Source organism: Streptomyces sp. NPDC088747, from assembly GCF_044751025.1.
GTDB lineage: Bacteria > Actinomycetota > Actinomycetes > Streptomycetales > Streptomycetaceae > Streptomyces.
Genome location: NZ_JBIVKZ010000014.1, coordinates 82132 through 138942 on the forward strand (window position 1 = coordinate 82132; position 56811 = coordinate 138942).

A 56811-nucleotide genomic window follows, 5' to 3' on the forward strand; every position below is an offset into this window, starting at 1 on the left:
GATGCACAGGGCCAGCCGCAGGCCGTAGCGCCAGGAGGCCTCGGACAGCAGGACCGCGCCCCCCCCCGGGCCCGCGCCCCCCCCCCCCCCCCGCTCCCGTTGTTTGCCGGGGCCAGACGCCATACACGACAGCAACGCGGTCGGCCCCGTGGCGGGCACCGTTTCACCGAAATGCGGGGCGCCACCCCGCCTGAAAGGATCGCCGCATGATCATTCGGTTCCGGTCACTCGTGACGCGATGGACGTCCCTCGTGCCCGTGATCGCACTGATCCTGTTGGCCCTCACCTGGGGGCGTGATCTGCCAGGGGTGGTCGTCGCGCTGGTGACGGCGGTTCTCGCCGGGGCGGTGCTGGCCGCCGTGCACCACGCCGAAGTGATCGCGCACCGGGTCGGGGAACCCTTCGGTTCACTCGTCCTCGCCGTCGCCGTCACGATCATCGAGGTCGCCCTGATCGTCACCTTGATGGCGGACGGCGGTGATAAGAGCTCGACGCTGGCCCGCGACACGGTGTTCGCGGCCGTGATGATCACCTGCAACGGCATCGTCGGCGTGTGCCTGCTCGTCGCGTCCCTGCGCCACGGACTGGCGGTCTTCAACGCCGAGGGCACCGGCGCCGCGCTGGCCACCGTCGCGACGCTGGCCACGCTCAGCCTGGTGCTCCCGACCTTCACCACCAGCAAGCCGGGCCCGGAGTTCTCCTCGGCCCAGCTCACCTTCGCCGCACTGGCCTCGCTGGTCCTGTACGGCCTGTTCGTGACGACCCAGACCGTGCGTCACCGGGACTACTTCCTGCCGGTCACCCGGCAGGGCAAGGTCATCGACGCGGACGACCACGCCGACGCCCCGTCCGCCCGTACGGCCGGAATCAGCCTGGCCCTGCTCGGCGTGGCCCTCGTCGGCGTGGTCGGCCTCGCCAAGGGCGTGTCGCCCACCATCGAGTCCGGCGTCGAGGCGGCAGGGATGCCGGCCGCGGTGGTCGGTGTGATCATCGCGCTGCTCGTGCTGCTCCCCGAGACGATCGCCGCACTGCGCTCGGCCCGCCGCGACCGGGTGCAGACCAGCCTGAACCTGGCCCTCGGTTCGGCGATGGCCAGCATCGGTCTCACGATCCCCGCCGTCGCGCTCGCCTCCGTCTGGCTCTCCGGGCCGCTCGTGCTCGGCCTCGGTTCCACCCACATGGTGCTGCTCGCGCTGACGGTGGTGGTCAGCTCCCTGACGGTGATCCCCGGACGCGCCACACCGCTCCAGGGCGGCGTCCACCTGGTCCTGTTCGCCGCGTACCTGGAACTGGCCGTCAATCCATAGCCCGGCGTCAATCCCCAGCCCGGCCGTCAGTCCGTGGCCTGTGCGACGGCCAGCCGGGGCACCGGTCGGGTCTCCGGCAGCAGCGCGAAGCAGCCCAGGCTGAGCAGCGCGATCGCCGTCAGATAGGCGGCCACGCCCCAGGGGGTCCCCTCGCCCTGGGACATCGCCGTCGCCACGATCGGGGTGAGCGCGCCGCCGAGGACCCCGCCCAGGTTGTAGCCCACCGCCGCGCCGGTGCAGCGCACCCTGGGTTCGTACAGCTCCGGCAGGTACGCGGCGATCACGGCGAACATCGTGATGAACGCGGTCAGCGCCACCAGGAAGCCGAGGAACATCAGCAGGGGTTCGCCGGTCGAGAGCAGCGCGATCATCGGGAACATCCACAGCGCGGCGCTCGCGCAGCCCACCAGACACAGGGGCCGTCTTCCGTACCGGTCGCCGAGCAGAGCCATCAGAGGCGTCAGCGAACCCTTGACCACCACGGCCGCCATGATGCAGGCCAGCATGACGGTCCGGCTCACCCCGAGCCGTTCGACGCCGTACGCGAGCGCCCAGGTCGTCACCGCGTAGAACACCGCGTACCCGACCGCGAGTCCGCCGGCCGTCAGCAGCACCAGCCGCCAGTGGTCGCGCACCACTTCGGCGAGCGGCACGCGCGCGTAGTCGTCCCCCATTTCCAGGAACTGCGGGCTCTCCACGAGCGAACGGCGCAGCCACAGCCCGGCCGCCGCGAGTACCCCCGCCGCCCAGAACGGCACCCGCCAGCCCCAGGCCGCGAACTGGGCGTCGGAGAGCGTCGCCGACAGCACCAGCATCACGCCGTTGGCCAGCACGAATCCGAGCGAGGGGCCGATCTGCGGGAAGCTCGACCACAGCCCGCGCCGCTCGGCCGGCGCGTGCTCGGCGGTCAGCAGCACCGCCCCGCCCCACTCCCCGCCCAGGCCGAGCCCCTGGAGGAAACGCAGCACCAGGAGGAGCACGGGGGCGGCCACCCCGATCGTGCCGTACGTCGGTACGCAGCCGACGGCGACGGTCGCCGCCCCGGTCAGCAGCAGTGAGGCGATGAGGACGGGCCGCCTCCCGCGCCGGTCGCCGAGGTGCCCGAAGAGCACCGAGCCCAGCGGCCGGGCGACGAAGCCGACACCGAACGTGGCGAAGGCCGCCAGCGTCCCCGCCAGCGGTGAGAACGTCGGGAAGAACAGCGGTCCGAGGACCAGTGCGGCGGCCGTCCCGTAGACGAAGAAGTCGTAGAACTCGATGGCCGTCCCCGCCAGCGAGGCGGTCGCGAGCCGGAGCATGGAGGGTTTCTTGACTGTGTGTACGTCGTGCATGCCGCGTCAACTACCCAGAGTGACCGGCGGTTACGGGGGCGTGCGGTGGCTCGTGCCGTGTCAGTAGGTGACCTTGATGCGCCGGGCGGGGCCGTCCACGCTGATGGTGCCCCCGTAGGGAACGACCACCTGGGGGTCGGTGTGTCCGAGGTCCACGTCGAAGACGGTGAGCAGGCCGGGGGCGTACGCCTTCAGCGCGCGCAGCACGCTCTCGCGCTGCTCGGACGCGTAACGCGCGCTCTCCTCGGGGCTGTTGGGGTGTTCGAACGACCAGGTCTTGGGGCGGCCCATGAGCAGGGCGGAGAAGCGCTGGAGGAGCCCGCGCTCGCCCATGTTCCGCAGGACGCGGAAGACCTCCTCGCCGCTCGGCATCTCCTCGGACGTCTCAAGGAAGAGCACTCCGCCGTCGTACACCGTGAGGTCGTGCGAGATCTCGCGGTCCGCCATGAGCAGTCCGGCGACGATCTCGACACACCCGCCCCAACTGCGGCCCCTGACCACCTGGTCGGCGTTCACCCAGGACCAGCCGGAGCCGGGCCGGGTCTTCGGCTCCGACGCGAACGTCACCGGGTCCGCCCAGTCGCGGTCGACGTCACGCCAACGGCCGGCCGGCCTCAGTTCGTACTCGCCGGAGGTGAACAGCGCGGCCCGCAGCGACTCGGCGGTCAGCGGGTCCATGGCGCCGGGGCGGCCGAGTTCACACATCACCGATCCGCCGTGGTAGCCGACGATCCCGGTGTTCCACAGGTACGCGAGGAGGTTCGTGTTGTCGCTGTACCCGAAGAACGGCTTCGGGTTGGCGCGGATCAACTCCCGGTCCAGCAGCGGCAGGACGGTGATCTGGTCGTCGCCGCCGATGGAGGCGATGACCACCCTGACCGTCGGATCGGCGAACGCGGCGTGGAGGTCGTCGGCGCGTTCCCGCGGTGTCGAGCCCATCTTGCGGGTCGCCGGATACTCGACCGGTTCGAGGCCGTACTCCTCGCGCAGCCTCCGCAGGCCCAGTTCGTACGGCAGCGGGAGGAGCCCGGGGAGTCCGGAGGAGGGCGAGATCACCGCCGCCCGGTCGCCCGGCGCGGGTTTGAGAGGGTAGGAGGGCGTCGTCATGGCGGGAGCCTAAGGGTTGTCGGGGGCGGTGCCGTCCGAGCGCACCGTGATAGACCGGGTCCGAGCAGCGGTCCTCGACGGGCCGGCATACCTGGAAGGACCGGAGGAACTGTGCCCCGCACACTCGCCAACGCCCCGATCATGATCCTCAACGGGCCCAACCTGAACCTCCTCGGACAGCGTCAGCCGGAGATCTACGGTTCGGACACGCTCGCCGACGTCGAGGCCCTGTGTGCCAAGGCGGCGGCCGGGCACGGCGGCACGGTCGACTTCCGCCAGTCCAACCACGAGGGTGAGTTGGTGGACTGGATCCACGAAGCGCGCCTCGGCCACGCCGGGATCGTGATCAACCCGGCCGCCTACTCGCACACCTCGGTCGCGATCCTGGACGCGCTCAACACCTGCGACGGCCTCCCCGTGGTGGAGGTCCACATCTCCAACATCCACCAGCGCGAGGAGTTCCGGCACCACTCCTACGTCTCGCTCCGCGCCGACGGAGTGATCGCCGGGTGCGGTGTGCAGGGGTACGCCTTCGCGGTGGTGCGGGTCGCAACCCTCGCGGGGACGGGGCACGCGGAGGCCTGACGGTGCGGGGCACGCGGAGGCCGGAGGGTGCGGGGCCGTGCGGCCAGGTCAGAGCCGGCCCGCCTCCACGACGCGGCGCAGGAAGCGCTGGGTCCGTTCCTGCCGGGGGTTCCCGAAGACCTCCTCGGCCGTGCCGTGTTCGAGGACCACGCCACCGTCCAGAAAGCAGACCTGGTCCGCGACCTCGCGCGCGAAGCCCATCTCGTGGGTGGCGAGGACCATGGTCATGCCGTCGCCCTTCAGGTCCCGCACGACGGAGAGGACCTCGCCGACGAGTTCCGGGTCGAGGGCGGCGGTGATCTCGTCCAGGAGCAGCAGCCGGGGACGTACGGCCAACGCGCGGACGATCGCGGCCCGTTGCTGCTGGCCGCCGCTCAACCGGTCCGGATACTCGCCCGCCTTGGCGCCGAGTCCGAGCCGGTCGAGCAGCTCACGTGCGTGCGCCTCCGCTTCCGCGCGGCTCGCGCCGTGTACCCGGCGCGGAGCGAGGGTGATGTTCTCCAGGACGGTCATGTGCGGAAAGAGGTTGTACGACTGGAAGACCACGCCGATCCGGCGGCGTACCGCGTCCTGGTCGGCCCGTGGGTCGGTGATCTCCTCCTCGTCCAGCCAGATCGCGCCGTCGTCGATCTCCTCCAGGAGGTTCGCGCAGCGGAGCAGGGTGGACTTGCCGGAACCGGAGGCGCCGATCAGCGCGGTCACCGTGTGCGGGGCCACTTCGAGGTCCACGTCCCGCAGCACGACCGACTCGCCGAAGGTCTTGCGGACGGCTTCCATACGCAGTACGGGAGCGGCGTTCATATGGTTCCTCCCTGTGCCCGCCTGCGGTCCATCCGGGCCGTGACCCAGTCGGTGAGGCGGGTCATCGGGATGGTCAGCGCCACGAAGACCAGTCCCGCGACGATGTAGGGCGTGTAGTTGAGGCTGCGGCCCACGATGATGTCCGCCGCGCGCACCGCGTCGACCGCGCCGCCGATCGAGACGAGCCCGGTGTCCTTCTGGAGGGACACCAGGTCGTTGAGGAGGGGCGGCACCTGGCGGCGTACGGCCTGGGGGAGGACGACGAACCGCAGGGCCTGCCGGTTGGTGAGGCCGAGCGAGCGGGCGGCGGCGCGTTGCGAGGGGTGCACGGACTCGATGCCGGCGCGGAACACCTCGGCGACGTAGGCCGAGTACGTGAGCGTCAGCGCCGTGCCTCCGAGGAGGATCGGGTCCACCGTGACGCCCTGGAGCCGCAGCGCGGGGACACCCAGAACCACGATCATCAGGTTGATGATCAGCGGGAGCCCGCGGAAGAAGTCGGTGTACGCGGCGGCCAGTGCCCGGACGGGGAAGAAGACCGGACCGCGCAGGGTGCGGGCGATCGCGATCAGCGGACCGAGGACGAGCACCGCGACACCGCAGACCAGCAGCAGCCGGACGTTGAGCCACAGCCCTTCGAGGACCTTGGGGAACGCCTCTCGCGCGTACTCGGCGCTGAAGAACGTCTCCTTGGTGCGCGGCCAGCCGGGCGCGTTGACGACGACGAGGTACAGCACGACGCCGGTGACCAGGGTGGAGAGCGCGGCGATCGCCGTCGCGCGGCGGGAGCGGGAGCGCTTGTGACGCTCCCGCTCGATCCGCCGCGGCGAGGGAACGTACGCCTCGCGCGTGTTCCCCTCACCGGAGCCGGAGCCGGAGCCGGAGCCGGAGCCGGAGCCCGAGCCCGAGCCGTCGCTGGAGCCGTCGCCGGACTCGTCCTTCACGACCGTCACTTGAGGACCGGGGCGTCGACCGCGTCGGACAGCCACTGCTTCTCGATCGCGGCCAGCGTGCCGTCCTCGCGCAGGGCATCCACCGCGCCGGTCACGCACGAGGTCAGCGCGCTGCCCTTGTCGAGGACGAGCCCGAACTGCTCGGGCGTTCCGGTGCCGTTCTCGAACTGCCCGACGATTTTCGCGTCCGTCACCTCGGCCGCGGTGATGTAGAAGGCGGTCGGCAGGTCGACCACGATGGCGTCGACCTGGCCGTTCTTCAGCGCCGACTTGGCCTGGTCGTTCTTCGCGTACGCGGCCGGCGCCTCGGCGGGCTTCACCACGTCGTTGATGTAGTCGAGGCTGGTGGTGCCGACCTGGGCGCCCAGCTTCACGTCCTTGAGGTCCGCGACGCTCGTCGCCTTCGCGGCCTCGGAGTCCTTCAGCGCGATGACGGCCTGGCGTACGTCGTAGTAGCCGGACGAGAAGTCCACGGCCTTCTTGCGCTCGTCGCTGATCGACACCTGGTTGATGTCGAAGTCGAAGGTCTTCTCGCCGGGCGCGAAGGCCTTGTTGAAGGGCACGCTCTGCCAGAGCACGTCACCCTCGGCGTACCCGAGCCGCTTCGCCACGGCGTACGCGACCGCCGACTCGAAGCCCTCGCCGTTCGCGGGCTTGTCGTCCTTGAACCAGGGTTCGTACGCGGGCTCGTCGGTCGCGATCGTCAGCTTGCCGGACGTCTTGGTGGCCAACTCGCCCTGCTCGCAGGCGTTCGCGGAGGGGGAGGCGGCCGCGTCGTCCTCGGGCTGCGGGGCGCAGCCCACGGCGACAACGGCGAACAGGGCGACGGTGGCGGCGGACGCGGCGCGGCGCGGGGCGCGTTGGGCGAGAGGCATGGCGGGAGAGTGGCAGTGCGGCGTCCCGTTTGTCGAGGTCACGAGGACAACTGTCCGCATACTGGGAACGGGTGTTGCATTCCCGTGAACACGCGCCCGAAGCCCTCGCGGAACGTGTCTCCGGGACACTTGCCGGGCCGTCGACGGAGGGCGGGAATCGACAGGCCGGCGGCCCGTCCTCCGAGCACGAGCCGTCATCCCGCGCGGGCTGCTCCCAGCGGGGGGTGTGTCTCAACGCTTCGAGCCCTCAGAAACTCAACGCTTCGCCCCCCCGGAAAGGGGGTTCACCACCCCCGGGCACGCCACTCCGGCAGATGCGGTCGCTCCGCGCCCAGCGTCGTGTCGTTGCCGTGGCCCGGGTACACCCACGTCTCGTCAGGCAGTGTCGCGAAGATCTTCGTCTCGACGTCGTGGATGAGGCTGGCGAACGCCGCCGGGTCCTTGCGCGTGTTGCCCACGCCGCCGGGGAAGAGGCAGTCCCCGGTGAACACGTGAGGGTGCCCGTGCGGATCGTCGTAGACGAGCGCGATCGAGCCCGGCGTGTGGCCCACGAGGTGGCGTGCGGTGAGTTCCACGCGCCCCACCCGGATCGTGTCGCCGTCCTGGACCGCGACGTCGGTCGGTACGGGGATGCCGTCGGCGTCGTCCCGGCCCGCGTAGGTGCGGGCGCTGGTCGCCGCCACGACCTCGGCGAGCGCCTGCCAGTGGTCGCCGTGCTGGTGGGTGGTGACCACGGACGCGATGCCGTCGTCACCGATCAGCGTGAGCAGGGTCGCGGCGTCGTTGGCCGCGTCGATCAGGAGCTGCTCGTCGGTGGCCCGGCAGCGCAGCAGATAGGCGTTGTTGTGCATCGGGCCCACCGCGACCTTGGAGATCATCAGGTCCCGCAACTCGTGCACGTCGGCAGGGCCGCCGACCTTCACCGCTCCGCTGTACGTCATGGCGGCAGCCTATAGCGGGGGGAGCGCGGGCAGCGGGCCGCCGTCGGTGGTCAGCGCCGTACCGTCGCGGCGCCCGGCGAGCCAGCCGAGCAGGTCGGCCCGGCGGCCGGCGACGGCGATGGGCGCACCCTCCGTCCGGCCGGAGGCGGTCACGCGGCCGTCTTCCTCCTTGAGCAGGATCGCGGGCACGGCGGAGTGCCCCCGGAAACGCTCCGCGAGGAAGTCGATCTCGCGCCGGGTGAACTCCTCGGGGAGGTCCTCCAGCTCGTACCCGATCCCCAGGTCCACGTGGTGCAGCTCGACCTCGGCCCATCGCCGGAAGGGCACCCGGGACGCGGCGTCGGTGACCCCGTTGCGCAGCTCCACCGTGCGGGACCAGTCCGCGGGCACGGCACCGGCCTCCTGGAAGCGGGCCGAGCTCTCGCGCACGTCGGTGACCTGCGTGTCCAGAGGACGGGCGGCGTCCCGCTCGATGTCGGCGTCGCGGCTCTCCGCGGAGGCGTACATCGGACGTCCGTCGAGGACGTTCGCGAGAGCGTCCGCGTTGCGGGCGATGTGGGCGAGCAGATGACCGCGGCTCCAGCCCGGAAGCCGTGTCGGCTCGGCCACAGAAGCGTTGTCCAGTCGGGCCGCTGCGGTGAGCAGCCGTTCGGTCGCTTCCCGTACAGACGCCAGGTCACGCACGTGATCATCCATGCGCACGACGATAGCTCCGCCACACGTTCGGGTGAAGACGGTCGACCACACCCGTTAATCGAATGCACGTGCTATAGGCTCGGGCGCGGCGTCGGGCATGCTGGATGGCCCGGGATTGTTGTGAACCAGGGAAACCGACCCGGCGTTGTCAGTGGCTCCCCCTAGTCTGAAAAAGACGGGGCCCTGCCCCTGTCACTTCTCTCAAGAAAGGTGCGGACCGGCGTGGCCGACCGTCTCATCGTCCGTGGAGCGCGCGAGCACAATCTGAAGAATGTCTCGCTCGACCTCCCGCGCGACTCGCTCATCGTCTTCACGGGCCTGTCGGGGTCGGGCAAGTCCTCCCTCGCCTTCGACACGATCTTCGCCGAGGGGCAGCGCCGGTACGTGGAGTCGCTGTCCTCGTACGCCCGGCAGTTCCTCGGGCAGATGGACAAGCCCGATGTGGACTTCATCGAGGGCCTCTCCCCGGCGGTATCCATCGACCAGAAGTCGACCTCGCGCAACCCGCGCTCGACGGTCGGCACCATCACCGAGGTCTACGACTACCTGCGCCTGCTCTTCGCGCGCATCGGCAAGCCGCACTGTCCCGAGTGCGGCCGGCCCATCACGCGCCAGTCGCCGCAGGCCATCGTCGACAAGGTCCTGGAGCTGCCGGAAGGCAGCCGTTTCCAGGTCCTGTCCCCGCTGGTGCGTGAGCGCAAGGGCGAGTTCGTCGACCTCTTCGCCGACCTCCAGACCAAGGGATACAGCAGGGCCCGGGTCGACGGCGAGACGATCCAGCTCACCGAGCCGCCCACGCTGAAGAAGCAGGAGAAGCACACCATCGAGGTGGTCATCGACCGCCTCACGGTGAAGGACGGTGCCAAGCGCCGCCTGACCGACTCCGTGGAGACCGCCCTCGGCCTGGCCGGCGGCATGGTCGTGCTCGACTTCGTCGACCTCCCGGCCGACGACCCCGAGCGCGAGCGCATGTACTCGGAGCACCTCTACTGCCCGTACGACGACCTGTCCTTCGAGGAGCTGGAGCCGCGCTCCTTCTCCTTCAACTCGCCGTTCGGCGCCTGCCCCGAGTGCACCGGTATCGGTACGCGCATGGAGGTCGACCCCGAGCTGATCGTCCCGGACGAGGACAAGTCCCTCGACGAGGGCGCCATCCACCCGTGGTCGCACGGCCACACCAAGGACTACTTCGGCCGTCTCGTCGGCGCCCTCGCCGACGCGCTGGGGTTCCGGACCGACATCCCCTTCGCCGGTCTGCCGCAGCGCGCCAGGAAGGCCCTGCTCTACGGCCACAAGACCCAGATCGAGGTCCGCTACCGCAACCGGTACGGCCGCGAGCGGGTCTACACGACGGCGTTCGAGGGCGCCGTCCCCTTCGTGAAGCGGCGGCACAGCGAGGCGGAGAGCGACGCGAGCCGTGAGCGCTTCGAGGGCTATATGCGCGAGGTGCCCTGTCCCACCTGTGAGGGCACGCGTCTCAAGCCGCTCGTGCTCGCGGTCACGGTCATGGAGAGGTCCATCGCCGAGGTCTCCGCGATGTCCATCAGCGACTGCGCGGACTTCCTGGGCAAGCTGAAGCTCAACGCGCGCGACAAGAAGATCGCCGAGCGCGTCCTGAAGGAGGTCAACGAACGGCTGCGCTTCCTGGTCGACGTCGGCCTCGACTACCTCTCGCTGAACCGCGCGGCAGGCACGCTCTCCGGCGGCGAGGCCCAGCGCATCCGGCTGGCCACCCAGATCGGCTCCGGACTCGTCGGTGTCCTGTACGTCCTCGACGAGCCCTCCATCGGCCTGCACCAGCGCGACAACCACCGGCTGATCGAGACCCTGGTCCGGCTGCGCGACATGGGCAACACGCTCATCGTCGTCGAGCACGACGAGGACACCATCAAGGTCGCCGACTGGGTCGTCGACATCGGCCCCGGCGCGGGAGAGCACGGCGGCAAGGTCGTGCACAGCGGTTCCCTGAAGGAGCTGCTGAGCAACACCGAGTCGATCACCGGGCAGTACCTGTCGGGCAAGAGGCAGATCCCCCTCCCGGACGTACGCCGTCCCGTCGACCCCGGCCGCAGGCTCACCGTGCACGGCGCCAGGGAGAACAACCTCCAGGACATCGACGTCTCCTTCCCGCTCGGTGTCCTGACGGCCGTCACCGGCGTGTCGGGCTCGGGCAAGTCGACTCTCGTCAACGACATCCTGTACACGCACCTGGCCCGCGAGCTCAACGGTGCGCGGAGCGTCCCCGGGCGGCACACGCGCGTGGACGGCGACGACCTCGTCGACAAGGTCGTCCACGTCGACCAGTCGCCCATCGGCCGTACGCCCCGGTCCAACCCGGCGACGTACACCGGAGTCTTCGACCACGTCCGCAGGCTGTTCGCCGAGACCACCGAGGCGAAGGTGCGGGGCTATCTGCCCGGCCGCTTCTCCTTCAACGTCAAGGGCGGCCGCTGCGAGAACTGCTCGGGCGACGGCACCATCAAGATCGAGATGAACTTCCTGCCGGACGTGTACGTCCCCTGCGAGGTCTGCCACGGGGCGCGCTACAACCGGGAGACCCTGGAGGTCCACTACAAGGGCAAGTCCATCTCCGAGGTCCTCGACATGCCCATCGAGGAGGCGCTCGGCTTCTTCGAGGCCGTCCCCGCGATCGCCCGCCACCTCAGGACGCTCAACGACGTCGGCCTCGGCTACGTCCGGCTCGGCCAGTCGGCGCCGACCCTTTCCGGCGGTGAGGCACAGCGCGTGAAGCTGGCCTCCGAACTCCAGAAGCGGTCGACGGGACGCACGGTGTACGTCCTCGACGAGCCGACCACCGGTCTGCACTTCGAGGACATCAGCAAACTCATCACGGTGCTGTCCGGCCTGGTCGACAAGGGCAACACGGTCATCGTCATCGAGCACAACCTCGACGTCGTCAAGACCGCGGACTGGGTCGTCGACATGGGCCCCGAGGGCGGCAACGGCGGCGGTCTCGTGATCGCCGAGGGCACACCGGAGGAGGTCGCCGGGGTTCCCGCCAGCCACACCGGCAAGTTCCTGCGCGAGATCCTCGGCGCCGACCGGATCAGCGACGGGACGTCGGTCAAGGCTCCGCGCAAGGCGGCGGCCAAGAAGACGGTGGCGGCCAAGTCCACCCCGAAGAAGACGGCCACCAGGGCGGTCAACGGCGCGGCGGTCAAGAAGGCGGCCCCGACCGCGAAGACGACGACCGCGAAGACGACAGCCACGAAGAAGGCAGCCCCCGCGAAGAAGACCACGCGGGCCCGCAAGGCCTGACCAGCAGGCGGAAGACGGCGCCCCACGGGAACTACCCGTGGGGCGCCGTCCGTTCGCGCGGCCGGCCGGACCGCGCCTTTCCAGGTCTCAGGGCGCGTCGAGTTCGGAGGCGTACGGCGGTTCCGCCCCCGCTCGTGAGCAGGTGATCGCCGCCGCGCGGGCCGCGAAACGCAGCAGCTCGGTCCAGCCCTCGGGGCCCAGGTCCGCCACGGCCGACGCGGACAGGGCGTCGCGGGCGGCCAGGCCGTGCAGCAGGGCCGCGTTCACCGTGTCGCCGGCGCCGATGGTGTCCACGACCTCGACCTTCTCGCCGGGTACGGAGTGCACCGCGCCGTCGCGGGTGAACGCCGTCAGACCGTCGCCGCCCCGCGTGATCACCACGGCCGCGGGACCGGACGCCAGCCACTCACGCGGGGTGCCCCCGAGCCACAGGGCGTCCTCCTCGGAGAGCTTGAGCAGCGACACCGACGGCAGCCAGCTCTTGAACCGGGCCCGGTAGGCGTCCGCGTCCGGAATCAGCCCGGCCCGGATGTTCGGGTCCAGGGCGGTGAACACACCCCGCGCGGCCACGGTCCGCATCAGCTCCTCGTACGCGCTCGCGCCCGGCTCCAGGACGAGCGAACAGGTGCCGAAGGACACCGCCCTGGTCGCGTCCGGGAGCTGGGCCGGTGCCGTGAAGAGGCGGTCCGCCGTGCCCTCGACGTAGAAGGAGTACGAGGCCGAGCCGCCCGCGCCGATCGAGGCGACGGCGAGGGTCGTCGGCTCCGCTCCACGCTGGACCGAGGACACGTCGACACCGGCCCCGCGAAGCCCGTCGAGGAGCGCCTCACCGAAGGCGTCGGCCGACACCCGGGAGCAGAAGGCCGTCGGAGAGCCGAGGCGGCCCAGCGCGACCGCGGTGTTGTAGGGCCCGCCGCCGAGCGCCGGTTGCAGCCCGATGAGCGCGCCCACGCCCTGCGGCACCAGATCGATCAGGGCCTCACCTGCGACGACGATCACGACACGGGTCCTCTCTGGTGACTGTGGGGGCCCATGGGGCCGTTGGCGTCGGCAGGCGGGCCGGGAGCCGTGGAACCCTCGGGCCTCCCGTCTCTCCCGGGCATCCCGGCTCTCCCGTCACTCCCGGGGCTTCCGGGTCTCCCGGACTTCTCGGGGTCCTCGGGCTCCTCCCTCTTCTCCGGGCAGCCGCACGAGCTGCGGTGGACGAGGGTGCAGGGCAACCGGACGGTACGGCCCGGAAGGCCGGGCGACGCCAGCCGTTCCAGGAGCAGTCCGAGGGCCCGGGCGCCGATCTCCTTGCTGGGCTGGGAGATCGCGGTCAGCCGGGGGGTGAACAGGTCCGCCCAGGAGAAGTCGTCGAAGCAGCACAGGGCCATGTCGTCCGGCACGGACAGGCCCCGTTCGCGCAGCGCCCGCAGCGCGCCGATCGTCATGGCGTTGTTGCCGGTGACCAGCGCGGTGGGCGGCGCCGCGAGGGACAGCAGCGCGCCGGTCGCGTGCTCGGCGGCACCGGACCGGGAGTCGCCCTGCGCCACGAGCCGCTCGTCGTAGGGGAGCCCGGCGTGCGCCAGGCCGTGGCGGTAGCCGGTGATCCGCTCGGTCGTGGTGCTGAGACCGGGCAGGCCGGCGACCAGCCCGACGCGTCTGTGGCCCAGCTCGGCAAGGTGCGTGACCAGCCGCGCCATGGGCTCGGCGTTCTCGGCGCAGACCTGGTCGTAGCTGAAGGAGGATCGGGGAGTGGCGCCGGGGGAGTTGCCGAAGGGAGAGCTGTCCAACGGGGAGCTGTCCAAGCGGGCGGGAGCCGCGGCCCCTGAGGGAGCCCTGGTGGGCACGTCGATCAGCCGGTCCAGGAACACGGTCGGCACGTCGTGCCTCCCGAGGTAGTCCAGCAGCGCGCCCGGGTCCGCGGAGGGCGCGATGATCATGCCGTCGACGCGGCGCTCATGCAGCAGCTGGGCGACTTTCCGCTCGTGCACGGGATCGTCGTGCGGATCGGCGAGGAGCAGTCCGTAGCCGTGCTCCAGGGCTCCGGCCTCGACGCCCTGGAGGATCTCCGTGAAGTACGGGTTGCTGATCGCCGACACGGCGAGGCCGATGGAGTGCGTGCGGGAGGTGACCAGTGAACGGGCGAGGGTGTTGGTGGTGTAACCGAGCGCGTTCATCGCGTCGAGCACCGCCTGACGGGTGACCGGCCGCACGGGGCGCGTGTCGTTGAGTACGTGCGAGACGGTCGCGATGGACACGCCCGCCCGCCGGGCCACGTCGGTCATCGTCGCCATGGCGCTCCCGTCCCCGGAACCTGTGAACCGGTGAACCTGTGAATCCGTGCCTCAGCCGCTCGGCCGAGCCGTTCTTCGCACGGGACCGTATCCCATCGGGTTCCCGGCGTAAACGCTTGCGTAAGCGTTTACGCCTCCGGGTTCCCCGAGGTGAGCGGCTGTCCCCAGTCCCACTCGATCCCCAGGATCCCCGACCGAACCCGCGGCTCGACCAGGTGTACCGAGCGGTGGTGAGGGCTCAGCGCCAGTTCCTGGCGGCCGGCGCGCGGGGCCGCCGTCGACTGCTGGGTGAACCGGTGGCAGCGCACGGGCAGCGTCTTCCCGGTGAACCGCACCTGGAGGGCGTACTGTCCGCCGGCGAAGCTGAATCCGCGCGCGTACTCGCCGGACGCCCCGGCGGTGCCGTCGTCGAAGGCGTAGCGAAAGAGGTGGGTGTCGCCCGCGCGCAGCCTGGTGTCGAAGAGCAGCTCGGCGACGAGGACTCCGGTCTCCTGGTGCCAACGCACCCGTCCCGTGCGGCAGTTCTCCAGAGCGCGCACCGCCATCCGTTCCGGAGCGCATCCCGGGTCGCCGTGGTGGACGGCCATGTAGCGGTCCACGCCCTCCTGGTGTGCGCGCACTATGTGGTGCGACTCGCGGCCCACCAGTTCGCGCTGTGCGCCGATGCGCACGCACTCGTGATGACCGAGGGTGTGCAGGCCGCTGTCGAGGGGTGACTCCAGCTCGCCCAGGAGCCGCTCCAGGACGCCGGAGGCCTCCACGAGGGAGCGGTACGAACGGCCCGCTGTCCGATCCGCGGGGGAGGGCTCGTCGGCCTTGACGAGCAGCCGGATCAGCGACTCGTCCGGGAGCTGCAGGATCTCCTCCAGGGCCCGGACGGCACGCAGGGACTCGGGGCGCTGCGGGCGCCGGGCGCCCTGCTGCCAGTAACTCAGGCTGGTCACCCCGACCTTGACCCCGTACCGCGACAGGTGGTGCTGTACGCGCTGGAGGGGCAGCCCGCGGGCGGCGATCGCGGCGCGCAGCGCGATGTGGAAGGGCCCGCCCCGCAGGGCCGTCTCCAGTTCCGCCGTGGCGAGGTCCGCGTGCTGTGTGCCGTGCCGCATACAGGGGCCTTTCTGTGAATGCTCACAACGGCTGGTCAGGCCGCTCGTGCGGTAAGGCCGCCGGCTCGGCGCGCGGGGTCCGCCCACCCGCGCGTGCGGCCGTTCGCGGCCTCAAGTTCCACCGCATTGAAGCGTGTTGACCAAGCCGCGACAACACTTGACGCGCAACTCAAACCTCGGCGGCCCATGAAATCTCGCTGACTTTCCCGCCCCGCCAGTCGCATGAACCTCGCACGCCCCTTACGTCTCGCCGCCCTCGCTCGCTCGGCCGGATCGGCCGGGGACGGCTCCGAGGCCGACGTCACGGGGCGCGAGGCCATCGAGAGGCCCGATCGCGCAAGCGTGGACAGAACGCGCTTTTCGTGGATCGCCGACGATCACCGGGCCCTCGGCTCGATCCGTCCACAGGCGGGGCCGGGACGCCGCCGCGCTGTCAGCCCTCGCCAGTAGGGTGTGAGACATGGCCGACCCCTCCAGCTACCGCCCCAAGCCGGGACAGATCCCGGACTCTCCCGGGGTGTACAAATTCCGCGACGAGCACCGCCGGGTGATCTACGTCGGGAAGGCGAAAAGCCTGCGTCAGCGCCTGGCCAACTACTTCCAGGACCTGGCGAGCCTCCACCCGCGCACCCGCACCATGGTCACCACCGCCGCGTCGGTGGAGTGGACGGTGGTGTCCACGGAGGTCGAGGCACTTCAGCTGGAGTACTCCTGGATCAAGGAGTTCGACCCCAGGTTCAACGTCAAGTACCGCGACGACAAGAGCTATCCCTACCTCGCGGTGACCATGAACGAGGAGTTCCCGCGCGTCCAGGTGATGCGCGGCCACAAACGCAAGGGCGTTCGCTACTTCGGCCCCTACGGACACGCCTGGGCGATCCGCGACACCGTGGACCTGCTGCTGCGCGTCTTCCCCGTGCGCACCTGCTCCGCCGGCGTCTTCAAGAACGCCGTCCGCACCGGCCGCCCCTGCCTCCTCGGCTACATCGGCAAGTGCTCCGCCCCCTGCGTCGGGCGGGTCTCCGAGGACGAGCACCGGGACCTGGCCGAGGAGTTCTGCGACTTCATGGCAGGACGTACGGGGACGTACATCCGCCGTCTCGAAACGCAGATGGCGGAAGCCTCCGAAGCGATGGAGTACGAGCGGGCGGGCCGCCTGCGCGACGACATCGGGGCGCTGAGAAAGGCCATGGAGAAGAGCGCGGTCGTGCTCGCCGACGCGACCGACGCCGACCTGATCGCCGTCGCCGAGGACGAGCTGGAGGCGGCCGTCCAGATCTTCCACGTACGCGGCGGACGCGTGCGCGGCCAGCGTGGCTGGGTCACGGACAAGGTGGAGGCCGTCACCACCGGTGACCTCGTCGAACACGCGATCCAGCAGCTCTACGGCGAGGAGACGGGCGACTCCGTCCCCAAGGAGGTGCTCGTCCCGGCCCTCCCGGAGCCGACGGAGCCCGTCCAGGAATGGCTCACCGAGCGCCGCGGAGCCAACGTCTCGCTGCGCATCCCGCAGCGCGGCGACAAGAAGGCGCTCATGGAGACGGTGCGGCGCAACGCCCAGCAGTCCCTCGTCCTGCACAAGACCAAGCGCGCCTCCGACCTGACCACCCGCTCGCGCGCCCTGGAGGAGATCGCCGAGGCCCTCGACCTGGACAGCGCGCCCCTGCGCATCGAGTGCTACGACATCTCGCACCTCCAGGGCGACGACGTGGTGGCCTCGATGGTCGTCTTCGAGGACGGGCTCGCGCGCAAGAGCGAGTACCGGCGCTTCCAGATCAAGGGCTTCGAGGGCCAGGACGACGTCCGGTCCATGCACGAGGTGATCACCCGCCGCTTCAGGCGCTACATCGCCGAGAAGGAGAAGACGGGGGAGTGGGCGGACGGCGAGACCGCGCTCACCGAGGACGACGGGCGCCCCAAGCGCTTCGCCTACCCCCCGCAGCTCGTCGTCGTCGACGGCGGCCAGCCGCAGGTCGCGGCGGCCAAGAAGGCGCTCGACGAGCTCGGCATCGACGACATCGCGGTGTGCGGCCTCGCCAAGCGGCTGGAGGAGGTGTGGCTGCCGGACGACGACAACCCGGTGGTCCTGCCCCGCACCAGCGAGGGGCTGTACCTGCTCCAGCGGGTGCGCGACGAGGCGCACCGCTTCGCGATCACCTACCAGCGCGCCAAGCGGGCCAAGCGCTTCCGGGCGGGCCCGCTGGACGACGTGCCGGGGCTGGGCGAGTCACGCAAACAGGCGCTGATCAAGCACTTCGGTTCGGTGAAGAGGCTGCGATCCGCGACAATCGAGCAGATCTGCGAGGTTCCCGGCATAGGCCGTAAAACGGCCGAGACGATCGCCGTGGCCCTCGCCCAGGCGGCCCCGGCCGCTCCCGCCGTGAACACGGCGACTGGAGAGATCATGGAAGACGAGGAAGACGGGGTGCCCGAAACGACGGCGGACTCCCCGGAGGAGCCCGTGACCGCGGGCGCCTCGGACAAGCGACGGGGGCAGGAGACATGACCGAGAACGAAAGCCAGGAACACGAACCGCGGACCGGCGACGGTCAGGAGAACGAACCGCAGACCGGCGACGGTCAGGAGAACGGGCCGCGGCCCGACGGCGGGGCGGACACCGCCGACAGCGCACAGGAGAGCACGACGATGGACACGGCCGCGGTGCCCGAGACCGCCATCCCCGAGCTGGTGATCATCTCGGGGATGTCCGGCGCCGGACGGTCGACGGCCGCCAAGTGTCTGGAGGACCTCGGCTGGTTCGTCGTCGACAACCTGCCGCCCGCGCTGATCCCCACCATGGTGGAGCTCGGCGCCCGCTCCCAGGGCAACGTGGCCAGGATCGCGGTCGTCGTCGACGTACGGGGCCGCCGCTTCTTCGACAACCTCCGCGAGTCGCTCGCCGACCTGGCGTCCAAGCACGTCACCCGGCGGATCGTCTTCCTGGAGTCCTCCGACGAGGCCCTGGTGCGCCGCTTCGAGTCGGTCCGCCGCCCGCACCCCCTCCAGGGCGACGGCCGCATCGTCGACGGCATCGACGCCGAGCGCGAACTGCTGCGCGAGCTGCGCGGCGACGCCGACCTGGTGATCGACACCTCCAGCCTGAACGTGCACGAGCTGCGCGCCAAGATGGACGCCCAGTTCGCCGGCGAGGAGGAGCCCGAGCTGCGGGCCACCGTGATGTCCTTCGGCTTCAAGTACGGCCTCCCGGTCGACGCCGACCTGGTGGTGGACATGCGCTTCCTGCCCAACCCGCACTGGGTTCCGGAGCTGCGGCCCTTCACCGGCCTCAACGAGGAGGTGTCGGCGTACGTCTTCAACCAGCCGGGTGCCAAGGAGTTCCTCGACCGCTACGCCGAGCTGCTCCAGCTCATCGCGGCCGGCTACCGCCGCGAGGGCAAGCGGTACGTGACCATCGCCGTCGGCTGCACCGGCGGCAAGCACCGCTCGGTCGCCACCTCCGAGAAGCTCGCCGCCCGCCTCGTCTCCCAGGGCGTGGAGACGGTGGTCGTGCACAGGGACATGGGCCGCGAGTGACCGGACGTGCCGCTCTGCGGCTGAGCAGGCTGCGCCGCGTGCCGCCCGAGGGCCAAAGCGGCAAGCCCGTCGTGGCGCGTGGTGCCAAGCCACGCCGTCGCGGCACCCAGCCCAAGGTCGTCGCCCTCGGCGGCGGCATGGGCCTGTCCGCCTCGCTCACCGCGCTGCGCCGGATCACCGGCGACCTCACCGCCGTGGTCACGGTGGCCGACGACGGCGGCTCCAGCGGGCGCCTCCGCGACGAGCTGGGTGTACTCCCACCGGGTGACCTGCGCAAGGCCCTGGCCGCGCTCTGCGGCGACGACGACTGGGGCCAGACCTGGGCCCGGGTCATCCAGCACCGCTTCCAGTCCAAGGGCGATCTGCACGAGCACGCGGTGGGCAATCTGCTGATCGTCGCGCTGTGGGAGCAGCTCGGGGACCATGTCCAGGCCCTGGACCTGGTCGGCAGGCTGCTGGGCGCGCACGGCCGCGTGCTGCCCATGTCCGCCGTGCCCCTGGAGCTCCAGGCCCTGGTCAAGGGGCACGACCCGGACCGGCCCGAGGACGTGGACACCGTCCGGGGGCAGGCCACCGTGGCGCTCACGCCCGGCGAGGTGCAGTCCGTGCACGTCGTGCCGCACGACCCGCCCGCCGTCCCCGAGGCCGTCGCCGCGGTCCTCGACGCGGACTGGGTGGTGCTCGGCCCCGGCTCCTGGTTCTCCTCGGTGATCCCGCACCTGCTCGTGCCCGAACTGCTCGACGCGCTCATCCAGACCAAGGCCCGCCGGGTACTCTCCCTGAACCTCGTGCCGCAGCCCGGAGAAACCGATGGCTTCTCCCCGCAGCGTCATTTGGAGGTTTTGGGACGACACGCCCCTAAACTCGCCCTGGACGTGGTGCTTGCCGACGAGGCCGCCGTGCCCGACCGTGACTTGCTCACCGATGCCGCCAAGCGGCTCGGCGCCGCGGTCGAGCTGGCGCCGGTGGCCCGGACCGACGGTAGCCCGAGGCACGACCCGGAGCTGTTGGCCGCCGCGTACGACCGTATTTTTCGGATGCATGGAAGGATCGGCCCATGGCGATGACGGCAGCGGTGAAGGACGAGATTTCCCGGCTTCCCGTCACCCGGACCTGCTGCAGAAAGGCGGAGGTCTCCGCCATTCTGCGGTTCGCCGGCGGCCTCCACCTGGTGAGCGGCCGGATTGTGATCGAGGCGGAGCTGGACACCGCGATGGCGGCGCGCCGGCTCAAGCGCGACATTCTGGAGATCTTCGGCCACAGTTCCGAACTGATCGTGATGGCACCCGGCGGTCTGCGCCGCGGCTCCCGCTACGTGGTGCGGGTCGTCGCGGGCGGCGACCAGCTGGCCCGTCAGACGGGGCTCGTCGACGGGCGAGGCCGGCCCATCCGCGGGCTGCCCCCGCAGGTGGTCTCGGGGGCCACCTGCGACGCCGAGGCGGCCTGGCGCGGCGCCTTCCTGGCGCACGGCTCGCTCACCGAGCCGGGCCGCTCCTCCTCCCTGGAGGTGACCTGCCCCGGCCCCGAGGCGGCGCTCGCCCTGGTCGGCGCGGCGCGCCGGCTCCAGATCGCGAGCAAGGCCCGCGAGGTCCGCGGCGTGGACCGCGTGGTCGTACGGGACGGCGACGCGATCGGCGCGCTGCTCACCCGGCTCGGCGCCCATGAGTCGGTGCTGGCCTGGGAGGAGCGGCGGATGCGTCGCGAGGTCCGTGCCACGGCCAACCGGCTCGCCAACTTCGACGACGCCAACCTGCGGCGCTCGGCACGCGCGGCGGTCGCCGCGGGGGCCCGGGTGCAGCGGGCCCTGGAGATCCTCGCCGACGAGGTGCCGGAGCATCTCGCGGCGGCCGGCCGGCTGCGGATGGACCACAAGCAGGCCTCCCTGGAGGAGCTGGGCGCGCTCGCCGACCCGCCGCTGACCAAGGACGCCGTGGCGGGCCGTATCCGCCGGCTGCTGGCGATGGCCGACAAGCGGGCCCAGGACCTCGGCATCCCCGGCACGGAGTCGAACCTCACCGAGGAGATGGCGGACAACATGGCCGTCTGACCCGCACGGGCGGGGTGATGGTCGGACCTGGGCTGCCAACTACGTGGTACAGGACGGTAGTTCATGCGGAGAGCCGTCGGCGCCGAGTTCGGCGCCGGCGGCTTTTTGCCCGCACTTGATGCCGTCTTGACATGATCATGGAGCGTGACCAGCCTGGCGTCTGCGCACAGATGTGCCGGACAAACGCAAGGGGGGCTCATGAGACGAAGAGCGAGATCGATCCTCGCTGTAGCTGCACTCATGCTGGGCGGGGCGAGCCTGGCGCCCATCGCTCAGGCGGAGGGCGGCCGTTCGGCCGACCCGGGTGCGGACGCCGTCAAGGTGTTCCACGCCGATGTCACCCAGCAGCAGGTACCCCTGCTGCTGGCGGCCGGCCAGGACGCCCACGAACTGAGCGAGCAGGTTCCGCGTAAGGGCACCGCCGAGGTCGAGGTCTACCTCACCGACAAGCAGGCGGGGCAGCTGGAGGACAAGGGCGTCGACCTCACCGAGTACAAGACCTCGGCGAAGGCGCAGGCCCGGGTGGCCGCCGCGGGGGACGGTGTGTACCGCCCGTACAGCGGAGCGGGCAATCTCCAGGAGGAGATCGTCCGGACCGGCCAGGCCCACCCCGGCCTCACCAAGGTCGTCTCCATCGGAAAGACCCTCAAGGGGCAGGACATCCTGGCGCTCAAGCTCACCAAGGGCGCCAAGAAGACCAAGGACGGCGCCAAGCCCTCCGTGCTGTACATGTCCAACCAGCACGCCCGCGAGTGGATCACGCCCGAGATGACGCGGCGTCTGATGCACTACTACCTGGACAACTACTCCACGGACAAGCGCGTCAAGAAGATCGTCGACTCCACCGAGCTGTGGTTCGTCATCTCGGCGAACCCCGACGGCTACGACTGGACGTTCGACCCCGCCGGTGAGCGCCAGTGGCGCAAGAACATGCGTGACGTGAACGGCGACGGCGCCATCACCACCGGCGACGGCGTCGACCTCAACCGCAACTTCGCCTACAAGTGGGGTTACGACAACGAGGGTTCGTCCCCCAACCCCACCAGTGAGACCTACCGCGGCGCGAGCCCCGGCTCCGAGCCCGAGACCAAGGCGATCGACGCCTTCGAGAAGCGCATCGGCTTCACGTACGGCATCAACTACCACTCCGCGGCCGAGCTGATCCTCTACGGAGTCGGCTGGCAGGTGGCGACCCCGAGCCCCGACGACGTGCTCTACGAGGCCCTCGCCGGTACGCCCGAGAACCCCGCCATCCCCGGCTACCGCCCGCAGGTCTCCTCCGAGCTCTACACGACGAACGGTGAGGCCGACGGTCACGCCTCCAACGTCAACGGCCTGGCGATGTACACCCCCGAGATGTCGACCTGCCAGACCGCGTCGAACCTCGACCCGAACGACGCCTGGAACGCGGCGGACTGCGCCTCGGTCTTCACCTTCCCGGACGACGAGAAGCTGATCCAGCAGGAGTTCGCGAAGAACGTCCCGTTCGCGCTCTCCGTCGCCGAGACCGCCGTACACCCCGACAAGCCGTCGTCCTCGCTCGGCCTCGAAGCGGCCGACTTCACGCCCGCCGCCTTCCCGACCTCGTACTCGCGCGGAGCCGACCAGGAGATCTCGGTCGTCGTACGGAAGTCCGTGCGCGACAAGGAGCTCAAGTACCGCGTCAACGGCGGCCGTACGTGGGACCAGGCGCTCAAGCCGTGGAAGGGCGGCGAGACCTTCGGAGGCGAGGACAACCTCTACTTCGACGAGTACCGCGCACCCGTCCAGGACGGCGTCCCGGGCGACGAGGTGGAGGTCTGGTTCACCGGAGAGACGAAGAGCGGAAAGCCCACCTCCAGCGAGCACTTCACGTACACCATCGCCGAACGGCCCCGCGCCGACACCCTCGTGGTCGCCGAGGAGACCACCGCGGCCGCCCAGACGCAGACGTACGTCGACGCGCTCAAGGCCAACGGGCGCAAGCCCCTGGTCTGGGACGTCGCCACGCAGGGAGCGCCCGACGCGCTCGGTGTGCTCAGCCACTTCGGGACGGTCGTCCACTACACCGGCGCCGACCGCCCCGGCTACACCACCCAGCTCGAACTGCGCGCCTACCTCAACGAGGGCGGCAAGCTGATCGAGGCGGGCGAGCAGGCGGGCGGCAGCGTCGCCCTGCCCGGCGCCCTGACGAACGACTTCAGCCAGTACTACCTGGGCGCCTACTCCCGTACGACCACGCCCGGCGCCACCGCCTTCACCGGATCGGGCGAGCTCGCCGGCGCCGGCGGAGCGCTCAGCGGCGCGCCCGGCAACCCGCTCAACGCGGCGGGGGCGTACAGCGTCACCTCGGACAACCTGCCCGTCGCCACGTTCCCGCAGTTCGCGAGCGCGGGCGCGGGCCAGTACCCGGGGACCGTCAATCCGTACGGCCCCTACGAGGGCACCTCCATGGCGGCCGTCACCCACTCCGACTACGCCTGGAACCGGCTCACCCGCACCATCGACCTCACCGGGGTGAGCGCGGCCGACGCGCCCACGCTGCGCACGCAACTGCTGTGGGACACCGAGGAGGCCTACGACCACGCCGTGCTGGAGGCTCACACGGCCGGGGCCGACGACTGGACGACACTGCCCGACAAGGGCGGCGCCACCAGCACCGCCGTCCCCGTCGAGTGCGAGGCCGGGTACTTCATCAAGGCCCACCCCGCTCTCACCCGGTACCTCACCCGCGGCGACACGGCCTGCACGCCCACCGGTACCACCGGCTCCTGGAACAGCTTCACCGGAGCCTCCGACGGATGGCAGGAGGTCAGCTTCGACCTCTCCGCCTACGCCGGAAAGACGGTGGAGGTGTCGCTGAGCTACATCACCGACCCGGGCTCGGGCGGCCACGGCGTCCTCGCCGACAACGCCACCGTCGTCATCGGCGGCACGGCGGGCGCGGTGGAGGGCTTCGAGACCTCGCTCGGTGCCTGGAGCGTCGCCGGACCGCCCGCGGGCAGCCCCGCGGTCATCAAGGACTGGGCGCTCTCCGGTGAGCTCTTCAAGACGTACGGAGCGGTCACCACGGACGACACCGTGCTGCTGGGCTTCGGCCTGGAGCACGTCACCGCGGCGGCCGACCGGACGGCCCTCGTCGGAAAGGCGCTGGCCGCACTGCGCGGCTGAATCGGTCTGACGATCAGGTGAACACGGCGGGCGGTCCGTACCCCTACTGGCGGGTACGGACCGCCCTGCCGTGTATGGGGCATCTCGATGTCACCCCGGGAGCCTCAGGGAGGTAGGGTCGTAACCGGTCGGGGACATCCCATACAACTCGCCGGCATCTGAGCCGGCGTACCAACGAGGAGATCGGTTCGTGACGATCCGCGTAGGCATCAACGGCTTTGGCCGCATCGGTCGTAACTACTTCCGCGCGCTGCTGGAGCAGGGTGCTGACATCGAGATCGTGGCTGTCAACGACCTGGGTGACACCGCGACCACAGCTCATCTTCTGAAGTACGACACCATCCTGGGCCGGCTCAAGGCCGAGGTGTCGCACACCGCCGACACGATCACCGTGGACGGCCACACCATCAAGGTGCTCTCCGAGCGCAACCCCGCCGACATCCCGTGGGGCGACCTCGGCGTCGACATCGTCATCGAGTCGACCGGCATCTTCACCAAGAAGGCCGACGCCGAGAAGCACATCGCGGGCGGCGCCAAGAAGGTCCTCATCTCGGCTCCGGCCAAGGACGAGGACATCACGATCGTGATGGGCGTCAACCAGGACAAGTACGAGGCGGCCAACCACCACGTCATCTCCAACGCCTCCTGCACCACCAACTGTGTGGCGCCGATGGCGAAGGTCCTCGACGAGAACTTCGGCATCGTCAAGGGCCTGATGACGACGGTCCACGCGTACACGAACGACCAGCGCATCCTGGACTTCCCGCACTCGGACCTGCGCCGCGCCCGCGCCGCCGCCGAGAACATCATCCCGACCACGACGGGTGCCGCCAAGGCCACCGCCCTGGTCCTCCCGCAGCTCAAGGGCAAGCTCGACGGCATCGCGATGCGCGTCCCGGTCCCGACCGGTTCCGCCACCGACCTCGTCGTGACCCTCCAGCGCGAGGTCACCAAGGACGAGGTCAACGCCGCGTTCAAGAAGGCCTCCGACGACGGCGACCTCAAGGGCTACCTGACGTACACCGAGGACCCGATCGTCTCCTCGGACATCGTCGGCGACCCGTCGTCCTGCACCTTCGACTCCTCCCTGACCATGGTCCAGGAGGGCAACACGGTGAAGATCCTCGGCTGGTACGACAACGAGTGGGGCTACTCCAACCGCCTCGTCGACCTCACGGTCTTCGTCGGCGGCCAGCTCTGAGTCCCAGAGCAGGCACCTCGATGTGAGGACAGGGCCCGGGCAGCGCACAGCAACGCTGCCCGGGCCCTGTCCCACGTCGTGATCGATCAGCCCTCTCCGGATTGCAAGAGCCCCCAAGGAGTCCATCTATGAAGACGATCGACGAACTTCTCGCCGAAGGCGTGGACGGCAAGCGGGTCTTCGTCCGCGCCGACCTGAACGTGCCGCTGGCCGACGGCCTCATCACCGACGACGGCCGCATCCGCGCCGTCCTGCCGACCGTCAAGGCGCTGGCCGAGGCGGGCGCCAAGGTGATCGTCGCCTCGCACCTGGGCCGCCCCAAGGGCGCCCCGGACCCGGCGTTCTCCCTCCTCCAGCCCGCCGAGCGGCTCGCCGAACTCCTGGGTGCCCCGGTCGCGTTCGCCCAGGACACGGTCGGCCCCGCCGCCCACGACGCGGTGAACGGCCTCCAGCCCGGCCAGGTCGCGGTCATCGAGAACCTGCGCTTCAACGCCGGCGAGACGTCCAAGGACGACACCGAGCGCGGCGAGTTCGCCGACCGGCTCGCGGCCATGGCCGACATCTACGTGGGCGACGGTTTCGGCGCGGTGCACCGCAAGCACGCCTCCGTGTACGACCTTCCGGCGCGCCTCCCGCACTACGCGGGCTACCTCATCGCCACCGAGGTCGGCGTCCTGAAGAAGCTCACCGAGGACGTCAAGCGCCCCTACGTGGTCGCGCTCGGCGGCTCCAAGGTCTCCGACAAGCTGGCCGTCATCGACCAGCTCCTCGGCAAGGCCGACAAGCTGCTCGTCGGCGGCGGCATGGTCTTCACCTTCCTCAAGGCCAAGGGGTACGAGGTCGGCACCTCCCTCCTTCAGGAGGACCAGATCCCGGTCGTCAAGGAGTACATCGAGCGCGCCGAGAAGAACGGCGTCGAGCTGATCCTCCCGGTCGACGTGGTCGTGGCCCCGCAGTTCCCGGACCTGAAGACGAAGGCCCCCTCCAACCCCACCACCGTCGCCGCGGACGCCATCCCGGCCGACCAGCTCGGTCTCGACATCGGTCCCGAGTCCCGCAAGCTCTACGCCTCGAAGCTCGCCGACGCGGCCACCGTCTTCTGGAACGGTCCGATGGGCGTCTTCGAGCACCCCGACTACGCCGAGGGCACCAAGGCGGTCGCCCAGGCCCTTCTCGACTCCCCGGCCTTCACGGTCGTCGGCGGTGGCGACTCCGCCGCGGCCGTCCGCATCCTGGGCTTCGACGAGACGGCATTCGGCCACATTTCGACCGGTGGCGGCGCCTCCCTCGAATACCTCGAGGGCAAGACGCTCCCCGGCCTCGCCGCACTGGAGGACTGACCTACATGAGCACGCGCACGCCGCTGATGGCGGGCAACTGGAAGATGAACCTCAACCACCTCGAGGCCATCGCGCACGTCCAGAAGCTCGCTTTCGCCCTGGCCGACAAGGACTACGAGGCCTGTGAGGTCGCCGTCCTGCCGCCCTTCACCGACCTGCGCTCCGTACAGACCCTGGTCGACGGCGACAAACTCAAGATCAAGTACGGCGCCCAGGACGTCTCGGCGCAGGACTCCGGTGCCTACACCGGCGAGATCTCCGGCCCGATGCTGGCCAAGCTCAAGTGCACGTACGTGGCGGTCGGCCACTCCGAGCGCCGCCAGTACCACCACGAGACCGACGAGCTCGTCAACGCCAAGGTGAAGGCCGCGTACAAGCACGGTCTGACCCCGATCCTGTGTGTCGGCGAGGAGCTCGACGTCCGTGAGGCGGGCAACCACGTCACGCACACGCTGACCCAGGTCGAGGGCGGTCTCAAGGACGTCCCCGCCGAGCAGGCCGGGTCGATCGTGATCGCGTACGAGCCCGTCTGGGCCATCGGCACCGGCAAGGTCTGCGGCGCCGACGACGCGCAGGAGGTCTGCGCGGCGATCCGCGGCAAGCTCGCCGAGCTGTACTCGCAGGAAGTGGCCGACGCCGTGCGCATCCAGTACGGCGGCTCGGTGAAGTCCGGGAACGTCGCGGAGATCATGGCGAAGCCCGACATCGACGGCGCTCTGGTCGGCGGTGCCTCCCTGGACGCCGAGGAGTTCGTCAAGATCGTCCGGTTCCGCGACCAGTGATCCGAAGGCTCGCGGCCGCGAGTATGCGGTAGCGGCGATCCGTCGTACCCTAGCGGGGGCCAGGTGGGCAGCCACCCGGCCCCCGTCGTCCGTCCAGTTCCGAGGAAGTTGGTCCAGCCGTGGTTATGGGGTTCTCGATCGCCCTGATCGTCTTCAGCGGCCTGTTGATGCTGCTGGTGCTGATGCACAAGGGCAAGGGCGGCGGCCTCTCCGACATGTTCGGTGGCGGCATGCAGTCGTCCGTCGGTGGCTCCTCGGTCGCCGAGCGCAACCTCGACCGCATCACCGTGGTCGTCGGTCTGCTCTGGTTCGCGTGCATCGTCACGCTCGGCATCCTGATGAAGGTCAACAACTGACCATCGGCCCACATCGGCCGGTACACATCGGTACAACTGCACATTACGCACGCGCTTTGCGCACGTAAGGCCCCATGTTCGGTACGCGACGGAAACCGCGGCCTATCATGGGGCTTGCGTCTAGGGGCGGGGGTGTAACTCCAATCACTGGACGCGCGTTGGGCCTTACGTAGACTGAGGCGCTCGCGGCGAAGCGTCACGCCGACTCGCTTCGCGGCACCATTACGCAGGGAGTTACGACCGTGGCAAGTGGCAACGCGATCCGAGGAAGCCGGGTCGGGGCGGGGCCGATGGGCGAGGCCGAGCGTGGCGAGTCCGCGCCGCGGCTGCGCATCTCCTTCTGGTGCTCCAACGGGCACGAGACGGTGCCCAGCTTCGCCAGCGACGCGCAGGTTCCCGACACCTGGGACTGCCCGCGCTGCGGCTTTCCCGCCGGACAGGACCAGGAGAACCCGCCGGACCCGCCGCGCACCGAGCCGTACAAGACGCACCTCGCGTACGTACGGGAGCGGCGCAGCGACGCGGACGGGGAGGCGATCCTCGCCGAGGCGCTCGCCAAACTGCGGGGCGAGATCTAGGGGTTGTAACCGGCCGGGTGCCTTCGGGTGTCCGGCCGGAGCTGTATCGCGGGCCCGACGTGTGCCACGTGCGGCCCGCTTCCTCCCTGTGCCGGGAACGATCGTGAGGTGCCGGGGCCGTCCTGCGGTTCGTGGCCGGGCGCCGTTCACGGCCGTGTCGTCCGTGCCCACCGTCATCCCGGTGATACCTGTGTGCCTGCCGGACGTATCTGTTGTTGAGCCGGACGACGGTGCCACGGCAGCTCACGTCGAGCCCTGATCAATTAGGTTGGGACCGGCAGCGGGGCAAGGTACGCAGCAGCACAGGCAGGAAGAAGGCGGAAGTCCGAGATGAACGCAGAAAGCCGTACCAGGCTCAATGAGACGCCTGAGTGGACCGCACTGGCAGGGCACCGCGACGAGCTCGCGGGGACCCACCTGCGGGACCTGTTCGCGGCCGACCCCGGGCGCGGCGGCGGATACACCCTGGAGGTCGGCGATCTGCACGTCGACTACTCCAAGCACCTGGTGAACGACGAGACGCTGAGGCTGCTGCGCCAACTGGCCGCGGCGACCGACGTGTTCGGGCTGCGGGACGCCATGTTCCGGGGCGAGAAGATCAACGTCACCGAGGACCGCGCGGTACTGCACACCGCGCTGCGCGCCCCGCGGGACGCGGTCGTCGAGGTCGACGGGGAGAACGTCGTCCCCGCCGTGCACGAGGTCCTCGACAAGATGGCCGGCTTCGCCGAGCGCATCCGCTCCGGCAAGTGGACCGGGCACACCGGCGAGCGCATCAGGAACGTCGTCAACATCGGCATCGGCGGTTCCGACCTCGGTCCGGCGATGGCGTACGAGGCGCTGCGCTCCTTCACCGATCGCGGCCTCACCGTCCGCTTCGTGTCGAACGTGGACGGCGCCGACCTGCACGAGGCCGTGCGGGACCTGGACGCCGCCGAGACGCTGTTCATCATCGCCTCGAAGACGTTCACCACGATCGAGACGATCACCAACGCGACCTCCGCCAGGAACTGGCTGCTGACCGAGCTGAAGGCCGATCAGGAGGCCGTCGCCAAGCACTTCGTGGCGCTGTCGACCAACTCCGAGAAGGTCGCGGACTTCGGTATCGACACCGCGAACATGTTCGGGTTCTGGGACTGGGTCGGCGGGCGGTACTCGTTCGACTCCGCGATCGGCCTGTCCCTGATGATCGCGATCGGCCCGGACCGGTTCCGTGAACTGCTCGACGGGTTCCACCTGGTCGACGAGCACTTCCGCACCGCGCCCGCCGAGTCCAACGTGCCTTTGCTGCTGGGCCTGTTGGGCATCTGGTACGGCAACTTCCACGATGCCCAGTCGCACGCGGTGCTGCCGTACTCGCACTACCTGTCCAGGTTCACCGCCTACTTGCAGCAGCTCGACATGGAGTCCAACGGCAAGTCCGTGGACCGCGACGGACATCCGGTGGAGTGGCAGACCGGTCCGGTGGTGTGGGGCACGCCCGGCACCAACGGGCAGCACGCCTACTACCAGCTCATCCACCAGGGCACCAAGCTGATCCCGGCGGACTTCATCGGCTTCGCCGAGCCGGTCGCCGAGCTGAGTGACGAACTCAAGGCCCAGCACGACCTGTTGATGGCGAACTTCTTCGCGCAGACGCAGGCGCTGGCCTTCGGCAAGACGCCGGACGAGGTGCGGGCGGAGGGGGTGCCCGAGGAGTTGGTGGCGCACAAGACGTTCAAGGGTGACCATCCCACGACGACGATCCTCGCGCGTGAGCTGACGCCGTCGGTTCTGGGGCAGTTGATCGCCCTCTACGAGCACAGGGTGTTCGTCCAGGGCGCGGTCTGGAACATCGACTCGTTCGACCAGTGGGGGGTCGAGCTCGGGAAGGTGCTGGCCAAGCGGGTCGAGCCGGCGTTGACGGAGGGGGCGGATGTGCCGGGGCTGGATGCGTCCACGATCGCGCTCGTGGCCAAGTACCGGGAGCTGCGTGGGCGTTAGGGGTGGGGTTTCTCGCCCCCTCCGCTCCTTCCCGTCCCGTTCCTGGGGGCTCTGCCCCCAGACCCCCGTATCGCGCTGAACGCGCTTGTCCTCAAACGCCGGACGGGCTGGCATGCCCGTCCGGCGTTTGAGGACTCTGTTTCTTATGCCGAGGCCGCCGGGTACAGCTCCCGCGGCAGTTGTGATGCCGCTGCCGCGTCCAGGAGCCACAGGGTGCGGGAGCGGCCCTGGGCGCCGGCGGCCGGGGCCTGTACCTCGCCCGCGCCGGAGAGGGCGATCGCCGCGGCCTCCGCCTTGTCCTCGCCCGCCGCGAGCAGCCACACCTCGCGGGCGGAGCGGATCGCGGGGAGGGTGAGGGAGATCCGGGTGGGCGGCGGCTTGGGGGCGCCGTGGACGCCGACCACCGTGCGTTCGGTCTCCCGTACCGCGGGCAGCTCGGGGAAGAGCGAGGCCACGTGGGTATCGGGGCCGACGCCCAGCATCAGGACGTCGAAGGCGGGAACGGCGGCGTGGTTCTCGGGGGCCGACGCCTTCGCGAGCTCCACCGCGTACGCCTCCGCGGCGGCATCCACGTCGGAGCCGTAGGGGCCGTCCGAGGCGGGCATCGGGTGCACACGGGCCGGATCGAGGGGCACGGAGTCCAGGAGTGCCGCGCGGGCCTGTGTGTCGTTGCGGTCCGGGTCGCCCTCGGGCAGGAACCGCTCGTCGCCCCACCACAGGTCGAGACGCGCCCAGTCGACGGCGTCCCGGGCGGGGGCCGAACTCAGCGCCGCCAGAAGGCCGTTGCCGTTGCGGCCGCCCGTGAGCACGATGGAGGCGTTGCCGCGCGAGGCCTGCGCGTCCACGATCTTCGTGATCAGCCGGGCCGCGGCGGCCTGGGCCATCAGTTCCTTGTCGCGGTGGACGACCAGTTGCGGAGTGCTCACTTGGCGGCCGTCCCCTTCGCCGGGGGCATCTGCGCCGGGGTCGGCCGGTTGCGGGCCGCCGCGGACGGCGTCCTCGAAGCCGAGTCGGCCACGGCGGAGGCCGGAGTCCGGGTGGGCAGCGGATCCCTGTCCGCCGTCGAGTGGGCGCCGCCCAGCCGGTCCACCCCGAACCGCAGCGCGGACGCGTACGTGTCGTCCGGGTCGAGGCGTCGCAGTTCCTCGGCCATCAGCTCGGACGTCTCGCGGCGCTTGAGCGCCACCGCGCGGTCCGGCTGGCCGTCCAGCGTCAGGGTGGCCATCGTGCCGTCCGGCCGCTGGAGCGCGACGGGACCGCCGGTGGTCTCCATGCGGACCTGGGTCAGGCCGGGGCCGGCGGAGACCCCGCGCCGGACGTGCACGTGCAGCCGGTCGGCGAGCCACATGGCCAGCAGTTCGACGCTCGGGTTGAACTCCTCGCCGGTCACCTCCGCGGAGATGACCTCGCAGTCCACCTGGTCGAGGGCGGCGGCCAGCATGGAACGCCAGGGGGTGATCCGGGCCCACGCCAGGTCGGTGTCGCCCGGCTCGTAGTTCTCGGCACGGGCGCGCAGTTCCTCGACGGGCTTGACCGCCGAGTAGCTGTCGGTGACCCGGCGCTGGCCGAGCGCACCCAGCGGGTCCTTGGCCGGGTCGCGCGGGGAGGCCACCGGCCACCAGACCACGACCGGGGCGTCCGGCAGCAGCAGGGGGAGCGCGACGGACTGGGCGTGGTCCGCGACCTCGCCGTAGAGCCGCAGGACCACCGTCTCGCCGGTACCCGCGTCCGCGCCGACGCGTACCTCGGCGTCGAGGCGGGACTTCGTGCGGTCGCGGGGTGAGCGGGAGACGCGCCTGACGACCACGAGGGTCCGTGAGGGGTGCTCGCGGGAGGCGTCGTTGGCGGCGCGCAGGGCGTCGTACGCGTTCTCCTCGTCGGTGACGATGACGAGGGTGAGCACCATGCCGACGGCGGGGGTGCCGATGGCCCGGCGGGCCTGCACGAGCGACTTGTTGATCTTGCTGGCCGTGGTGTCCGTGAGGTCTATTTTCATGGGCGCCGCCAGCTCCGTCCGTCTCGCTCGAGCATTTCGTCCGCCTCGACGGGGCCCCAGGTGCCCGAGGGGTACTGGGCGGGCTTGCCGTGCTTGTCCCAGTACTGCTCGATCGGGTCGAGGATCTTCCAGGACAGCTCGACCTCCTCCGTGCGCGGGAAGAGGTTGGAGTCGCCCAGGAGGACGTCCAGGATCAGCCGCTCGTACGCCTCGGGGCTCGACTCCGTGAAGGACTCGCCGTACGCGAAGTCCATCGAGACGTCCCGGATCTCCATGGAGGTGCCGGGGACCTTGGAGCCGAAGCGGACCGTGATGCCCTCGTCGGGCTGGACGCGGATGACGATCGCGTTCTGGCCCAGTTCCTCCGTCGCCGTGTGGTCGAAGGGGGAGTGCGGGGCGCGCTGGAAGACGACGGCGATCTCGGTGACGCGGCGGCCCAGACGCTTGCCGGTGCGGAGGTAGAAGGGGACCCCGGCCCAGCGGCGGTTGTCCACCTCGACCTTCACGGCGGCGTAGGTGTCGGTCTTCGACTTGGGGTCGATGCCGTCTTCCTGGAGGTAGCCGACGGCCTTCTCGCCGCCCTGCCAGCCTTCCGCGTACTGGCCGCGGACCGTGTTCCTGCCCAGGTCCTTCGGCAGTTTCACGGCGCCGAGCACCTTGGTCTTCTCGGCGGCGAGCGCGTCCGCGTCGAAGGCGGCGGGCTCCTCCATGGCGGTCAGCGCCAGCAGCTGGAGGAGGTGGTTCTGGATGACGTCACGGGCGGCGCCGATGCCGTCGTAGTAGCCGGCGCGGCCACCGATGCCGATGTCCTCGGCCATCGTGATCTGCACGTGGTCGACGTACGACCGGTTCCAGATCGGCTCGAACATCTGGTTGGCGAAGCGGAGCGCCAGGATGTTCTGGACGGTCTCCTTGCCGAGGTAGTGGTCGATCCGGAAGACCTGGTCCGGGGCGAAGACATCCTCGACGGTCGAGTTGAGCTCCTCGGCCGACTTGAGGTCGTGCCCGAAGGGCTTCTCGATCACCGCGCGGCGCCAGGAGCCCTTGGGCTGGTCGGCGAGGCGGTGCTTCTTCAGCTGCTTGATGACCACCGGGAAGGCGCCAGGCGGCACGGACAGGTAGAAGGCGAAGTTGCCGCCCGTGCCCTGTGCCTTGTCCAGCTCCTCGATGGTGGTGCGCAGCCGCTCGAAGGAGTCGTCGTCGTCGAAGGTGCCCTGGACGAAGCGCATGCCCTGGACGAGCTGCTGCCAGACCTCCTCGCGGAAGGGCGTACGGGCGTGCTCCTTGACCGCGTCGTGGACCTCCTGCGCGAAGTCCTCGTCGGCCCATTCGCGCCGGGCGAAGCCGACGAGCGAGAAGCCCGGCGGCAGCAGGCCCCGGTTGGCGAGATCGTATACGGCGGGCATCAGCTTTTTACGTGACAAATCGCCCGTGACACCGAAGATGACCAGGCCCGACGGCCCCGCGATACGCGGGAGCCGTCGGTCTGCGGGGTCACGCAGCGGGTTGCTGCTTGACAAGGTTTCAGCCCTCCGAGGGGGCGAGGCGCTGGAGCTCTGCCTCTGTCGACTTGAGCAGGTCGTTCCAGGACGTCGCGAACTTCTCGACGCCCTCGTCCTCCAGGAGCTGGACCACGTCGTCGTAGGCGATTCCGAGCTTCTCGACGGCTTCGAGTTCGGCGCGGGACTGCTCGTACGTGCCGGCGACGGTGTTGCCGGTGATCTGTCCGTGGTCCTCGGTGGCCTCGAGAGTGGCTTCCGGCATGGTGTTCACCGTGTTCGGCGCGACCAGGTCGTCGACGTACAGGGTGTCCTTGTAGGCCTTGTCCTTGACGCCGGTCGAGGCCCACAGCGGACGCTGCTTGTTGGCCTGCGCCTTGTCGAGGGCGGCCCAGCGGTCGGAGGAGAAGACCTCCTCGTACGCCTCGTAGGCGAGCCGCGCGTTGGCCAGCCCCGCCTTGCCGCGGGCGGCCTTGGCGGCGTCGGTGCCCAGGGCGTCGAGCCGCTTGTCGATCTCGGTGTCCACGCGGGACACGAAGAAGGAGGCGACCGAGTGGATCTTGGAGAGGTCGAGGCCGGCGGCCTTGGCCTTCTCCAGGCCCGCGAGGTAGGCGTCCATGACCTCGCGGTAGCGCTGCAGCGAGAAGATCAGCGTGACGTTGACGCTGATGCCCTTGCCGATGACCTCGGTGATCGCGGGCAGGCCCGCGGGGGTCGCCGGGATCTTGATGAGGGTGTTGGGGCGGTCCACCAGCCAGGCCAGCTGCTTGGCCTCGGCGACGGTCGCCAGCGTGTTGTTGGCCAGCCGCGGGTCGACCTCGATCGAGACCCGGCCGTCCTGGCCCTCCGTCGCGTCGAAGACCGGGCGCAGGATGTCGGCGGCGTCACGGACGTCCGCCGTCGTGATCATGCGGACGGCCTCTTCGACGGTGACCCTGCGGGCGGCGAGCTCGGTGAGCTGCTGGTCGTAACCGTCGCCCTGTGAGATGGCCTTCTGGAAGATCGACGGGTTGGTGGTGACGCCCACGACGTGCTGCTGGTCGATCAGTTCGGCGAGGTTGCCGGACGTGATCCGCTTGCGCGACAGGTCGTCCAGCCAGATCGCGACGCCTTCTTCGGAGAGGCGCTTGAGTGCGTCTGTCATGGAAATTGCATCTCCTACGTGTCGTGTACCAGCGTCAGCGCTGGGCTGCGGCGATCGATTCCCGGGCGGCGGAGGCGACGTTCTCGGCAGTGAAACCGAATTCGCGGAAGAGGACCTTGCCATCGGCCGAAGCACCGAAGTGCTCCAGCGAAACAATGCGTCCGGCATCCCCGACGAACCGGTGCCAGGTGAGCCCGATGCCGGCCTCCACCGAGACCCGCGCCTTCACGGAAGGCGGCAGGACGCTGTCCCGGTACCCCTGGTCCTGCTCGTCGAACCACTCGACGGACGGCATCGACACGACCCGCGTCGGAATCCCGTCGGCCTGGAGCCGCTCGCGCGCCTCGACGGCGACGTGCACCTCGGAGCCGGTGCCGATGAGGATGACCTCGGGCGAGCCGCCCTCGGCCTCGAACAGTACGTAACCGCCCTTGGCGGCGTCCTCGTTGGCCTCGTACGTCGGTACGCCCTGACGGGTCAGCGCGAGGCCGTGCGGGGCGCCCTTGCCGAACACCTTGGTGTAGCGCTTGAGGATCTCGCGCCAGGCGATCACGGTCTCGTTGGCGTCCGCGGGACGGACGACGTTCAGACCGGGGATCGCGCGCAGCGAGGCCAGGTGCTCCACCGGCTGGTGGGTCGGGCCGTCCTCGCCGAGGCCGATGGAGTCGTGCGTCCAGACGTACGTCACCGGCGCGTGCATGAGAGCGGACAGCCGGACGGCGTTGCGCATGTAGTCGGAGAACACCAGGAAGGTGCCGCCGTAGATGCGGGTGTTGCCGTGCAGCGCGATGCCGTTCATCTCGGCGGCCATCGAGTGCTCGCGGATGCCGAAGTGGACCGTTCGGCCGTACGGGTCCGCCTCCGGCAGCGGGTTGTCCGCAGGCAGGAAGGAACTCGTCTTGTCGATGGTCGTGTTGTTCGAGCCCGCGAGGTCGGCGGAGCCGCCCCACAGCTCGGGGATGACGGGGCCGAGGGCCTGGAGGACCTTGCCGGACGCGGCGCGGGTGGCGACGGCTTTGCCCGTCTCGAACGCTGGGAGCTTCGACTCCCAGTCCGTGGGCAGTTCGCCCGCGGCGATGCGGTCGAACTCGGCGGCGCGCTCGGGGTTGGAGGTGCGCCAGGCGGCGAAGCCCTTCTCCCACTCGGCCCTGGCCTCGCGGCCGCGGTCCTGGGCCTGCCGGGTGCGCGCGAGGACCTCGTCGGCGACCTCGAAGGTCTTCTCCGGGTCGAAGCCCAGCACGCGCTTGGTGGCCGCGACCTCGTCGTCGCCGAGCGCCGAGCCGTGCGCGGCCTCGGTGTTCTGGGCGTTCGGGGCGGGCCAGGCGATGATCGAGCGCATCGCGATGAACGACGGCTTGTCGGTGACCGCCTTGGCGGCCTCGATCGCGTCGTAGATGGCGTGCACGTCGAGGTCGCCGTCCGGCTTCGGGGCGACCCGCTGCACGTGCCAGCCGTACGCCTCGTACCTCTTGACGGTGTCCTCGGAGACCGCGGTCTCCGTGTCGCCCTCGATCGAGATGTGGTTGTCGTCCCACAGCAGGACCAGGTTGCCGAGTCGCTGGTGGCCCGCCATCGACGACGCCTCGGCGGAGATGCCCTCCTGGAGGCAGCCGTCACCGGCGATCGCGAAGATGAAGTGGTCGAACGGGGACTCGCCCGGCGCGGCGTCCGGGTCGAACAGGCCGCGCTCGTAGCGGGTGGCCATCGCCATGCCCACCGCGTTGGCGACACCCTGGCCCAGCGGTCCCGTCGTCGTCTCGACGCCGGGGGTGTGCCCGTACTCGGGGTGTCCGGGCGTCCTGCTGCCCCACGTCCTGAAGGCCTTCAGATCGTCCAGCTCCAGGCCGAAACCGGCCAGGTACAGCTGGGTGTAGAGGGTCAGGGACGAGTGGCCCGCGGACAGCACGAAGCGGTCGCGTCCGGTCCAGTCGGGGTCCGACGGGTCGTGCCGCATCACCTTCTGGAAGAGGGTGTACGCGGCGGGCGCCAGGCTCATCGCCGTACCGGGATGGCCGTTACCGACCTTCTGTACGGCATCGGCGGCCAGGACGCGGGCGGTGTCCACGGCCCGCTGGTCCAACTCGGTCCACTCGAGGTCTGTGGTGGTCGGCTTGGTGCTCACCCTGAGTCAGGGCTCCTCTCCACATGGTCCACATGTCGAATTGCCGGCGCGCGTGCGCCCGCCGGCCGTTGTCGAGCCTACCCCCGTGAGTACGTGCGTTTTTTCGAGTCATTCCAGACTGCCGGGAGTCTCCGCGATCCGCCTCCCGACCGGTCCTTTCCGTATTCGGCAAGTGAATACGGAGCCGCTCGTCCGAGTGCTCAATCGAGCTTTGTCACTCCCGTCACGAGCGCGTCACCACGCCCCCGGGGCGACGTCCCCCAACACGACCCACCCCCGCGAATGTCGGGGTATGGGCAACGTCTACAGTGGCGTGGTACGCGCGAGCCTTTACGGGGAGTTCACACCCGGAGGCTTGCTGGGATGTCTCTGTCAGGGGTGTGCGTGACGGCCGTCGAATCCCGTCCATCGGGTGGGGGCACCGCCCATGCCCTCAAGACAATGGGGGAACTCGGGACCAGCAGCGGACCGAGTCACCGGCCGTTCGGGGCCCGTGTCATGGCGTTCGTGGCGCTGACCAAGCCACGAATCATCGAGCTGCTCCTCATCACCACCGTGCCGGTGATGTTCCTGGCCCAGCAGGGGGTGCCCGACCTCGGGCTGGTGCTGCTCACCTGCCTCGGGGGTTACCTCTCGGCGGGCGGCGCGAACGCGCTGAACATGTACATCGACCGGGACATCGACGCGCTGATGGACCGGACCTCGCAGCGGCCCCTGGTCACCGGGATGGTCAGCCCCCGCGAGTGCCTGGCCTTCGGCCTCTCCCTCGCCGCGGTCTCCACGCTGCTGTTCGGCCTGACGGTCAACTGGCTGTCGGCCTGGCTCTCCCTCGGCGCGCTCTTCTTCTACGTCGTCGTCTACACGATGATCCTCAAGCGCCGTACGTCGCAGAACATCGTGTGGGGCGGTATCGCCGGCTGCATGCCCGTCCTCATCGGCTGGTCGGCGGTGACCAACTCGATGTCGCTGGCCCCGGTCGTCCTCTTCCTCGTCATGTTCTTCTGGACGCCGCCGCACTACTGGCCGCTGTCGATGAAGGTCCGCGACGACTACGCGCGCGTGGGCGTGCCCATGCTGCCGGTCGTCGCCTCCAACAAGGTCGTCGCCCGCCAGATCGTCCTCTACAGCTGGGTGATGGTCGGCGTCTCGCTGCTGCTGACCCCGCTCGGCTACACCGGCTGGTTCTACACGTCGGTCGCCCTGCTGGCCGGCGGCTGGTGGCTGTGGGAGGCGCACGGGCTGCAGAACCGCGCCAAGGACGAGGCGGCGGGCGGCAAGCTCAAGGAGATGCGGCTGTTCCACTGGTCCATCACCTATGTGTCGCTGCTGTTCGTGGCGGTCGCGGTGGATCCCTTCCTCCGTTAGTCCTTCCGGGCGTCATCCCTTCGAGGGAATCCGACGGGCGGGGTGTCGTGGTCAAGGCCACGCACCCCGCCCGTCGCCGTTCCCGCTACCCGTCGGTAGCATCCTGGTCATGGCAGACACCCAGCAGGTTGACGAGACCCCCGGCGCCGCCAAGGACGCCAAGGCCGAGCGCAGGACGGCCAAGTTCGCCAAGCAGATCTCCGCGTTCGCCAAGGAGCACGGCGGGGCCGAGGGGCATCTTGAGTACCTCGGGCAGCGCGGCGCCCGGATCGTGCTGGTCGGCGAGGACGGCGGCTGGGGCGACCTGGTGGTGCCCACGTACGCGATCGCCGAGGAGGCGGTGCGGCAGGCCGGCATCACCGTTCATCAGGAGTTCGACGGGGAGTTCGCCGCGAAGGTGAGGACAGGGCCGTACGAGTGGAAGCGGATGGCCGGCATCCAGCTGGGAGCTCCGGGCAACGGTTGATCCCGGCCTCAGCTGCGGCGCCCCGCCAGGGGGCGGGGAACCGCGCGACCGGCCACGGGCGGCCCGCGGTTTCGAGAATCCCGGGCACTCCCCGACGGCGTAAACAGCGGAGCGTCTTCGCACGGGGTGTGCGCGAGCAACACCTGACGCCCGGCTCACCCGTTAGGACCTGAGGAAGCACGGTCCAGTCGCGGGGAGTCCGGATGATCGAAACGCCGTCCCTGGTGGACCAGTACTGCCACGGAGTCCTGAGAACGGAGCTGGGCCTCGGAACCTTCGAGGCCCACCTCGCCAGGACCGAGGGGCCGCCCGCCCCGGGCACCACCTTCTTCGACACCCAGACCGGGTTCGCGGTACGCCGCTGGTGTCCGCCCCTGCTCGGTCTGGAGCCGCACTGTCCGCCCGCCCGCTATCTCGCCCGGCGCCGAGAACTGGGCGTACTGGAATCGGGGCGCAGACTGCTGCGCGGGACCGGCATCACGACGTACCTGGTGGACACCGGGCTGCCGGGCGACCTGACCGGCCCCGGCGAGATGGCCTCCGCCGGCGCGGCCGACGCCCACGAGATCGTCCGCCTGGAGCTGCTGGCCGAGCAGGTCGCGGACACCTCCGGAACCGTCGAGTCCTTTCTCGCCAATCTCGCCGAGTCCATCCACGGCGCCGCGGCGAACGCCGTGGCCTTCACCTCCGTGGCGGGCGTACGGAGCGGTCTGGCACTCGCGCCGGAGCCGCCGGGACCGGGGGAGGTGCGGGGCGCGGCGGGGCGCTGGCTCGCGCGGCGGCCGGTGGGCGGGGCGCTCAGCGACCCGGTACTGCTCAGGCATCTGCTGTGGATCGCGGTCGCCTCGGGGCTGCCGCTCCAGTTGCACGCCGGGCTCGGCGAGCCGGGCCTGCGCATCGACCGCACCGACCCCGTCCTGCTCACCGACTTCGCCCGCGCCACCTCGGGACTCGGCACCGATCTGGTCCTGCTGCACGGCTACCCCTACCACCGGCACGCGGCGCACCTCGCCGGGGTCTTCCCGCATGTGTACGCCGATCTGGGCGCCGCTCTGGTGCGCACCGGCGCGCGGGCCGCGGCCGTGTTCTCGGAGATCCTCGAACTGGCGCCCTTCGGCAAGCTCCTCTTCTCCAGCGGCGCACAGGGGCTGCCCGAACTCCACGTGGTCGGGGCACGGCTGTTCCGTGAGGCGCTGGCCCGGGTGCTCGGCACCTGGGTGGCGGAGGGCGCCTGGTCGCTGGCGGACGCGCAACGCGTGGCGGGGCTGATCGCGGCCGGGAACGCACGGCGGGTGTACGGCGTGCGGTGAGCGCACCAGACTCTGGTCCCATGACCGACTCCGCCGACGCCACCGCCCGCCTGCTGGACCGTTTCCTCACCGAGCTGCGCGCCTTCGACCCCCTCGCCCTGTGGGCGCACGGCTCGCTCGCCGGCGGCGACTACCAGGAAGGGCGCAGCGACCTCGACCTGATCGCCGTCCTGGACGCTCCGCGGTCGCTCGCCACGGTGCGCGGGCTGGTCCGGCTGCACCGACGACTGCGTGTCGAGGAGCCGCTCGCCGTGAAACTGCACTGCAGCTATCTGCCGCCCGGCCGGCATTCCGACCCCGAGCGGTCGTACGTCACCTGGGCCCAGAACGTGCTGATGAGACGCCCGGTCACCCCGGTAACCCGGCGCGAACTGCACGCCTTCGGGCGCGTGCTGCACGGCGGGCCGCCCGGGGACCTGCTGCCGCCCGTCCAGGACCGGGAGCTCAAGGCCTACGTCGTACGGGACCAGAAGGAGTTCTGGAGACCCGCCGTGGACAAGGCCCGGCTCTGGACGGACGACGGCTGGGTCGACCTCGGTCCTGTCACCTTCGCGCGGGCGACCGTCACCCTGGGCGAGGGCCGGCTGATCTCCAAGAGGGAGGCGCTGGACCTGCTGCCGGGACTCGGCGCGCCGATCGAGGTGGTCGAGGACATCAGGCGACGGCGGTACGGGGATCCGGCGCCGCGCGCCGACACGTGGCCGGCGCGCAGGGCCGAGCTCACCAGGGCCTACCTGGGGCCCGCGATCGACGGCCTGGTCGCGAGGTACGAGGGACTCACGCGCGCGTGAGCGTCGACTCCGTGGCGGGACCCGGCACATCGGCCAGGATCTCGGGGCGTTCGCGCAGCGACAGCAGCACCCGCAGGACGCCGATCCACACCAGGCAGGAGCCGAACATGTGGAGGCCGACGAGGACTTCGGGCAGGTCCGTGAAGTACTGGACGTAACCGATGACGCCCTGCCCGAGGAGGATGAGGAACAGGTCGCGGGTGCGGTCGAGGGGGCCCTTGGGGGCGTCGACCGCCTTGAGGACGAACCACAGGGCGAAGGCCAGCGTCACCACGATCCAGGCCAGCACGGCATGCACCTTGGTGACGTTCTCCCAGTCCAGCGGGATCCGCTCGACCTCGCTGGAGTCACCGGCGTGCGGACCGGCGCCGGTGACGACCGTGCCGACCGCGATCAGCAGGACGGTCGCGGCGACCAGCACCCACACCATCTGCCGCACCGGCTTGCCGACCAGCGGGCGCGGCGCCCCGTCGCCCTCGCCGGTGCGCCGCCACAGCAGGGTGGCGACGGCGATGAGCGCGGTGGAGAGCAGGAAGTGGGCCGCGACCGTATACGGGTTGAGGCCGACGAGCACCACGACGCCGCCGAGCACCGCGTTGCTCATGACGATCCAGAACTGCGCCCAGCCCAGCCGGGTCAGGCTGCGCCGGAACGGCTTTCGCGAGCGGGCCGCGACGATCGCCCAGCCGACCGCCGCGCACAGCACGTACGTCAGCATCCGGTTGCCGAACTCGATGACGCCGTGGACGCCCATCGCGCTCGTCGTGGTGAGCGAGTCGTCGGTGCACTTGGGCCAGGTCGGGCAGCCGAGCCCCGAGCCGGTGAGCCGTACGGCGCCGCCGGTGACCACGATCGCCACCGCCATGACGAGCGCGGCGAGAGCCGCGCGTCGCACCGTCCGGGAGGTCGGGGTCCAGCACTCGGCGATGAAGGCGAGCGGGTTGCGCACGGCGGCTACGGCGTCGGCTCGGGTCACTTTTGGCACGCGCACCATCGTAGGGGGCCGCTTGTGCACGCCTTCACGAGGGCCCCATACCTACTCCCAGCGGAAGAATCTTCCCGCCGCCGTCAGTCCCACGACCGCCCAGACGGCCAGGATCCCGAGGTTCCCCCACGGCATCCCCGCCCCGTCCCGCAGCACGTCACGCAGACCGTCCGACAGCGCGGAGATCGGCAGCAGGGCCAGGACGTCCTGGAGGCCCGGGGGGAACTTGTCGAGCGGGACGATCACGCCGCCGCCGACCAGGAGCAGCAGGAAGACCAGGTTCGCGGCGGCCAGGGTCGCCTCCGCCTTCAGCGTGCCCGCCATCAGCAGGCCGAGGCCGGAGAAGGCGGCGGTGCCCAGCACCAGCAGGAGCAGGACGGCGAACGGGTTGCCGTGCGGCGACCAGCCGAGCGCGAGGGCGATCACCGTCACCAGGAGCACCTGGAGGATCTCCGTGACCAGCACCGACGCCGTCTTCGCCGTCATCAGGCCCCAGCGGGGGAGCGGGGAGGCGGCGAGCCGCTTCAGGACGCCGTAGCGGCGCTCGAAGCCCGTCGCGATCGCCTGGCCGGTGAACGCCGTCGACATCACGGCGAGCGCCAGGATGCCGGGCGTCAGGAAGTCGACCGCCTTCCCGGCGCCCGTGTCGACGATGTCGACCGCGCTGAACAGCACCAGCAGCAGCGTGGGGATGACGACCGTGAGGAGGAACTGCTCGCCGTTGCGGAGCAGCATCCGCGTCTCCAGCAGGGCCTGCGCGGCGATCATCCGGGGCAGCGGGGCCGCTCCGGGCCTCGGGGTGTACGTACCGGCGGTGGTCACGAACGCAGCTCCTTGCCGGTCAGTTCCAGGAAGACGTCTTCGAGCGTGTGGCGTTCGACGGAGATCTTCTCCGGCATCACGCCGTGCTGCGCGCACCAGGAGGTGACCGTGGCGAGCAGCTGCGGGTCGACCTTGCCGCCGACGCGGTACGCGCCGGGCGTCAGTTCGACCGCCGTGCTGTCCGCCGGGAGCGCCTTGAGCAGGGCCGCCACGTCGAGCCCCGGGCGGCCGCTGAAGCGCAGGGTGTTCTCGGCGCCGCCGCGGCACAGCTCGTCGGGGGAGCCCTGGGCGACGACCCGGCCCGCGTCGATGATCGCGACGTCGTCGGCGAGCTGCTCGGCCTCGTCCATGTGGTGCGTGGTGAGGATGACCGAGACCCCGTCGGCGCGCAGGTCGCGCACGAGGTCCCAGGTGGCCCGGCGGGCCTGCGGGTCCAGGCCCGCCGTCGGCTCGTCGAGGAAGACCAGTTCGGGGCGGCCGACCACGGCCATCGCCAGCGCGAGCCGCTGCTGCTGGCCGCCGGAGAGCCGCCGGTAGGTGGTGCGGCCGCAGCTTTCGAGGCCGAGCCGTTCGACGAGCGCGTCCACGTCGAGCGGGTGCGCGTGGAGTCGCGCCACGTGGCGGAGCATCTCGCCGGCCCGCGCGCCGGAGTAGACGCCGCCGGACTGGAGCATGACGCCGATCCGCGGGCGAAGTTCGCCGGCCTGCCCGACCGGGTCGAGGCCCAGGACGCGCACGGTGCCGGAGTCCGGCTTCCGGTAGCCCTCGCAGGTCTCTACCGTGGTCGTCTTTCCCGCGCCGTTGGGGCCGAGCACGGCGGTGATGCCGGCCTCGGCCACCAGGTCGAGGCCGTCCACCGCGGTCTTCCTGCCGTACCTCTTCACCAAGGCCTGGACCTGGACCACGGGCTCGCTTCGCATGGGGACCAAGTCTAGGTACGCGGCCGGGGCTCCCGGCCGCGGGGGGCCGCATCCGCGTACGGCTCCGGCGGCCGGTGCAGCGCGAGCCACGGCTCCGCGTACGCCACGGCGTCGGCCAGCGGGAACAGCCTGGTGTCGGCGGCGCCCACCCTGCCCCGTACGACGGGACGGTCCCGCTCGAAGTCGGAGCCGAGCTCGTCGAAGCGCTCGGAGGTGATCGACACCTCCGTCACCTCCTTCCAGCCGCCCCGGGCGGGCCGCCCCTCCGTGACGAGCGGCGACGGTATCCGGTATTCGGCCAGGTGGAAGGCGGTGCACGTGTCGTATCCGGCGCCCAGGAGCAGCACCCGCGCGCCCAGTCGCTCCAGGCGGGCCAGCGGGCTGCGCTCGCCGAGGCGGCAGTCGGTCGCGTGGTCCCCGGTGATCTCCGCCGCGCGGGGGCCGAGCGCCGCGAACGAGGTCTGCGGGTGCGCGCTGCGCAGGGCGCCGGGCCAGGTCCGTACGGTCTCCGGGATCACGCCGACCCCGCGCGAGGGGGTGACGAGGGGGTCGTACGGGGGCATCGTCGCCCGGATGGCCGACCACCACTCCTCGGGTACCGGCGGATTGCCCCACAGAGCGGGGTCGGAGAGGTCTCCGGACTGAGTGGGGACCGCCAGGGTCCCGTCGGGGCCGAGTGCGTCGAGGATTCCCCGGACGACCGCGACGGCGCCGCCGCAGACCCAGCCGAGGGAGCTGAGCGAGGAGTGCGCCAGGAGGGTCTCGCCCGGGCGGACGCCCAGCTGGAGCAGCCTTGCGGAGACTGTGTCCCGAGTGACGAGTGGCCCGGTGGGAGGGGGTGTCGGCATGCTTCGGCAGTGTCCCCGAGAGCCCGGTCCATGGCTACCGGATTGATCGATCAAAGATCGTTTCCGCAGGTCATCTTAGGTTTACCTAAGTGATGCACGGCACCGTCCGTCCGGTGGGGGCCGCTTGCCAGGCTCTGAGGAATTACGCAACAATAGCGTTGTGAAAAACGTTGGCGAGGCTCCGCAGGAGGAACTCGCGACCGGGGAGCGGTCCACCCGCAACCGGGTCGTGCGCTCCATCCTGGACCACGGCCCCTCGACGGTGACCGACCTCGCCGGACGGCTGGGCCTGACCCCGGCCGCCGTCCGCCGCCATCTCGACGCACTGGTCGCCGACGACGTCGTGGAAGCACGTGAGCAGCGGGTCTACGGCGCGCGTACCCGCGGCCGCCCCGCCAAGGTCTTCGCCCTGACCGACTGCGGCCGGGACGCCTTCGACCAGTCCTACGACAAGCTCGCCGCCGACGCCCTGCGCTGGATCGCCGAGCGCGAGGGCGGCGACGAGGCGGTCGTGGCCTTCGCGCGCGCCCGGATCGCCGCCCAGGCGAACGCGTACCGCGCGGCCGTGGAGGCCGCCGGGCCCGGGGAGCGCACCGAAGCGCTGGCCAAGGCCCTGAGCGCGGACGGGTACGCTGCTACGGCGCGAAGCGCACCGGTCGGCGAGCAGCTCTGCCAGCACCACTGCCCGGTCGCCCACGTCGCCGAGCAGTTCCCGCAGCTGTGCGAGGCGGAGACCGAGATCTTCTCGCAGCTGCTCGGCACCCATGTGCAGCGGCTGGCGACCATCGCCCACGGCGACGGCGTATGCACGACGTTCATCCCAAAGATTTCCAAGACTGTTTCCGAAATGCCTGACGCATCTGCAAGTACCGCCGGGAGGAACCCCGCATGACGCTCCCCATCGAGGAGACTGCCCACCCCGAGCTCGAGGGTCTGGGCAATTACGAATACGGCTGGGCCGACTCCGACGTGGCCGGTGCCAGCGCCAAGCGAGGCATCAACGAGGACGTCGTCCGCGACATCTCCCAGAAGAAGAATGAGCCGGAGTGGATGACCAAGCTCCGTCTCAAGGGCCTGCGCCTCTTCGAGAAGAAGCCCATGCCGAACTGGGGCTCGGACCTCTCCGGCATCGACTTCGACAACATCAAGTACTTCGTGCGTTCCACGGAGAAGCAGGCGGAGTCCTGGGAGGACCTGCCCGAGGACATCAAGAACACGTACGACAAGCTCGGCATCCCGGAGGCGGAGAAGCAGCGCCTGGTCGCCGGTGTCGCCGCCCAGTACGAGTCCGAGGTTGTCTACCACCAGATCAACGAGGAGCTGGAGGCGCAGGGTGTCATCTTCATGGACACCGACACCGCGCTGAAGGAGCACCCGGAGCTCTTCAAGGAGTACTTCGGGACCGTCATCCCGGTCGGCGACAACAAGTTCGCGTCGCTGAACAGCGCGGTGTGGTCCGGCGGCTCCTTCATCTACGTGCCGAAGGGCGTGCACGTCGAGATCCCGCTCCAGGCTTACTTCCGTATCAACACGGAGAACATGGGCCAGTTCGAGCGGACGCTGATCATCGTCGACGAGGACGCCTACGTCCACTACGTCGAGGGCTGCACGGCGCCGATCTACTCCTCGGACTCCCTGCACTCCGCGGTGGTCGAGATCATCGTGAAGAAGGGCGGCCGCTGCCGCTACACGACCATCCAGAACTGGTCGAACAACGTCTACAACCTGGTCACCAAGCGCGCCGTGGCGTACGAGGGCGCGACCATGGAGTGGATCGACGGCAACATCGGCTCCAAGGTCACCATGAAGTACCCGGCCGTCTACCTGATGGGCGAGCACGCCAAGGGCGAGACCCTGTCCATCGCCTTCGCGGGCGAGGGCCAGCACCAGGACGCCGGTTCCAAGATGGTCCACATGGCGCCGAACACCTCCTCCAACATCGTGTCGAAGTCCGTGGCACGCGGTGGCGGCCGTACGTCCTACCGCGGGCTCGTCGAGATCGGCGAGGGCGCCCACGGCTCCAAGTCGAACGTGCTCTGTGACGCGCTGCTCGTCGACACGATCTCCCGCTCGGACACCTACCCGTACGTCGATGTCCGCGAGGACGACGTGTCGATGGGCCACGAGGCGACCGTCTCCAAGGTCAGCGACGACCAGCTCTTCTACCTGATGAGCCGGGGTATGACCGAGTTCGAGGCGATGGCGATGATCGTGCGCGGCTTCGTCGAGCCGATCGCCAAGGAACTGCCCATGGAGTACGCGCTCGAGCTCAACCGGCTGATCGAGCTCCAGATGGAAGGCTCGGTCGGCTAGGCGCCGACCACCGTCCCCATCACGCCACTCACGCAAGAAAGCGAGCAGACCGACAGCCATGGCTGAGGCTCCGAACTCCCCCACCCTCAACTCCGCTCGGGCGGGGGGACCCCCACCCGTGGGCTCCACCACCGCGGGACAGATCGCGGTGGCCGCCGAGTCGACCGTCGCCACCCGCATGAGCGCGCCCCCGTCCTTCGACGTGGCGGACTTCCCGGTCCCCCACGGCCGTGAGGAGGAGTGGCGGTTCACGCCGCTGGAGCGGCTGCGCGGGCTGCACGACGGCACCGCGGTCGCCACCGGCGACGGCCTGAAGGTCGACATCGAGGCGCCCGAGGGCGTCACGGTGGAGACCGTCGGCCGGGACGACGCCCGGCTCGGCAGGGCCGGCACCCCGGTGGACCGCGTCGCGGCCCAGGCCTACTCGGCGTTCGAGAAGGCCGGAGTCGTCACCGTCCCCAAGGAGACGGTGCTCACCGAGCCGATCCGCATCGCCGTGCGGGGTGAGGGCGGCATCGCCTACGGCCACCAGGTCATCGAGCTGGGAGCCTTCGCCGAGGCCGTCGTCGTCATCGACCACACCGGTGACGCGGTCCTCGCCGCCAACGTCGACTACGTCCTGGGCGACGGCGCCAAGCTCACCGTCGTCTCCGTCCAGGACTGGGACGACAAGGCCGTGCACGTGGGCCAGCACAACGCGTTGATCGGCCGTGACGCCACCTTCAAGTCGTTCGTGGTGACCTTCGGCGGCGACCTGGTCCGCCTCCACCCGCGCGTCGCCTACGCCGGTCCCGGTGGCGAGGCCGAGCTCTTCGGCCTGTACTTCACGGACGCCGGCCAGCACCAGGAGCACCGCCTCCTGGTCGACCACAACACCCCGCACTGCAAGTCGAACGTCGCCTACAAGGGCGCGCTCCAGGGCGAAGGCGCCCACGCGGTGTGGATCGGCGACGTGCTCATCGAGGCCTCGGCCGAGGGCACGGACACGTACGAGATGAACCGCAACCTGGTTCTGACCGACGGCGCCCGCGTCGACTCCGTGCCGAACCTGGAGATCGAGACGGGCGAGATCGTCGGCGCCGGTCACGCGTCCGCGACCGGCCGCTTCGACGACGAGCAGCTCTTCTATCTGATGGCCCGCGGCATCCCGGCCGACGAGGCCCGCCGACTGGTGGTCCGCGGCTTCTTCGCCGAACTGGTCCAGCAGATCGGTGTCGACGACATCGAAGAGCGCCTTCTTGTGAAGATCGACGAGGAGCTGGAGGCGTCGGTCTGATGACTGCCCCTTCGACGTTCCTGCGCGCCTGCGGGCTGGACGAGCTGGAGGAGGACACCCCCAAGCGGGTGGAACTCGACGGCACGCCGGTCTCGGTCGTCCAGACCGAGGGGGAGGTGTTCGCGATCAACGACATCTGCTCGCACGCGAACGTCTCGCTCTCCGAGGGCGAGGTGGAGGACTGTCAGATCGAGTGCTGGCTGCACGGTTCCAGCTTCGACCTCCGCACCGGCAAGCCGTCCGGCCTTCCCGCGACGCGCCCCGTCCCCGTATACCCCGTCAAGATCGAAGGGGGCAGCGTCTTCGTTGACGTACGAGCCTCCCTCACCCAGGAGTCCTGAGGTACCCATGGCAACGCTTGAAATCCACGACCTGCACGTCACCGTCGAGGCCGACAACGCCACGAAGGAGATCCTCAAGGGCGTCGACCTGACCGTGAAGCAGGGCGAGACCCACGCCATCATGGGCCCGAACGGCTCCGGCAAGTCGACCCTCGCCTACTCGCTCGCGGGCCACCCCAAGTACACGATCACCGGCGGCACCGTCACCCTCGACGGCGAGGACGTCCTTGAGATGTCCGTCGACGAGCGCGCCCGCGCGGGCCTCTTCCTGGCGATGCAGTACCCGGTCGAGATCCCCGGCGTCTCCGTCTCCAACTTCCTGCGCACCTCGGCCACCGCCGTACGCGGCGAGGCCCCCAAGCTGCGTACGTGGGTGAAGGAGGTCCGCGAGGCCATGGAGCGCCTCAACATGGACCCGGCCTTCGCCGAGCGCAACGTGAACGAGGGCTTCTCCGGCGGTGAGAAGAAGCGTCACGAGATCCTTCAGCTGGAGCTGCTGCGGCCCAAGGTCGCGATCCTCGACGAGACCGACTCCGGCCTGGACGTCGACGCCCTGCGCGTCGTCTCCGAGGGCGTCAACCGGGTCCGCGAGAGCGGCGAGGTGGGCACCCTGCTCATCACCCACTACACGCGCATCCTGCGCTACATCAAGCCCGACTTCGTGCACGTCTTCTCCGCGGGCCGCATCGTCGAGTCCGGCGGCGCCGAGCTCGCCGACAAGCTGGAGAACGAGGGTTACGAGGCTTACGCGAAGCTCGACGGAGTCGACACGAAGGGTGGCGTATCCGCGTGACCCCTTCCCACCGTGGGCTCCCCGGCCTCCTCGACACCGAGGCGATCCGCAAGGACTTCCCCATCCTGGACCGCCAGGTCCACGACGGTAAGAAGCTCGTGTACCTGGACAACGCGGCGACCTCGCAGAAGCCGCGCCAGGTGCTGGACGCCCTCGGTGGTTACTACGAGCAGTACAACGCCAACGTCCACCGCGGTGTGCATGTGCTCGCCGAGGAGGCCACGGCGCTGTACGAGGGCGCGCGCGACAAGGTCGCCGCCTTCATCAACGCGCCGAGCCGCGACGAGGTGATCTTCACCAAGAACGCCTCCGAGTCGCTCAACCTCGTGGCCAACATGCTCGGCTGGGCCGACGAGCCCTACCGGGTCGACCACGAGACCGAGATCGTCATCACGGAGATGGAGCACCACTCCAACATCGTGCCGTGGCAGCTGCTGTCGCAGCGTACGGGCGCGAAGCTGAAGTGGTTCGGCCTTACCGACGACGGCCGCCTCGACCTCTCGAACATCAACGAGATCATCACCGAGAAGACGAAGATCGTCTCCTTCGTGCTGGTGTCGAACATCCTGGGCACCGTGAACCCGGTCGAGGCGATAGTGCGCCGCGCGCAGGAGGTCGGGGCCCTGGTCCTGATCGACGCCTCGCAGGCCGCACCGCACATGCCGCTGGACGTACAGGCCCTCCAGGCCGACTTCGTGGCCTTCACCGGTCACAAGATGTGCGGTCCGACGGGCATCGGCGTGCTGTGGGGCCGCCAGGAGCTGCTGGAGGACCTGCCCCCGTTCCTCGGCGGCGGCGAGATGATCGAGACGGTGTCGATGCACTCGTCGACCTACGCCCCGGCGCCGCACAAGTTCGAGGCGGGCACCCCGCCGATCGCCCAGACGGTCGGTCTCGGCGCGGCCATCGACTACCTCTCCGCGATCGGCATGGACAAGATCCTGGCCCACGAGCACGCGCTCACCGAGTACGCGGTGAAGCGGCTGCTGGAGGTCCCGGACCTGCGGATCATCGGCCCGACCACGGCCGAGGACCGCGGCGCGGCGATCTCGTTCACGCTGGGTGACATCCACCCGCACGACGTGGGCCAGGTCCTCGACGAACAGGGCATCGCGGTCCGCGTCGGCCACCACTGCGCACGCCCGGTCTGCCTGCGGTACGGAATTCCTGCGACCACGAGAGCGTCGTTCTATCTGTACTCCACGCCGGCCGAGGTCGACGCCCTGGTCGACGGCCTGGAGCACGTACGGAACTTCTTCGGCTGAGGAGCTGGCTGAGTCGTGAAGCTTGATTCGATGTACCAGGAAGTCATCCTGGACCACTACAAGCACCCGCACGGGCGGGGCTTGCGGGACGGCGATGCCGAGGTGCACCACGTCAACCCGACGTGCGGCGACGAGATCACCATGCGCGTGAAGTACGACGGTGAGCGGATCACGGACATCTCGTACGAGGGACAGGGCTGCTCCATCAGCCAGGCCTCGGCGTCCGTGCTGAACGACCTGCTCGTCGGCAAGGACCTGCCCGACGCGCAGAAGGTCCAGGAGACCTTCCTGGAACTGATGCAGTCCAAGGGCCGCATCGAGCCGGACGACGCGATGGAGGAGGTGCTGGAGGACGCGGTCGCGTTCGCCGGCGTCTCCAAGTACCCGGCCCGGGTGAAGTGCGCGCTGCTCAGCTGGATGGCGTGGAAGGACGCGACGGCCCAGGCACTGGGCCCGGACGCCGCTGAAAGGAAGACGGCATGAGCGAGACCCTCGAGATGAAACCTGCCTCGGAGGAGGAGGTCCGCGAGGCGCTGTACGACGTCGTGGACCCCGAGCTGGGCATCGATGTCGTCAACCTCGGCCTCATCTACGGCATCCACATCGACGACGCGAACATCGCGACCATCGACATGACCCTGACGTCCGCGGCCTGCCCGCTGACCGATGTCATCGAGGACCAGGCCAAGTCCGCGACGGACGGCATCGTCAACGAGCTGCGCATCAACTGGGTCTGGATGCCGCCGTGGGGCCCGGACAAGATCACGGACGACGGACGCGAGCAGCTTCGGGCGCTCGGCTTCAACGTCTGAGTCGGCCGAGCCGCTTCGGTTCCCTGGCCCCCGGCACACGCCGGGGGCCACAGCTGTCCGCAGGCCCTCTCCGACGCTCAGCCCAGGCCCTTCACCAGGCGGAACGCCCAGCCCTCGTCCCGGTCTCCGCGGTCGCGGCGGTTCTTCCCGTACCGTTCCAGGCGGAGCTGGAAGTCGCGGTGGCGCAGGTAGTGGCCGGGGTAGTTGACCGACTCCAGCACGACCGCGCCGGAGCGCCCCACCTGTCGCGGGCAGAAGGTCGCGTCCTTCTCGAAGAGGGCGGAGCCGTCGTCGCGCTCGGCGCGCAGGACGAAGTCGCGATGGCGCAGATAGCCGCCGTCGGTGGTGGCGAAGGAGTAGCAGGAGGGGTCGGCGAGGCCCTTGACCTGGCCGAAGCTCGCCTCCCGACGCGTCGCGGCCGGACTCCGCTCGCTCACCCGGTCGAGCCGGACGAAGCCGCCGCTCACCCGCCAGTACAGGTCGCGACGGTCCACCGACCGGACCGAGATCAGCACGTCGGCGGTCGCGGTCGCGGAGGGCTTCTCCGACGCGGTCGACTTCGACGGCACGGGGACGGGCTTGCCGTCGGAACCCTGTCCCGAGGCGTTCGGCGAGGCGGCGCCCGGTGAGGCGGTCGGGGACGGCGAGAGCGCGGCGGAAGCGGTGGCCTTTCCGGTCGGCGCCACGGCCGAGCCGGTGGGCAGGTCGGAGACGCCGGGTATGAACGGGACCCCCGTGTCGGAAAGCGGCTGGTTCGCCCGGTCCTGTGACGCGGCGTCAGTTCCCTTGTCCAGTACGGCGATCGCGGTCGCGGTGGCGATGAGTACCGCCACCGCGAGCCCGCCGGCCAGCCACAGCCGCCGGGTGCCGGGCAGCCGGGTCTCCGCCTCGGCCTCGTCGGTCATCCACGGGATCGGGAGTTCGGCGAAGGGCGGCATCTCCGCCGGGTAGGGAGCGCCGTGCGCGGTGGGTCGCCAGGCGGTGATCTCCGTGGAGGGGGCCGGTCTCTCCGTGGAGTCGGCGGGCCCATCGGCCCCGGGCTCCGGATTCGTTGGTGGCATGCGAGCTCCTCCAGCGCCGCCCGTGGCGTACGCGGATTCGTCTTCTGGTCCGAGCCGGGAGCGGATGCCGGCCCGAGAAAGGGGAGGCGCGGGCACACGGACAGGCGGTGGCCATGGAGACCATGTGTGCGACTGGTGAAACAGTAGTGGACCGAGTGACTCCGGAGGAGTCGTTTCCCGCACCGATCCAAGGGATTTCACGGCCCGGCGGCCTCCTGTGGAGGGCCCGCGACGAGCCCGGGTTCACAGGGCATTCCCAGCGCGGTCCCAGTGCGGGCCCATGGCGGCGCGGCAGCGTGGAGTGGTGCCTGCTCCTGTAAGACCCGTCTTCGTCCTCGGCTGCCCCCGCTCGGGTACCACGCTGCTGCAACTGATGCTGCACGCCCATCCGCGGATCGCACTGCCGCCCGAGACTCGCTTCATCCTGCCCGCGTACGAGGAGCGGCTGGGCTTCGGGGACCTGCGGGAGCGGGGCAACCGGGCCGGGCTCGCGCGGTGGATCACCGGGCGTGAGGAGACGCGGTTCCACGAACTCGGGCTGGACGCCGGGCGGGTGGCCGAGCGGATCACCGAGGGGCCGCCGACGCTCGGGTCCGCGCTGGGCATCGCGCTCAGGTCCTACGCCGAGGAGCACGGGAAGGTGCGCTGGGGCGACAAGCGGCCCGCGTACGCGCTGCGGGTGGCGGAGCTGCTGCGGCTGTTTCCCGACGCGCAGTTCATCCATCTCGTCCGGGACGGCCGGGACTGTGCCGCCTCGCTCCTCGGCATGCCCTGGTGGCACCGCGGCTTCCACGAGGCCGTCGCCACCTGGGCCCAGGTCATGGACACCACCCGCGGTTACGCGCGCAGGCTCGGGCCCGACAGCTGGCACGAGCTGCGCTTCGAGGACCTCGTGACCGATCCGGAGGGCCAACTCCAGCGCGTGTGCCGGTACTTGGGTGAGGAGTACGTGCCTGAGATGAGTGAGCCGTACCGCATCGCCGAGGTGGCCGTACCCACCCGCAAGACCTGGCACCGCCGTACCCACGGCGCCCTCGACAGCTCGCGGGCCGGCAGCTGGACCACCAGACTGACACCCAGTCAGATCACCCTGTGTGACGAGGTGCTCGGCGACCGGCTCGTCTCGCGCGGCTACGAACTCGCCGGGGCCGTACGCCCCGACCCCGCCGAACTCCTGCGCTACCGCAAGGTGGTGACCATGCGCCAGGCCGCCCACGCCAAGCGGCGGATGTTCGACCGCCTGACGCGGCTGTGTGAACCGGGGCCGGTGGCATACGAGTTGATGACCTCCTCGGAGTTCTGACGACACGACCTGGCGGATCCGGGCAGGGTGCGCTCCTGGGGCGCGGATCCTGCGTACTGACGTACACATCGATGCGTACACTCGTACACATGGGATATGTGATGCTCGTCGGCGCCATCGCCGCGGAGGTGGCCGCGACCACGGCCATGAAGTACAGCGACGGTTTCAGCAGGTTGTGGCCGTCGCTGGTGACCCTGCTCGGCTACGTCATCGCCTTCGCGCTGCTCGCGCAGACCCTCAAGACCGTCTCGGTCGGCACGGCCTACGCGATCTGGGCCGGGGTCGGGACCGCCGCCATCGCCGCGATCGGCATGGTGTTCCTCGGCGAGGGGCTGAACGCCGCGAAGGTGGCCGGGATCGCGCTGATCATCGGCGGGGTCGTGCTGCTGAACCTCGGCGGGGCGCACTGATGGCACGCCGGTACGACCCCGAGCGGCGCCAGCGGATCATCGACGCGGCGATCCGGGTCGTCGGGGCGAAGGGCATCGCCGGGCTGAGCCACCGCTCCGTCGCCGCCGAGGCCGATGTGCCGCTCGGCTCCACCACATACCACTTCAGGACCCTCGACGAACTGCTGGTCGCCGCCCTGCGCCAGGCCAACGAGGGCTTCGCCAAGGTGGTCGCCGCGCGCGGCGGTCTGGAGGACCCGCGCGCCGACCTGGCCGGGGAACTCGCGGGCTGGATGGGCGAGTGGCTGGCCGGCGACCGTACCGGCGTGGAACTGGAGTACGAGCTGTATCTCGCCGCGCTCCGCCGCCCCGCGCTGCGTCCGGTCGCCGCCGAGTGGGCCGAGGACCTCGCCGAGCGGCTGACCCGCCGCACGGACCCGGTGACCGCGCGGGCGCTGGTCGCGGCGCTGGACGGGATCTGCCTCCAGGTGCTGTTGACGGGCGCGGAGTACGACGAGGCGTACGCGCGGGAGGTGTTGGGGCGGCTGGTCCGCTGACGGCCGCTCTCGGTGGTCCTTTGATCGGGCCGCTCTCGTCGGTCTTCCGCCGGTGGAGGGCGGGAGCTCGGGAAGACGGCGGGCGGGGCCGGGCACGGGCTGACCAGGCCGTGCGTCGGGAGGGCGGTCGGCCGGGGCGCTTCCCTGGGAGGTGAGCCGGCGGGGCGTCGCCGCGTCACCGACCGGCACCTGAGACGCCCCGCACGCTGGTTCGCATCCCCGGCCCCCGGCCGGTTAGGTTTCCCCTATGACCGACACGACTGCACCCCGCACCACCGGCGCCGTTGCCGCCGGGCTCGCCACTGTCACCACCGACGGCACTGTCCTCGACACCTGGTTCCCCGCCCCCGAGCTCTCCGCCGAGCCCGGTCCGGCCGGCACCGAGCGGCTGTCCGCCGAGCGCGCCGTGGAACTGCTCGGCGAGGGCGCCGCGAAGGCCGTCGGACCCGACGCCCGCCGTGGCGTCGAGGTGGTCGCGGTCCGTACGGTCATCGCCTCGCTGGACGAGAAGCCGCTCGACGCGCACGACACCTACCTGCGCCTGCACCTGCTCTCGCACCGCCTCGTACGCCCGCACGGCCAGAGCCTGGACGGCATCTTCGGCCACCTCGCCAACGTCGCCTGGACCTCGCTCGGCCCGGTCGCCGTGGACGACGTGGAGAAGGTACGGCTGAACGCCCGCGCCGAGGGGCTCCACCTGGCCGTGACGTCCATCGACAAGTTCCCCCGCATGACGGACTACGTCGCGCCGAAGGGCGTCCGCATCGCCGACGCCGACCGGGTCCGGCTCGGCGCGCACCTCGCCGAGGGCACGACCGTCATGCATGAGGGCTTCGTGAACTTCAACGCCGGCACGCTCGGCACGTCGATGGTCGAGGGCCGCATCTCCGCCGGGGTCGTCGTCGGCGACGGCTCCGACATCGGCGGCGGCGCCTCGACCATGGGCACCCTGTCCGGCGGCGGCAACGTCCGTATCACCATCGGCGAGCGCTGCCTGGTCGGCGCGGAGGCGGGCGTCGGGATCGCCCTCGGCGACGAGTGCGTGGTCGAGGCCGGGCTCTACGTCACCGCCGGCACCCGGGTGACCATGCCCGACGGACAGATCGTCAAGGCCCGTGAGCTCTCCGGGGCGTCGAACATCCTCTTCCGCCGCAACTCCGTCACCGGAACGGTCGAGGCGCGGCCGAACAACGCGGTGTGGGGCGGCCTCAACGAGGTGCTCCACAGCCACAACTGAGTCCCGGCCCCGGCCGGCGTACTCCGAGTGCCCTTCCGCCGTACGCGGGAGGGCACTTCGTCATTCCCGCGCGGTGTTCGCGAACTCGGCCAGCGCCGCGAAGTCCTCCTCGCGCAGGCCGAGTCGGGGGTTGACGTGGAGCAGCAGCGCGGGCCCGGGGTGATGGGCACCGACGAACGTGCCGTCGGCCGGGCTCTGTTCGTCGTCCACCCAGGCGAAGGGGCGGCCCCGCGCGTACGCCACGATCCGCTCGGTCTTCCAGTGCACCCCGTCGGGACGCTCGGCGAAGAGGACGCCGGTGAAGTCGACGTACGGCAGTTCTGGCAGGCCGATGACCGGGGCGATCCAGCGGTTGGCGGAGTCCATCCACGTGGTGGCCCAGCACAGTTCGTAACCGAGTCCGAGGAGGGCCCGGCCGTGGTCGGGGTGCAGCCAGACACGCAGGCGCCTGCCGGTGTTCAGGGTCACCCGGATCGTCGTATAGCCCTCGGGCCGCCGCTCCGGCTGCGCCGCGTACGGGTTGAGGGGGCCGTCGACATCGAGGAACAGCAGGGGTCGGCTCACGCAGTCACGGTAAGCGAGGGCCGGGGGATCGGTCCGGCCATTTTCGGGCGGGGTGCGAGGCGGGTCCCTCGACCGGCGGCGGCGCCTGTTCAGCTCGCGTGGGCCAACTCCTCGTAGGCCGACAGAAGTTTGACGACCGTCTCGTGGGAGGCGGGTCGCGGGGGTGGGCGGACCGGGCCCGCGGGTAGCCCCAGTGCGGTCAGGAGGGCCTTCGCCGTGACCGTGCCGGGGAGGCCGGCGGACATCATCGACTCGATGAGCGGGATGGCCTGTTGCTGAAGCCGGGCCGCCTCGGCCGGGTCGCCCCTGTCAAACGCGTCCAGGATCGCCCGGAACTGACGGGGAGCCACGTTCGCGACCGTGCTGATGAAGCCGGAGCCGCCGATCGCGCGCATCGCGAG

Annotated in this window: 52 protein-coding genes (1 of these 52 only partly in view); 30 read left to right on the plus strand and 22 right to left on the minus strand. The window is 70.3% G+C overall.

The window, feature by feature from the left end; translation table 11 throughout:
• The first annotated feature begins 206 nt into the window (after nucleotides 1-206).
• Nucleotides 207-1307, plus strand: a complete 1101-nt coding sequence (locus ACIP79_RS29040; RefSeq protein WP_401227832.1) for a calcium:proton antiporter — start codon at nucleotides 207-209, stop codon at nucleotides 1305-1307.
• Nucleotides 1308-1333: 26 nt separating this feature from the next.
• On the opposite strand, the gene ACIP79_RS29045 is transcribed toward ACIP79_RS29040, so the two are convergent.
• Nucleotides 1334-2638 (minus strand): MFS transporter, encoded by a 1305-nt coding sequence (locus ACIP79_RS29045; RefSeq protein ID WP_401227834.1) that lies wholly within the window; start codon nucleotides 2636-2638, stop codon nucleotides 1334-1336.
• A gap of 60 nt (nucleotides 2639-2698) precedes the next feature.
• The gene (locus ACIP79_RS29050; RefSeq protein ID WP_401227836.1) at nucleotides 2699-3745 is read right to left on the minus strand and encodes a S66 peptidase family protein; all 1047 of its coding nucleotides are present in this window, start codon (nucleotides 3743-3745) and stop codon (nucleotides 2699-2701) included.
• A gap of 111 nt (nucleotides 3746-3856) precedes the next feature.
• Here ACIP79_RS29050 and aroQ point away from each other — a divergent pair, with 111 nt between their 5' ends.
• Entirely contained in the window at nucleotides 3857-4330 is a 474-nt protein-coding gene (aroQ, locus tag ACIP79_RS29055; RefSeq protein ID WP_401227838.1) for a type II 3-dehydroquinate dehydratase, read from the plus strand.
• Nucleotides 4331-4378: 48 nt separating this feature from the next.
• On the opposite strand, the gene ACIP79_RS29060 is transcribed toward aroQ, so the two are convergent.
• The 5 genes from ACIP79_RS29060 to ACIP79_RS29080 form a co-directional block, all read right to left on the minus strand.
• Complete coding sequence (locus tag ACIP79_RS29060; RefSeq protein ID WP_401227840.1) at nucleotides 4379-5131, minus strand: amino acid ABC transporter ATP-binding protein; 753 nt, start codon at nucleotides 5129-5131, stop codon at nucleotides 4379-4381.
• Nucleotides 5128-6084 (minus strand): amino acid ABC transporter permease, encoded by a 957-nt coding sequence (locus ACIP79_RS29065; protein WP_401227842.1) that lies wholly within the window; start codon nucleotides 6082-6084, stop codon nucleotides 5128-5130. The genes ACIP79_RS29060 and ACIP79_RS29065 overlap by 4 nt, the downstream gene beginning before the upstream one ends.
• Nucleotides 6081-6959, minus strand: coding sequence for an ABC transporter substrate-binding protein (locus ACIP79_RS29070; protein ID WP_401227843.1), 879 nt, complete (start codon nucleotides 6957-6959; stop codon nucleotides 6081-6083). Before ACIP79_RS29070 ends, ACIP79_RS29065 begins: the two co-directional genes overlap by 4 nt.
• 284 nt (nucleotides 6960-7243) lie before the next feature.
• Complete coding sequence (locus ACIP79_RS29075) at nucleotides 7244-7900, minus strand: MBL fold metallo-hydrolase (RefSeq protein ID WP_383682270.1); 657 nt, start codon at nucleotides 7898-7900, stop codon at nucleotides 7244-7246.
• 9 nt (nucleotides 7901-7909) lie between these two features.
• Nucleotides 7910-8596 carry a maleylpyruvate isomerase family mycothiol-dependent enzyme gene (locus ACIP79_RS29080; protein ID WP_401227845.1) on the minus strand — a complete coding sequence of 229 codons (687 nt, stop codon included), beginning with the start codon at nucleotides 8594-8596 and terminating at the stop codon, nucleotides 7910-7912.
• A gap of 222 nt (nucleotides 8597-8818) precedes the next feature.
• Between ACIP79_RS29080 and uvrA the strand changes: the two genes are divergently transcribed.
• Nucleotides 8819-11875: an excinuclease ABC subunit UvrA gene (gene uvrA / locus ACIP79_RS29085; RefSeq protein ID WP_401227847.1), complete on the plus strand. Its 3057-nt coding sequence runs from the start codon at nucleotides 8819-8821 to the stop codon at nucleotides 11873-11875.
• 87 nt (nucleotides 11876-11962) lie between these two features.
• On the opposite strand, the gene ACIP79_RS29090 is transcribed toward uvrA, so the two are convergent.
• The 3 genes from ACIP79_RS29090 to ACIP79_RS29100 all read right to left on the minus strand — a co-directional run bounded on the left by ACIP79_RS29090 (nucleotide 11963) and on the right by ACIP79_RS29100 (nucleotide 15260).
• The gene (locus ACIP79_RS29090) at nucleotides 11963-12874 is read right to left on the minus strand and encodes a carbohydrate kinase (protein WP_401227849.1); all 912 of its coding nucleotides are present in this window, start codon (nucleotides 12872-12874) and stop codon (nucleotides 11963-11965) included.
• Nucleotides 12871-14154 carry a LacI family DNA-binding transcriptional regulator gene (locus ACIP79_RS29095; RefSeq protein ID WP_401227851.1) on the minus strand — a complete coding sequence of 428 codons (1284 nt, stop codon included), beginning with the start codon at nucleotides 14152-14154 and terminating at the stop codon, nucleotides 12871-12873. The genes ACIP79_RS29090 and ACIP79_RS29095 overlap by 4 nt, the downstream gene beginning before the upstream one ends.
• Before the next feature lie 128 nt (nucleotides 14155-14282).
• The gene (locus tag ACIP79_RS29100; RefSeq protein ID WP_401227853.1) at nucleotides 14283-15260 is read right to left on the minus strand and encodes a hypothetical protein; all 978 of its coding nucleotides are present in this window, start codon (nucleotides 15258-15260) and stop codon (nucleotides 14283-14285) included.
• 460 nt (nucleotides 15261-15720) lie between these two features.
• Between ACIP79_RS29100 and uvrC the strand changes: the two genes are divergently transcribed.
• The 11 genes from uvrC (at nucleotide 15721) to pgi (ending at nucleotide 30231) form a co-directional block, all read left to right on the plus strand.
• Nucleotides 15721-17766 (plus strand): excinuclease ABC subunit UvrC, encoded by a 2046-nt coding sequence (gene uvrC / locus ACIP79_RS29105; protein WP_401227855.1) that lies wholly within the window; start codon nucleotides 15721-15723, stop codon nucleotides 17764-17766.
• Nucleotides 17763-18794 (plus strand): RNase adapter RapZ, encoded by a 1032-nt coding sequence (gene rapZ / locus ACIP79_RS29110; RefSeq protein ID WP_401227857.1) that lies wholly within the window; start codon nucleotides 17763-17765, stop codon nucleotides 18792-18794. The genes uvrC and rapZ overlap by 4 nt, the downstream gene beginning before the upstream one ends.
• Nucleotides 18791-19861 (plus strand): uridine diphosphate-N-acetylglucosamine-binding protein YvcK, encoded by a 1071-nt coding sequence (gene yvcK, locus ACIP79_RS29115; protein WP_383682279.1) that lies wholly within the window; start codon nucleotides 18791-18793, stop codon nucleotides 19859-19861. The genes rapZ and yvcK overlap by 4 nt, the downstream gene beginning before the upstream one ends.
• Nucleotides 19852-20841 carry a DNA-binding protein WhiA gene (whiA, locus tag ACIP79_RS29120; protein ID WP_365428073.1) on the plus strand — a complete coding sequence of 330 codons (990 nt, stop codon included), beginning with the start codon at nucleotides 19852-19854 and terminating at the stop codon, nucleotides 20839-20841. The genes yvcK and whiA overlap by 10 nt, the downstream gene beginning before the upstream one ends.
• 198 nt (nucleotides 20842-21039) lie before the next feature.
• A complete protein-coding gene (locus tag ACIP79_RS29125) occupies nucleotides 21040-23991 on the plus strand; it encodes a M14 family zinc carboxypeptidase (protein WP_401227860.1) in 2952 nt (983 codons plus the stop codon).
• A gap of 190 nt (nucleotides 23992-24181) precedes the next feature.
• Entirely contained in the window at nucleotides 24182-25192 is a 1011-nt protein-coding gene (gap, locus tag ACIP79_RS29130; RefSeq protein WP_401227862.1) for a type I glyceraldehyde-3-phosphate dehydrogenase, read from the plus strand.
• A gap of 128 nt (nucleotides 25193-25320) precedes the next feature.
• Nucleotides 25321-26532 (plus strand): phosphoglycerate kinase, encoded by a 1212-nt coding sequence (locus tag ACIP79_RS29135; RefSeq protein ID WP_401227864.1) that lies wholly within the window; start codon nucleotides 25321-25323, stop codon nucleotides 26530-26532.
• A 5-nt stretch (nucleotides 26533-26537) separates the two neighbouring features.
• Complete coding sequence (gene tpiA / locus ACIP79_RS29140; RefSeq protein WP_383682286.1) at nucleotides 26538-27314, plus strand: triose-phosphate isomerase; 777 nt, start codon at nucleotides 26538-26540, stop codon at nucleotides 27312-27314.
• Nucleotides 27315-27439: 125 nt separating this feature from the next.
• The gene (gene secG / locus ACIP79_RS29145; RefSeq protein ID WP_383682287.1) at nucleotides 27440-27670 is read left to right on the plus strand and encodes a preprotein translocase subunit SecG; all 231 of its coding nucleotides are present in this window, start codon (nucleotides 27440-27442) and stop codon (nucleotides 27668-27670) included.
• A 242-nt stretch (nucleotides 27671-27912) separates the two neighbouring features.
• Complete coding sequence (locus tag ACIP79_RS29150; RefSeq protein ID WP_383682289.1) at nucleotides 27913-28248, plus strand: RNA polymerase-binding protein RbpA; 336 nt, start codon at nucleotides 27913-27915, stop codon at nucleotides 28246-28248.
• 330 nt (nucleotides 28249-28578) lie between these two features.
• Nucleotides 28579-30231 (plus strand): glucose-6-phosphate isomerase, encoded by a 1653-nt coding sequence (gene pgi / locus ACIP79_RS29155; protein ID WP_401227866.1) that lies wholly within the window; start codon nucleotides 28579-28581, stop codon nucleotides 30229-30231.
• Nucleotides 30232-30374: 143 nt separating this feature from the next.
• Here the strand turns inward: pgi and pgl are convergent, their stop codons facing one another.
• Genes pgl through tkt form a run of 5 tightly spaced genes read right to left on the minus strand, consistent with a single transcriptional unit; the run spans nucleotide 30375 to nucleotide 36992 of the window.
• Nucleotides 30375-31157: a 6-phosphogluconolactonase gene (pgl, locus tag ACIP79_RS29160; protein ID WP_401227868.1), complete on the minus strand. Its 783-nt coding sequence runs from the start codon at nucleotides 31155-31157 to the stop codon at nucleotides 30375-30377.
• The gene (gene opcA / locus ACIP79_RS29165; protein WP_401227870.1) at nucleotides 31154-32227 is read right to left on the minus strand and encodes a glucose-6-phosphate dehydrogenase assembly protein OpcA; all 1074 of its coding nucleotides are present in this window, start codon (nucleotides 32225-32227) and stop codon (nucleotides 31154-31156) included. Before opcA ends, pgl begins: the two co-directional genes overlap by 4 nt.
• Nucleotides 32224-33747, minus strand: coding sequence for a glucose-6-phosphate dehydrogenase (gene zwf / locus ACIP79_RS29170; protein ID WP_401227872.1), 1524 nt, complete (start codon nucleotides 33745-33747; stop codon nucleotides 32224-32226). The genes opcA and zwf overlap by 4 nt, the downstream gene beginning before the upstream one ends.
• Nucleotides 33748-33751: 4 nt before the next feature.
• Complete coding sequence (tal, locus tag ACIP79_RS29175) at nucleotides 33752-34870, minus strand: transaldolase (protein WP_401227874.1); 1119 nt, start codon at nucleotides 34868-34870, stop codon at nucleotides 33752-33754.
• Nucleotides 34871-34904: 34 nt separating this feature from the next.
• Nucleotides 34905-36992 (minus strand): transketolase, encoded by a 2088-nt coding sequence (gene tkt / locus ACIP79_RS29180; RefSeq protein ID WP_401227876.1) that lies wholly within the window; start codon nucleotides 36990-36992, stop codon nucleotides 34905-34907.
• A 378-nt stretch (nucleotides 36993-37370) separates the two neighbouring features.
• Between tkt and ACIP79_RS29185 the strand changes: the two genes are divergently transcribed.
• The 4 genes from ACIP79_RS29185 (at nucleotide 37371) to ACIP79_RS29200 (ending at nucleotide 40924) form a co-directional block, all read left to right on the plus strand.
• Nucleotides 37371-38357, plus strand: a complete 987-nt coding sequence (locus tag ACIP79_RS29185) for a heme o synthase (protein ID WP_401228137.1) — start codon at nucleotides 37371-37373, stop codon at nucleotides 38355-38357.
• Between the two features lie 109 nt (nucleotides 38358-38466).
• Nucleotides 38467-38823: a hypothetical protein gene (locus ACIP79_RS29190; RefSeq protein ID WP_401227878.1), complete on the plus strand. Its 357-nt coding sequence runs from the start codon at nucleotides 38467-38469 to the stop codon at nucleotides 38821-38823.
• Nucleotides 38824-39026: 203 nt separating this feature from the next.
• Nucleotides 39027-40133, plus strand: coding sequence for an amidohydrolase family protein (locus tag ACIP79_RS29195; protein ID WP_383683949.1), 1107 nt, complete (start codon nucleotides 39027-39029; stop codon nucleotides 40131-40133).
• A 20-nt stretch (nucleotides 40134-40153) separates the two neighbouring features.
• Entirely contained in the window at nucleotides 40154-40924 is a 771-nt protein-coding gene (locus tag ACIP79_RS29200) for a nucleotidyltransferase domain-containing protein (protein ID WP_401227880.1), read from the plus strand.
• Here the strand turns inward: ACIP79_RS29200 and ACIP79_RS29205 are convergent.
• From ACIP79_RS29205 to ACIP79_RS29220, 4 genes are read right to left on the minus strand one after another with little or no spacing between them, the layout of a single operon-like run.
• A complete protein-coding gene (locus ACIP79_RS29205; RefSeq protein WP_401227882.1) occupies nucleotides 40911-41918 on the minus strand; it encodes a heme A synthase in 1008 nt (335 codons plus the stop codon). The genes ACIP79_RS29200 and ACIP79_RS29205 overlap by 14 nt on opposite strands.
• Before the next feature lie 42 nt (nucleotides 41919-41960).
• On the minus strand, nucleotides 41961-42677 hold the full coding sequence (locus ACIP79_RS29210; protein WP_401228139.1) for an ABC transporter permease: 717 nt from the start codon (nucleotides 42675-42677) through the stop codon (nucleotides 41961-41963).
• Nucleotides 42678-42727: 50 nt separating this feature from the next.
• Entirely contained in the window at nucleotides 42728-43651 is a 924-nt protein-coding gene (locus ACIP79_RS29215) for an ABC transporter ATP-binding protein (protein WP_401227884.1), read from the minus strand.
• A gap of 11 nt (nucleotides 43652-43662) precedes the next feature.
• Nucleotides 43663-44499, minus strand: a complete 837-nt coding sequence (locus ACIP79_RS29220) for an aminoglycoside N(3)-acetyltransferase (protein WP_401227886.1) — start codon at nucleotides 44497-44499, stop codon at nucleotides 43663-43665.
• A 160-nt stretch (nucleotides 44500-44659) separates the two neighbouring features.
• On the opposite strand from ACIP79_RS29220, the gene ACIP79_RS29225 reads away from it, so the two are divergent.
• From ACIP79_RS29225 to ACIP79_RS29260, 8 genes are read left to right on the plus strand one after another with little or no spacing between them, the layout of a single operon-like run.
• Nucleotides 44660-45391: a helix-turn-helix transcriptional regulator gene (locus tag ACIP79_RS29225; RefSeq protein WP_401227887.1), complete on the plus strand. Its 732-nt coding sequence runs from the start codon at nucleotides 44660-44662 to the stop codon at nucleotides 45389-45391.
• Complete coding sequence (sufB, locus tag ACIP79_RS29230) at nucleotides 45388-46812, plus strand: Fe-S cluster assembly protein SufB (protein ID WP_383683939.1); 1425 nt, start codon at nucleotides 45388-45390, stop codon at nucleotides 46810-46812. Before ACIP79_RS29225 ends, sufB begins: the two co-directional genes overlap by 4 nt.
• Before the next feature lie 58 nt (nucleotides 46813-46870).
• Nucleotides 46871-48088, plus strand: coding sequence for a Fe-S cluster assembly protein SufD (gene sufD / locus ACIP79_RS29235; protein WP_401227890.1), 1218 nt, complete (start codon nucleotides 46871-46873; stop codon nucleotides 48086-48088).
• Nucleotides 48088-48429, plus strand: coding sequence for a bifunctional 3-phenylpropionate/cinnamic acid dioxygenase ferredoxin subunit (locus ACIP79_RS29240; RefSeq protein WP_401227892.1), 342 nt, complete (start codon nucleotides 48088-48090; stop codon nucleotides 48427-48429). The genes sufD and ACIP79_RS29240 overlap by 1 nt, the downstream gene beginning before the upstream one ends.
• Nucleotides 48430-48436: 7 nt before the next feature.
• A complete protein-coding gene (gene sufC, locus ACIP79_RS29245) occupies nucleotides 48437-49222 on the plus strand; it encodes a Fe-S cluster assembly ATPase SufC (RefSeq protein WP_401227894.1) in 786 nt (261 codons plus the stop codon).
• The gene (locus ACIP79_RS29250; protein WP_401227896.1) at nucleotides 49219-50487 is read left to right on the plus strand and encodes a cysteine desulfurase; all 1269 of its coding nucleotides are present in this window, start codon (nucleotides 49219-49221) and stop codon (nucleotides 50485-50487) included. Before sufC ends, ACIP79_RS29250 begins: the two co-directional genes overlap by 4 nt.
• A gap of 15 nt (nucleotides 50488-50502) precedes the next feature.
• Nucleotides 50503-50970 (plus strand): Fe-S cluster assembly sulfur transfer protein SufU, encoded by a 468-nt coding sequence (gene sufU / locus ACIP79_RS29255; RefSeq protein ID WP_383683930.1) that lies wholly within the window; start codon nucleotides 50503-50505, stop codon nucleotides 50968-50970.
• Complete coding sequence (locus ACIP79_RS29260) at nucleotides 50967-51299, plus strand: metal-sulfur cluster assembly factor (RefSeq protein ID WP_005477879.1); 333 nt, start codon at nucleotides 50967-50969, stop codon at nucleotides 51297-51299. The genes sufU and ACIP79_RS29260 overlap by 4 nt, the downstream gene beginning before the upstream one ends.
• A gap of 77 nt (nucleotides 51300-51376) precedes the next feature.
• On the opposite strand, the gene ACIP79_RS29265 is transcribed toward ACIP79_RS29260, so the two are convergent.
• Nucleotides 51377-52360, minus strand: coding sequence for an AbfB domain-containing protein (locus tag ACIP79_RS29265; RefSeq protein ID WP_401227899.1), 984 nt, complete (start codon nucleotides 52358-52360; stop codon nucleotides 51377-51379).
• 304 nt (nucleotides 52361-52664) lie between these two features.
• Here ACIP79_RS29265 and ACIP79_RS29270 point away from each other — a divergent pair, with 304 nt between their 5' ends.
• The 4 genes from ACIP79_RS29270 to dapD all read left to right on the plus strand — a co-directional run bounded on the left by ACIP79_RS29270 (nucleotide 52665) and on the right by dapD (nucleotide 55846).
• Nucleotides 52665-53663 carry a sulfotransferase family protein gene (locus ACIP79_RS29270; RefSeq protein WP_401227901.1) on the plus strand — a complete coding sequence of 333 codons (999 nt, stop codon included), beginning with the start codon at nucleotides 52665-52667 and terminating at the stop codon, nucleotides 53661-53663.
• Nucleotides 53664-53752: 89 nt separating this feature from the next.
• Nucleotides 53753-54073, plus strand: a complete 321-nt coding sequence (locus ACIP79_RS29275) for a DMT family transporter (protein ID WP_383683927.1) — start codon at nucleotides 53753-53755, stop codon at nucleotides 54071-54073.
• Nucleotides 54073-54609, plus strand: coding sequence for a TetR/AcrR family transcriptional regulator (locus ACIP79_RS29280; RefSeq protein ID WP_401227904.1), 537 nt, complete (start codon nucleotides 54073-54075; stop codon nucleotides 54607-54609). Before ACIP79_RS29275 ends, ACIP79_RS29280 begins: the two co-directional genes overlap by 1 nt.
• A gap of 247 nt (nucleotides 54610-54856) precedes the next feature.
• Nucleotides 54857-55846: a 2,3,4,5-tetrahydropyridine-2,6-dicarboxylate N-succinyltransferase gene (dapD, locus tag ACIP79_RS29285; RefSeq protein WP_401227906.1), complete on the plus strand. Its 990-nt coding sequence runs from the start codon at nucleotides 54857-54859 to the stop codon at nucleotides 55844-55846.
• Nucleotides 55847-55906: 60 nt separating this feature from the next.
• Here dapD and ACIP79_RS29290 read toward each other — a convergent pair whose 3' ends face one another.
• Together ACIP79_RS29290 and dapA are read right to left on the minus strand one after the other, a co-directional pair.
• Nucleotides 55907-56410: a hypothetical protein gene (locus ACIP79_RS29290; RefSeq protein ID WP_401227908.1), complete on the minus strand. Its 504-nt coding sequence runs from the start codon at nucleotides 56408-56410 to the stop codon at nucleotides 55907-55909.
• 89 nt (nucleotides 56411-56499) lie between these two features.
• Nucleotides 56500-56811 carry the 3' end of a 4-hydroxy-tetrahydrodipicolinate synthase gene (dapA, locus tag ACIP79_RS29295; protein WP_401227910.1) on the minus strand. It continues 594 nt past the right edge of the window, so only the last 312 of its 906 coding nucleotides appear in the window; the start codon falls outside the window, past its right edge; it ends in the stop codon at nucleotides 56500-56502.

Coding starts and splice junctions, on each gene's coding strand:
- uvrC (WP_401227855.1), top strand. CDS start 15,721: ATGGCCGACCCCTCCAGCTACCGCCCCAAGCCGGGACAGATCCCGGAC.
- tal (WP_401227874.1), bottom strand. CDS start 34,870: ATGACAGACGCACTCAAGCGCCTCTCCGAAGAAGGCGTCGCGATCTGG.
- opcA (WP_401227870.1), bottom strand. CDS start 32,227: ATGAAAATAGACCTCACGGACACCACGGCCAGCAAGATCAACAAGTCG.
- ACIP79_RS29080 (WP_401227845.1), bottom strand. CDS start 8,596: ATGGATGATCACGTGCGTGACCTGGCGTCTGTACGGGAAGCGACCGAA.
- ACIP79_RS29100 (WP_401227853.1), bottom strand. CDS start 15,260: ATGCGGCACGGCACACAGCACGCGGACCTCGCCACGGCGGAACTGGAG.
- ACIP79_RS29205 (WP_401227882.1), bottom strand. CDS start 41,918: ATGGTGCGCGTGCCAAAAGTGACCCGAGCCGACGCCGTAGCCGCCGTG.
- tpiA (WP_383682286.1), top strand. CDS start 26,538: ATGAGCACGCGCACGCCGCTGATGGCGGGCAACTGGAAGATGAACCTC.
- ACIP79_RS29210 (WP_401228139.1), bottom strand. CDS start 42,677: ATGATCGCCGCGCAGGCCCTGCTGGAGACGCGGATGCTGCTCCGCAAC.
- sufB (WP_383683939.1), top strand. CDS start 45,388: ATGACGCTCCCCATCGAGGAGACTGCCCACCCCGAGCTCGAGGGTCTG.
- ACIP79_RS29190 (WP_401227878.1), top strand. CDS start 38,467: ATGGCAGACACCCAGCAGGTTGACGAGACCCCCGGCGCCGCCAAGGAC.
- ACIP79_RS29135 (WP_401227864.1), top strand. CDS start 25,321: ATGAAGACGATCGACGAACTTCTCGCCGAAGGCGTGGACGGCAAGCGG.
- ACIP79_RS29060 (WP_401227840.1), bottom strand. CDS start 5,131: ATGAACGCCGCTCCCGTACTGCGTATGGAAGCCGTCCGCAAGACCTTC.
- sufC (WP_401227894.1), top strand. CDS start 48,437: ATGGCAACGCTTGAAATCCACGACCTGCACGTCACCGTCGAGGCCGAC.
- ACIP79_RS29095 (WP_401227851.1), bottom strand. CDS start 14,154: ATGGCGACGATGACCGACGTGGCCCGGCGGGCGGGCGTGTCCATCGCG.
- ACIP79_RS29075 (WP_383682270.1), bottom strand. CDS start 7,900: ATGACGTACAGCGGAGCGGTGAAGGTCGGCGGCCCTGCCGACGTGCAC.
- secG (WP_383682287.1), top strand. CDS start 27,440: ATGGGGTTCTCGATCGCCCTGATCGTCTTCAGCGGCCTGTTGATGCTG.
- ACIP79_RS29220 (WP_401227886.1), bottom strand. CDS start 44,499: ATGCCGACACCCCCTCCCACCGGGCCACTCGTCACTCGGGACACAGTC.
- dapD (WP_401227906.1), top strand. CDS start 54,857: ATGACCGACACGACTGCACCCCGCACCACCGGCGCCGTTGCCGCCGGG.
- ACIP79_RS29265 (WP_401227899.1), bottom strand. CDS start 52,360: ATGCCACCAACGAATCCGGAGCCCGGGGCCGATGGGCCCGCCGACTCC.
- ACIP79_RS29215 (WP_401227884.1), bottom strand. CDS start 43,651: ATGCGAAGCGAGCCCGTGGTCCAGGTCCAGGCCTTGGTGAAGAGGTAC.
- ACIP79_RS29045 (WP_401227834.1), bottom strand. CDS start 2,638: ATGCACGACGTACACACAGTCAAGAAACCCTCCATGCTCCGGCTCGCG.
- ACIP79_RS29280 (WP_401227904.1), top strand. CDS start 54,073: ATGGCACGCCGGTACGACCCCGAGCGGCGCCAGCGGATCATCGACGCG.
- ACIP79_RS29125 (WP_401227860.1), top strand. CDS start 21,040: ATGAGACGAAGAGCGAGATCGATCCTCGCTGTAGCTGCACTCATGCTG.
- ACIP79_RS29200 (WP_401227880.1), top strand. CDS start 40,154: ATGACCGACTCCGCCGACGCCACCGCCCGCCTGCTGGACCGTTTCCTC.
- ACIP79_RS29275 (WP_383683927.1), top strand. CDS start 53,753: ATGGGATATGTGATGCTCGTCGGCGCCATCGCCGCGGAGGTGGCCGCG.
- ACIP79_RS29195 (WP_383683949.1), top strand. CDS start 39,027: ATGATCGAAACGCCGTCCCTGGTGGACCAGTACTGCCACGGAGTCCTG.
- pgi (WP_401227866.1), top strand. CDS start 28,579: ATGAACGCAGAAAGCCGTACCAGGCTCAATGAGACGCCTGAGTGGACC.
- ACIP79_RS29040 (WP_401227832.1), top strand. CDS start 207: ATGATCATTCGGTTCCGGTCACTCGTGACGCGATGGACGTCCCTCGTG.
- sufD (WP_401227890.1), top strand. CDS start 46,871: ATGGCTGAGGCTCCGAACTCCCCCACCCTCAACTCCGCTCGGGCGGGG.
- ACIP79_RS29240 (WP_401227892.1), top strand. CDS start 48,088: ATGACTGCCCCTTCGACGTTCCTGCGCGCCTGCGGGCTGGACGAGCTG.
- ACIP79_RS29260 (WP_005477879.1), top strand. CDS start 50,967: ATGAGCGAGACCCTCGAGATGAAACCTGCCTCGGAGGAGGAGGTCCGC.
- rapZ (WP_401227857.1), top strand. CDS start 17,763: ATGACCGAGAACGAAAGCCAGGAACACGAACCGCGGACCGGCGACGGT.
- ACIP79_RS29070 (WP_401227843.1), bottom strand. CDS start 6,959: ATGCCTCTCGCCCAACGCGCCCCGCGCCGCGCCGCGTCCGCCGCCACC.
- whiA (WP_365428073.1), top strand. CDS start 19,852: ATGGCGATGACGGCAGCGGTGAAGGACGAGATTTCCCGGCTTCCCGTC.
- ACIP79_RS29050 (WP_401227836.1), bottom strand. CDS start 3,745: ATGACGACGCCCTCCTACCCTCTCAAACCCGCGCCGGGCGACCGGGCG.